Origin of the sequence: Mycobacterium sp. 852014-52450_SCH5900713, assembly GCF_001667075.1 — a bacterium.
Classification (GTDB): Bacteria; Actinomycetota; Actinomycetes; order Mycobacteriales; family Mycobacteriaceae; genus Mycobacterium.
On the sequence record NZ_LZIL01000005.1, the window covers coordinates 57,016 to 112,823 of the forward strand.

At 65.9% G+C, this 55,808-nt stretch carries 57 protein-coding genes, 1 tRNA gene and 2 pseudogenes (2 of these 60 only partly in view); 21 read left to right on the forward strand and 39 right to left on the reverse strand.

All coding sequences use genetic code 11. The annotated features are described in order from the left end of the window. A protein-coding gene (gene adhE, locus A5773_RS01120; protein ID WP_067788977.1) for a bifunctional acetaldehyde-CoA/alcohol dehydrogenase crosses the window boundary here: on the forward strand, positions 1-2,322 show its 3' portion. 312 nt of this gene lie to the left of the window's left edge; the window shows 2,322 of its 2,634 coding nt (coding positions 313-2,634); the start codon falls outside the window, past its left edge; the stop codon is at positions 2,320-2,322. Here the strand turns inward: adhE and A5773_RS01125 are convergent. Both A5773_RS01125 and A5773_RS01130 read right to left on the reverse strand, forming a co-directional pair. Continuing rightward, on the reverse strand, positions 2,307-3,263 hold the full coding sequence (locus A5773_RS01125; protein ID WP_067788980.1) for an LLM class F420-dependent oxidoreductase: 957 nt from the start codon (positions 3,261-3,263) through the stop codon (positions 2,307-2,309). The two genes, adhE and A5773_RS01125, sit on opposite strands and share 16 nt — an antisense overlap. Before the next feature lie 326 nt (positions 3,264-3,589). Next, the gene (locus A5773_RS01130; RefSeq protein WP_231989286.1) at positions 3,590-4,252 is read right to left on the reverse strand and encodes a sensor domain-containing protein; all 663 of its coding nucleotides are present in this window, start codon (positions 4,250-4,252) and stop codon (positions 3,590-3,592) included. A gap of 342 nt (positions 4,253-4,594) precedes the next feature. On the opposite strand from A5773_RS01130, the gene A5773_RS01135 reads away from it, so the two are divergent. Both A5773_RS01135 and A5773_RS01140 read left to right on the forward strand, forming a co-directional pair. After that, the gene (locus A5773_RS01135) at positions 4,595-5,377 is read left to right on the forward strand and encodes an enoyl-CoA hydratase/isomerase family protein (RefSeq protein WP_067788982.1); all 783 of its coding nucleotides are present in this window, start codon (positions 4,595-4,597) and stop codon (positions 5,375-5,377) included. A gap of 29 nt (positions 5,378-5,406) precedes the next feature. Then, positions 5,407-6,702 (forward strand): acyl-CoA dehydrogenase family protein, encoded by a 1,296-nt coding sequence (locus A5773_RS01140; RefSeq protein ID WP_067788984.1) that lies wholly within the window; start codon positions 5,407-5,409, stop codon positions 6,700-6,702. Here the strand turns inward: A5773_RS01140 and A5773_RS01145 are convergent. The 5 genes from A5773_RS01145 to A5773_RS01170 form a co-directional block, all read right to left on the reverse strand. Further along, positions 6,699-7,355: an MspA family porin gene (locus A5773_RS01145; RefSeq protein ID WP_067789110.1), complete on the reverse strand. Its 657-nt coding sequence runs from the start codon at positions 7,353-7,355 to the stop codon at positions 6,699-6,701. The genes A5773_RS01140 and A5773_RS01145 overlap by 4 nt on opposite strands. A gap of 484 nt (positions 7,356-7,839) precedes the next feature. Further along, entirely contained in the window at positions 7,840-8,799 is a 960-nt protein-coding gene (locus A5773_RS01155; protein ID WP_067788987.1) for a phosphotransferase family protein, read from the reverse strand. After that, the gene (locus A5773_RS01160; protein WP_067789113.1) at positions 8,800-9,600 is read right to left on the reverse strand and encodes an SDR family NAD(P)-dependent oxidoreductase; all 801 of its coding nucleotides are present in this window, start codon (positions 9,598-9,600) and stop codon (positions 8,800-8,802) included. 48 nt (positions 9,601-9,648) lie between these two features. Then, on the reverse strand, positions 9,649-10,086 hold the full coding sequence (locus A5773_RS01165; RefSeq protein ID WP_066952278.1) for a DoxX family protein: 438 nt from the start codon (positions 10,084-10,086) through the stop codon (positions 9,649-9,651). Next, on the reverse strand, positions 10,083-11,006 hold the full coding sequence (locus A5773_RS01170; protein WP_067788990.1) for an alpha/beta hydrolase: 924 nt from the start codon (positions 11,004-11,006) through the stop codon (positions 10,083-10,085). Before A5773_RS01170 ends, A5773_RS01165 begins: the two co-directional genes overlap by 4 nt. A 334-nt stretch (positions 11,007-11,340) precedes the next feature. Here A5773_RS01170 and A5773_RS01175 point away from each other — a divergent pair, with 334 nt between their 5' ends. Further along, positions 11,341-11,664: a multidrug efflux SMR transporter gene (locus A5773_RS01175; RefSeq protein ID WP_066952274.1), complete on the forward strand. Its 324-nt coding sequence runs from the start codon at positions 11,341-11,343 to the stop codon at positions 11,662-11,664. Between the two features lie 2 nt (positions 11,665-11,666). On the opposite strand, the gene A5773_RS01180 is transcribed toward A5773_RS01175, so the two are convergent. Beyond that, a complete protein-coding gene (locus tag A5773_RS01180; RefSeq protein WP_232001782.1) occupies positions 11,667-12,551 on the reverse strand; it encodes an alpha/beta fold hydrolase in 885 nt (294 codons plus the stop codon). 277 nt (positions 12,552-12,828) lie between these two features. Between A5773_RS01180 and A5773_RS01185 the strand changes: the two are divergent. The 7 genes and pseudogenes from A5773_RS01185 (at position 12,829) to A5773_RS01210 (ending at position 21,654) form a co-directional block, all read left to right on the forward strand. Next, positions 12,829-15,264 (forward strand): annotated as a pseudogene (locus tag A5773_RS01185) (glycogen/starch/alpha-glucan phosphorylase). Between the two features lie 43 nt (positions 15,265-15,307). Then, a complete protein-coding gene (locus A5773_RS01190) occupies positions 15,308-15,925 on the forward strand; it encodes a hypothetical protein (RefSeq protein ID WP_066952271.1) in 618 nt (205 codons plus the stop codon). A 173-nt stretch (positions 15,926-16,098) separates the two neighbouring features. After that, on the forward strand, positions 16,099-17,556 hold the full coding sequence (locus A5773_RS01195; RefSeq protein WP_066952269.1) for a hypothetical protein: 1,458 nt from the start codon (positions 16,099-16,101) through the stop codon (positions 17,554-17,556). A 25-nt stretch (positions 17,557-17,581) separates the two neighbouring features. Continuing rightward, positions 17,582-17,758: a hypothetical protein gene (locus A5773_RS26215; protein ID WP_197505506.1), complete on the forward strand. Its 177-nt coding sequence runs from the start codon at positions 17,582-17,584 to the stop codon at positions 17,756-17,758. A gap of 15 nt (positions 17,759-17,773) precedes the next feature. Beyond that, positions 17,774-18,211 (forward strand): hypothetical protein, encoded by a 438-nt coding sequence (locus A5773_RS01200; protein ID WP_369817297.1) that lies wholly within the window; start codon positions 17,774-17,776, stop codon positions 18,209-18,211. 219 nt (positions 18,212-18,430) lie between these two features. Continuing rightward, entirely contained in the window at positions 18,431-18,829 is a 399-nt protein-coding gene (locus A5773_RS01205; protein ID WP_066952267.1) for an MmpS family transport accessory protein, read from the forward strand. Beyond that, entirely contained in the window at positions 18,826-21,654 is a 2,829-nt protein-coding gene (locus tag A5773_RS01210) for an RND family transporter (RefSeq protein WP_067788996.1), read from the forward strand. Before A5773_RS01205 ends, A5773_RS01210 begins: the two co-directional genes overlap by 4 nt. 53 nt (positions 21,655-21,707) lie before the next feature. Here A5773_RS01210 and A5773_RS01215 read toward each other — a convergent pair whose 3' ends face one another. From A5773_RS01215 to A5773_RS01225, 3 genes are all read right to left on the reverse strand, one after another. Further along, positions 21,708-22,997, reverse strand: coding sequence for a sensor histidine kinase (locus A5773_RS01215; protein ID WP_067788999.1), 1,290 nt, complete (start codon positions 22,995-22,997; stop codon positions 21,708-21,710). 9 nt (positions 22,998-23,006) lie between these two features. Next, positions 23,007-23,381: a response regulator transcription factor gene (locus A5773_RS01220; RefSeq protein WP_232001783.1), complete on the reverse strand. Its 375-nt coding sequence runs from the start codon at positions 23,379-23,381 to the stop codon at positions 23,007-23,009. 70 nt (positions 23,382-23,451) lie between these two features. Beyond that, positions 23,452-24,135, reverse strand: coding sequence for a response regulator transcription factor (locus A5773_RS01225; RefSeq protein WP_067789005.1), 684 nt, complete (start codon positions 24,133-24,135; stop codon positions 23,452-23,454). A gap of 271 nt (positions 24,136-24,406) precedes the next feature. Between A5773_RS01225 and A5773_RS01230 the strand changes: the two genes are divergently transcribed. Together A5773_RS01230 and A5773_RS25300 are read left to right on the forward strand one after the other, a co-directional pair. Continuing rightward, positions 24,407-24,769, forward strand: a complete 363-nt coding sequence (locus tag A5773_RS01230) for a DUF732 domain-containing protein (protein WP_067789008.1) — start codon at positions 24,407-24,409, stop codon at positions 24,767-24,769. Positions 24,770-24,960: 191 nt separating this feature from the next. Then, positions 24,961-25,314 carry a DUF3761 domain-containing protein gene (locus A5773_RS25300; protein ID WP_232001785.1) on the forward strand — a complete coding sequence of 118 codons (354 nt, stop codon included), beginning with the start codon at positions 24,961-24,963 and terminating at the stop codon, positions 25,312-25,314. Positions 25,315-25,348: 34 nt separating this feature from the next. Here the strand turns inward: A5773_RS25300 and A5773_RS01235 are convergent, their stop codons facing one another. From A5773_RS01235 to A5773_RS01245, 3 genes are all read right to left on the reverse strand, one after another. After that, complete coding sequence (locus A5773_RS01235; protein ID WP_067789011.1) at positions 25,349-26,089, reverse strand: SDR family NAD(P)-dependent oxidoreductase; 741 nt, start codon at positions 26,087-26,089, stop codon at positions 25,349-25,351. A gap of 344 nt (positions 26,090-26,433) precedes the next feature. Further along, positions 26,434-26,628: a long chain fatty acid-CoA synthetase Faa4p gene (locus tag A5773_RS01240; RefSeq protein ID WP_066952261.1), complete on the reverse strand. Its 195-nt coding sequence runs from the start codon at positions 26,626-26,628 to the stop codon at positions 26,434-26,436. A 558-nt stretch (positions 26,629-27,186) separates the two neighbouring features. Next, entirely contained in the window at positions 27,187-27,672 is a 486-nt protein-coding gene (locus A5773_RS01245) for a MarR family winged helix-turn-helix transcriptional regulator (RefSeq protein WP_066952257.1), read from the reverse strand. A 135-nt stretch (positions 27,673-27,807) separates the two neighbouring features. On the opposite strand from A5773_RS01245, the gene A5773_RS01250 reads away from it, so the two are divergent. Continuing rightward, positions 27,808-28,749: an NADP-dependent oxidoreductase gene (locus A5773_RS01250; protein ID WP_067789119.1), complete on the forward strand. Its 942-nt coding sequence runs from the start codon at positions 27,808-27,810 to the stop codon at positions 28,747-28,749. A 40-nt stretch (positions 28,750-28,789) separates the two neighbouring features. Here the strand turns inward: A5773_RS01250 and A5773_RS01255 are convergent, their stop codons facing one another. Genes A5773_RS01255 through A5773_RS01265 form a run of 3 tightly spaced genes read right to left on the reverse strand, consistent with a single transcriptional unit; the run spans position 28,790 to position 31,158 of the window. Continuing rightward, entirely contained in the window at positions 28,790-30,004 is a 1,215-nt protein-coding gene (locus A5773_RS01255) for an NAD(P)/FAD-dependent oxidoreductase (RefSeq protein WP_067789014.1), read from the reverse strand. Between the two features lie 3 nt (positions 30,005-30,007). Then, the gene (locus tag A5773_RS01260; protein ID WP_066952253.1) at positions 30,008-30,196 is read right to left on the reverse strand and encodes a ferredoxin; all 189 of its coding nucleotides are present in this window, start codon (positions 30,194-30,196) and stop codon (positions 30,008-30,010) included. Further along, positions 30,193-31,158, reverse strand: coding sequence for a metal-dependent hydrolase (locus tag A5773_RS01265; RefSeq protein WP_067789017.1), 966 nt, complete (start codon positions 31,156-31,158; stop codon positions 30,193-30,195). The genes A5773_RS01260 and A5773_RS01265 overlap by 4 nt, the downstream gene beginning before the upstream one ends. 252 nt (positions 31,159-31,410) lie before the next feature. Here A5773_RS01265 and A5773_RS01270 point away from each other — a divergent pair. Both A5773_RS01270 and A5773_RS01275 read left to right on the forward strand, forming a co-directional pair. Beyond that, positions 31,411-32,214 (forward strand): annotated as a pseudogene (locus tag A5773_RS01270) (DUF1906 domain-containing protein). Between the two features lie 346 nt (positions 32,215-32,560). Beyond that, a complete protein-coding gene (locus tag A5773_RS01275; protein ID WP_156744681.1) occupies positions 32,561-33,700 on the forward strand; it encodes a hypothetical protein in 1,140 nt (379 codons plus the stop codon). A gap of 58 nt (positions 33,701-33,758) precedes the next feature. On the opposite strand, the gene A5773_RS01280 is transcribed toward A5773_RS01275, so the two are convergent. From A5773_RS01280 to A5773_RS01350, 15 genes are all read right to left on the reverse strand, one after another. After that, complete coding sequence (locus A5773_RS01280; protein ID WP_156744683.1) at positions 33,759-34,427, reverse strand: hypothetical protein; 669 nt, start codon at positions 34,425-34,427, stop codon at positions 33,759-33,761. 65 nt (positions 34,428-34,492) lie between these two features. Further along, positions 34,493-35,947, reverse strand: a complete 1,455-nt coding sequence (locus A5773_RS01285; RefSeq protein ID WP_082948040.1) for a terminase large subunit domain-containing protein — start codon at positions 35,945-35,947, stop codon at positions 34,493-34,495. Between the two features lie 143 nt (positions 35,948-36,090). After that, on the reverse strand, positions 36,091-36,420 hold the full coding sequence (locus tag A5773_RS01290) for a hypothetical protein (protein WP_067789020.1): 330 nt from the start codon (positions 36,418-36,420) through the stop codon (positions 36,091-36,093). A gap of 73 nt (positions 36,421-36,493) precedes the next feature. Further along, positions 36,494-37,063, reverse strand: a complete 570-nt coding sequence (locus tag A5773_RS01295; RefSeq protein WP_067789023.1) for a hypothetical protein — start codon at positions 37,061-37,063, stop codon at positions 36,494-36,496. 191 nt (positions 37,064-37,254) lie between these two features. After that, positions 37,255-38,340 carry a hypothetical protein gene (locus A5773_RS01300; RefSeq protein WP_156744685.1) on the reverse strand — a complete coding sequence of 362 codons (1,086 nt, stop codon included), beginning with the start codon at positions 38,338-38,340 and terminating at the stop codon, positions 37,255-37,257. Beyond that, positions 38,337-38,996 carry a hypothetical protein gene (locus A5773_RS01305; RefSeq protein ID WP_067789029.1) on the reverse strand — a complete coding sequence of 220 codons (660 nt, stop codon included), beginning with the start codon at positions 38,994-38,996 and terminating at the stop codon, positions 38,337-38,339. Before A5773_RS01305 ends, A5773_RS01300 begins: the two co-directional genes overlap by 4 nt. A 393-nt stretch (positions 38,997-39,389) precedes the next feature. After that, positions 39,390-39,632: a hypothetical protein gene (locus A5773_RS01310; RefSeq protein ID WP_067789031.1), complete on the reverse strand. Its 243-nt coding sequence runs from the start codon at positions 39,630-39,632 to the stop codon at positions 39,390-39,392. Positions 39,633-39,772: 140 nt separating this feature from the next. Beyond that, the gene (locus A5773_RS01315; protein WP_067789034.1) at positions 39,773-40,153 is read right to left on the reverse strand and encodes a hypothetical protein; all 381 of its coding nucleotides are present in this window, start codon (positions 40,151-40,153) and stop codon (positions 39,773-39,775) included. A 36-nt stretch (positions 40,154-40,189) separates the two neighbouring features. After that, positions 40,190-40,777, reverse strand: coding sequence for a recombinase family protein (locus A5773_RS01320; RefSeq protein WP_197507836.1), 588 nt, complete (start codon positions 40,775-40,777; stop codon positions 40,190-40,192). A 410-nt stretch (positions 40,778-41,187) separates the two neighbouring features. After that, the gene (locus tag A5773_RS01325; protein ID WP_067789041.1) at positions 41,188-41,733 is read right to left on the reverse strand and encodes a hypothetical protein; all 546 of its coding nucleotides are present in this window, start codon (positions 41,731-41,733) and stop codon (positions 41,188-41,190) included. Then, on the reverse strand, positions 41,730-42,188 hold the full coding sequence (locus A5773_RS01330) for a hypothetical protein (protein WP_067789044.1): 459 nt from the start codon (positions 42,186-42,188) through the stop codon (positions 41,730-41,732). Before A5773_RS01330 ends, A5773_RS01325 begins: the two co-directional genes overlap by 4 nt. Positions 42,189-42,811: 623 nt before the next feature. Beyond that, complete coding sequence (locus A5773_RS01335; RefSeq protein ID WP_067789045.1) at positions 42,812-44,812, reverse strand: AAA family ATPase; 2,001 nt, start codon at positions 44,810-44,812, stop codon at positions 42,812-42,814. A 79-nt stretch (positions 44,813-44,891) separates the two neighbouring features. Beyond that, positions 44,892-45,116 (reverse strand): AlpA family transcriptional regulator, encoded by a 225-nt coding sequence (locus A5773_RS01340; protein WP_067789048.1) that lies wholly within the window; start codon positions 45,114-45,116, stop codon positions 44,892-44,894. A gap of 121 nt (positions 45,117-45,237) precedes the next feature. Then, positions 45,238-45,525, reverse strand: a complete 288-nt coding sequence (locus A5773_RS01345) for a hypothetical protein (RefSeq protein ID WP_067789051.1) — start codon at positions 45,523-45,525, stop codon at positions 45,238-45,240. Between the two features lie 4 nt (positions 45,526-45,529). Continuing rightward, positions 45,530-45,751, reverse strand: coding sequence for an AlpA family transcriptional regulator (locus tag A5773_RS01350; protein WP_067789054.1), 222 nt, complete (start codon positions 45,749-45,751; stop codon positions 45,530-45,532). Between the two features lie 53 nt (positions 45,752-45,804). Between A5773_RS01350 and A5773_RS01355 the strand changes: the two genes are divergently transcribed. Both A5773_RS01355 and A5773_RS01360 read left to right on the forward strand, forming a co-directional pair. Then, complete coding sequence (locus tag A5773_RS01355) at positions 45,805-46,413, forward strand: hypothetical protein (protein ID WP_067789057.1); 609 nt, start codon at positions 45,805-45,807, stop codon at positions 46,411-46,413. Beyond that, positions 46,410-47,591, forward strand: a complete 1,182-nt coding sequence (locus tag A5773_RS01360) for a tyrosine-type recombinase/integrase (RefSeq protein ID WP_067789060.1) — start codon at positions 46,410-46,412, stop codon at positions 47,589-47,591. The genes A5773_RS01355 and A5773_RS01360 overlap by 4 nt, the downstream gene beginning before the upstream one ends. A gap of 96 nt (positions 47,592-47,687) precedes the next feature. On the opposite strand, the gene A5773_RS01365 is transcribed toward A5773_RS01360, so the two are convergent. The 4 genes from A5773_RS01365 to pgm all read right to left on the reverse strand — a co-directional run bounded on the left by A5773_RS01365 (position 47,688) and on the right by pgm (position 51,982). Next, the gene (locus tag A5773_RS01365; RefSeq protein ID WP_067789063.1) at positions 47,688-48,626 is read right to left on the reverse strand and encodes a hypothetical protein; all 939 of its coding nucleotides are present in this window, start codon (positions 48,624-48,626) and stop codon (positions 47,688-47,690) included. A gap of 339 nt (positions 48,627-48,965) precedes the next feature. Continuing rightward, a tRNA-Ala gene (locus A5773_RS01370) sits at positions 48,966-49,038 on the reverse strand. Positions 49,039-49,091: 53 nt separating this feature from the next. Further along, positions 49,092-50,261, reverse strand: coding sequence for an MFS transporter (locus A5773_RS01375; protein ID WP_067789066.1), 1,170 nt, complete (start codon positions 50,259-50,261; stop codon positions 49,092-49,094). A 92-nt stretch (positions 50,262-50,353) separates the two neighbouring features. Beyond that, positions 50,354-51,982: a phosphoglucomutase (alpha-D-glucose-1,6-bisphosphate-dependent) gene (pgm, locus tag A5773_RS01380; protein ID WP_067265813.1), complete on the reverse strand. Its 1,629-nt coding sequence runs from the start codon at positions 51,980-51,982 to the stop codon at positions 50,354-50,356. A gap of 104 nt (positions 51,983-52,086) precedes the next feature. Here pgm and crcB (A5773_RS01385) point away from each other — a divergent pair, with 104 nt between their 5' ends. Both crcB (A5773_RS01385) and crcB (A5773_RS01390) read left to right on the forward strand, forming a co-directional pair. Continuing rightward, on the forward strand, positions 52,087-52,482 hold the full coding sequence (crcB, locus tag A5773_RS01385; protein ID WP_066952241.1) for a fluoride efflux transporter CrcB: 396 nt from the start codon (positions 52,087-52,089) through the stop codon (positions 52,480-52,482). Then, the gene (gene crcB / locus A5773_RS01390) at positions 52,479-52,862 is read left to right on the forward strand and encodes a fluoride efflux transporter CrcB (RefSeq protein ID WP_067265811.1); all 384 of its coding nucleotides are present in this window, start codon (positions 52,479-52,481) and stop codon (positions 52,860-52,862) included. Before crcB (A5773_RS01385) ends, crcB (A5773_RS01390) begins: the two co-directional genes overlap by 4 nt. 1 nt (position 52,863) lies before the next feature. On the opposite strand, the gene A5773_RS01395 is transcribed toward crcB (A5773_RS01390), so the two are convergent. From A5773_RS01395 to A5773_RS01405, 3 genes are read right to left on the reverse strand one after another with little or no spacing between them, the layout of a single operon-like run. Beyond that, the gene (locus tag A5773_RS01395; protein ID WP_066952647.1) at positions 52,864-53,481 is read right to left on the reverse strand and encodes a GNAT family N-acetyltransferase; all 618 of its coding nucleotides are present in this window, start codon (positions 53,479-53,481) and stop codon (positions 52,864-52,866) included. After that, complete coding sequence (locus tag A5773_RS01400; RefSeq protein WP_066952237.1) at positions 53,478-54,353, reverse strand: LLM class F420-dependent oxidoreductase; 876 nt, start codon at positions 54,351-54,353, stop codon at positions 53,478-53,480. The genes A5773_RS01395 and A5773_RS01400 overlap by 4 nt, the downstream gene beginning before the upstream one ends. A gap of 20 nt (positions 54,354-54,373) precedes the next feature. Next, entirely contained in the window at positions 54,374-54,730 is a 357-nt protein-coding gene (locus tag A5773_RS01405; protein ID WP_066952235.1) for a DUF488 domain-containing protein, read from the reverse strand. 55 nt (positions 54,731-54,785) lie between these two features. Between A5773_RS01405 and A5773_RS01410 the strand changes: the two genes are divergently transcribed. Beyond that, on the forward strand, positions 54,786-55,808 hold the 5' portion of the coding sequence (locus A5773_RS01410) for an HNH endonuclease signature motif containing protein (protein ID WP_067789068.1). 252 nt of this gene lie beyond the right edge of the window; only the first 1,023 of its 1,275 coding nucleotides appear in the window; its start codon is at positions 54,786-54,788; the stop codon falls past the right edge of the window.

A 55,808-nucleotide genomic window follows, 5' to 3' on the forward strand; every position in this document is an offset into this window, starting at 1 on the left:
GTCGAGGAGGACGTCGAGCACAACATTGCGTACGTGGCCGAGCCGATCGGGGTGGTGCTGGGCATCACCCCGGTGACCAACCCGACCTCGACGGTGCTGTTCAAGGCGATCGTCGCCGCCAAGACCCGCAACGCGATCCTCTTCCGGCCGTCACCGTATGCGGTGCGCTGCTGCGAACGCAGCCTCGAAATCCTCCGCACCGCGGCCGAAGCGGCCGGGATGCCGCCCGGGGCGCTGCAGGTCATTCCCGACGCCGCGCACGAGGTGACGCACTACCTGTTCATGCATCCCAAGGTCGATTTCATCTGGGTGACCGGCGGACCGAAGATCGTCGCGCTGGCGAATTCGGCCGGAAAGCCGGGGCTGTCGGTCGGTCCCGGCAACGCGCCCATCTACGTTCACAAGACGGCCGACCTGAAAGGCGCGGTCGTCGACATCTTGATCTCGAAAACCTTTGACTCCTCGGTCATTTGCCCGGCCGAGCAAACCTGCATCATCGACGACGAGGTATACGACGAGGTGATCGCCGAGTTCGAGCGGATGGGCGCCCGAGTGCTCACCCCCGGCGAGGCCACGGCGGTGGCGGAGTTCGCCTTTGGCTGCGGCGACAAGATCTCGCACGAGGCCGTTGGGCAGAAGGCGTCGGAGCTGGCCGCCCGAGCCGGCTTCAACGTGTCGCCGACCGTGAAGGTGCTGCTGGCACAGCTACCTGCCGACCTGGACGAGCTCGCTTCGCATCCCCTGTTGCAGGAGAAGCTGATGCCGGTGCTCGGCGTGGTGCGCGCACGCGGCGTACAGCACGCCATCGACGTGGCCGTCCTGGTCACCGAGCATGGGGGGCTGGGTCACACGTCGGCGGTGTACGCCAACGACGAGGACGTCATCGAGGCATACGGTCTGGCGGTTCGCACGGGCCGCATCCTGGTGAACGCGCCCACTGCGGTCGGAGCCCTCGGCGGGGTCTACAACAACCTGACACCGACGTTCTCGCTGGGTTGCGGCACCTGGGGCGGCTCCAGCACGACGGAGAACGTCAACTATCGGCAGCTGCTGAACATCAAGACCGTCTCGCGGCGCCGTACCCCGCCCCAGTGGTTCCGTGTCCCGTCCAATACCTACTTCAACGAAGGCGCACTGGACAACTTGCGCGAGCTCGAATGCGAAACCGTCGTGGTGATCACCGACGTCCAGACCGAAGAGCGCGGTGTGGTCGAGGCGCTGCGCGGCAAGTTGCGCGCCCCACACGTGCAGGTGTTCAACGAGGTGACACCGGAGCCCGACGAGAGGACCATCCGCCGTGGTGTCGCGATGCTGCAGCGGGTCCAACCCGATCTGCTGGTCGCCGTGGGCGGCGGCTCGGTGCTGGACGCCGGCAAGGCGATCCGCCTGTTCTACGAACACCCGGAGAAGAGTCTCGACGAGTTGACGATGCCGTTCCTCGACCCGCGCAAGCGCGTGGCCGACTATCCGGTCGACCGCCATCGCGTCCAATTGGTGGCTGTCCCAACCACATCGGGTACCGGATCGGAAGTCTCACCGGCCGCGGTGCTGACCGTGCGCGGAAAGAAGGAGACGCTCGTCGACTACAGCCTGGTGCCTGACCTCGCGGTCGTCGACCCGGTCCTCACCTCGTCGATGCCGCAGACACTGACCGCCGACACCGGCATCGACGCGCTGACCCATGCGCTGGAGGCGGCCGTCTCGATCTTCGCGTCGCCGTATACGGATGCGTTGTGCGCCCAGGCGGCGCGACTGATCTTCGATGCGTTGCCGAGGGCATACGACGACCCCGACGACCTATCGGCGCGCACTGACATGTCCAATGCGGCAACCCTTGCCGGGCTTGCCTTTTCGAATGCTTTTGTCGGGACGAATCATGCGCTCGCCCATGCGGTCGGGGCGAGATTCGAGATCCCGCATGGCCGGGCGAACGGTATTTTCCTGCCGCACGTGCTGCGCTACAACGCAAGTCTGCCCAGCAAGTTCATGCCCGCGCCGGGTTATTCCGCCTACGTGGCCCCGGACAAATACGCACAGCTCGGTCAGCTGATCTTCGGCGGCCATGAACCAGACGAATCCCGCGGCCGGTTGTTTCATGGGGTCGATGATCTGCTGAACCGACTGAACATGCCTCGATCGGTGCGCGAGTGCGGCGTCGACGAGAAGCAGTACCTGGAGGCGCTACCGGCATTGGCGATGACGGCTTTCGAGGACCTCAGCAACCGCACGAATCCTCGGATGCCCTTGGTCAGCGAGATCTCCACGCTGCTTCGGGTGGCCTTCTACGGCGATGCCGAAGCACAACCTCAGCCGCGCAGCTGAGGCAGCACGTCACGCTCGTACGCGGCGAAGAACCCGTCCATGTCCGGGCCGACCTGCTGGACATACACCTCGTCGATGTCGGCGTCGAGGTACTCCCGCACCTTCGCGACATGCGTGTCGGGGTCCGGCCCGCAGGTGACCGCTTCGGCAACCTGGTCCGGCGTGACGAGAGACATCAGGGCGGCGAAGTCCTTGGGGCGCGGCAGCGTCTGCGCCGATTGCCCGGGCAGCGCGTCGTTACCCCACAGCCGGTGCGCCGCCTTCAGCGCGGTGTCGGCGTCCTTGTCCCAGCTGACTTTGGCGCCGCCCTGCACGGGCTTGTCGCCGCCGCCGGACTCACGGAATGTCTTGACGAGGCCGGCATCCGGCATCACCAGAACGAAGCCGTCCCCGATGCGTCCGGCCAGCTCCGCGCCCTGCGGGCCGAAGCCGGAGACGTAGATCGGCACCGGCTGGTCGGGTCGCGTGTAGATGCGGGCCTCCTGCACCTCGTAGTGCTTGCCGTGGTGGCTCACCTCGTCGCCGCGGTGCAGCAGGCGGATCACGTCGACCGCCTCCTCCAGCATTTCCTGGCGCACGCCCACCGACGGCCACGGGTCGCCGAGGATGTGTTCGTTCAGCGCTTCGCCGCTGCCCACCCCGAGCACGAAGCGGCCGTCGAGTTGGACGGCGGCGGTGGCGGACGCCTGCGCGATGATCGCCGGGTGCGTCCGGATCGTCGGGCACGTGACGGCGGTGCTGACGGGCAGCGACGTCACCTCGGAGAGCGCCCCGATGACGCCCCACACGAAGGGGCTCTGGCCCTGCTCGTCGTTCCAAGGGTGAAAGTGGTCGGAGATCCACAGCGCGTCAAACCCGGCCGCCTCCGCACGCTTGGCCTGGTCCACGAGTTCCTTGGGGCTGTATTGCTCGCAGGACAGAAAGTATCCGATCTTCGTCATGCCGTGCGGGCTACCCCGCTGCGCGCCCGGTTATGCACCGTCTTCGCTGTTGATCCGCTGTACACCGCGGGGACCCGTCCGCTCGCGCGCCCGGCGCCGCAGCGCGACCACCCAGCCCAATGTCCCTGTCGGACTGGTTGTTTCGCAGAGCGCACAGCTACGCCCCGATTCGCGACCGAGGCGGCTTGGGGCCAACCGCATCCTCGCGCACCCAACCGCCGGGTCTCCCCAAAACCAATATGTTGCAAACGCTTTCGCCGCCGAGCCGGGACGGATTGGACGCACCGATGTGCTCGACGCCGGATTCCCCTCGGCAGGGCTCGCTTCTACGGGATCTTTTTTGCGATCCGTTTGGCGATCTGAGCACCCCGATCGCCGATGTGATCGGCGCAGGCGCTCACGTCGACGACAACGTTATTCGCGGTCGTCAACGCCCGCTGGCACGCCCAGCCCTCCCCACCCTCTTCTTGAACCCGAGTTATCGCCAAGACGCCGTCCTCGACGCTGGCCTTAGTCAGCGACCAGTAATGAGGGTTCGGGTCGCTCGGGTCATGCAGATCGACACGCCGGTTATCGCAGTTGGCCCAGCCGGTCACCTGGCTTGCATAGAAGTCATGGGCGGCCATAGCCCCAGGAAACGCCACCACCGCCTGGTAGGCGATGTGGTCCGCACGATCGCGGTGGTCCTTCAGCTCCTGAACGCGCACAGCTGTCCAGCCGCTGCCTTGGTAGGAGTAATCCTGTGCTTCGGCCCAAACCAAGCATCCATCCTCGAGGGGACGGTTGGTGTACATCGTGTCGGCGGAAGCCACGACTTCCATGTGAGCATCCATGATGGAGCCCACATCACCGGTATCGAGCAGCAATCCGGACAGCGCGCCGGTCGGCAGCGGTTGCGGGGCATGACCCAACGTCGGAGCCGCAACCACCCTCCCGTCGGTGGTCACGGTGCATCCCGCTGTCAGCGCGGACAGCACCAGGATCGACACCGCATGCCGCTTGCCCGCTAACCTCATCGGCCTATTTCACCCCACCCCTGCATGGTCACCAAGCCTATGCGGGGGCGCGGGAGAATCGCTTCGCCGGCTCGGAGAATAGAGTTCTCCAAGATCGAGAGACGGATTACTATGACCGTGTCCTGTCAGGTACCGCGCCCGAACGATGGGAGTCGTCATCGACGCCTCGATCCTCGATGCGCTACGCGCGCCGCGCGGCCGAGGCCGCCCCGACGGAGGGCCGCTCGCCTCACGTTGGCGGGCCGTGTCTGTCCGCCGCCTCACCGCGCCGGCCGAGCGGACGGGCTCCAGCACGGCGACCGTCATCGAGCCGGTGTGAGCGCGCCGGGCGCGCTGGAGCGCGATCGGCCGTGCGACGGTGTCGTCGTGCTGCGCCTGAACCGCCCGAAGCAGCTCAACGCCATCAACGAGGCGATGCAAACCGAATTGCGGGAGACGCTGGCCGATTTGGCCACCGACCGCTCAGTGCGTGCGGTGGTGCTGACCGGCGCGGGGCGAGGCTTTTGCGCCGGCATCGACGTGCGGGACTTCGGCCCATCGATGCTGGAGGCCACCGCACCCGCGCTGGAGCGGATGCGCTTCCAGGAGCGGATGGCGGGCCTGGTGGAAGCCGTCCGTGCGCTGCCGCAACCCGTGATCGCCGCGGTCAACGGACCCTGCGTGGGAGCCGGCCTCGCGCTATGCCTGGCGGCCGACATCCGAATCTGTTCGCAGAGCGCATCATTCGGCAACGCCGCCATCCTGCTCGGGCTCTCCGCGGCCGAGATGGGCATGAGCTACCACCTGCCGCGCATCGTCGGCACCAGCGTGGCCGCCGACTGGATGCTCACCGGCCGCACCGTGCCGGCCGCCGAAGCCGATCGGCGCGGCCTGGTCAGCGAGGTGCTCGAACCGAATCGGTTAGCGGAGCGGGCCGTCGAGTTGGCGTCGCTGATAGCCGGCCATGCCCCGCTGGGCGCGCAACTGACCAAGCGCGCCCTCCAGGTCAACACCGACGCCGCGAGTCTCTCCGCGGCGCTCGAGCTGGAGAACCGCAACCAGGTGATTTCGCACGCCACCGACGAGGCGGCCGAGCGCCGCAAGAAATGGACGTCGTGACGGAGTCAGCAACCTAGAAAGGACGCCGCATGGCGTGGGACTTCTCCACCGATCCCGAGTGGGCACAGCAACTCAAGTGGGTCGAGGACTTCGTGCGCGAGGAGTGCGAACCGATCGACCTGATCGTCAAGGAGTCGCACGACCTCAACGATCCGGTCCGCCAGGCCCTGATCCCGCCGCTGCAAGAGATCGTCAAGGACCGCGGCCTTTGGGCCACCCACCTCGGTCCGCATCTGGGCGGCCCGGGCTACGGCCAGGTGAAACTGGCGCTGCTCAACGAGATTCTGGGTCGGTCGGAATGCGCGCCGATCGTCTTCGGCTCCCAGGCTCCCGACTCGGGCAACAGCGAAATCCTGGCGCACTACGGCACCCCGGAACTCAAGGCCCGCTACCTCGAGCCACTGCTCGACAATCGGATCGTGTCCTGCTTTTCGATGACCGAGCCGCAGGGCGGTGCCGACCCTAAGGTCTTCCGCACCACCGCTGTACCCGACGGGAACCACTGGGTCATCAACGGCGAGAAGTGGTTTTCGTCATTCGCGTCGATGGCATCTTTCATCATCGTGATGGCCATGACCGATCCCGACGCGCCGCCGTATCAGCGTTATTCGATGTTCGTCGTTCCCGGCGATACCCCGGGCATCAACGTGCTGCGCGACGTCGGCCTGGGCTACCAGCCGGTCGGCGGCGGGCGCGAGGGCTATGTCCGCTACGAGAACGTGCGCGTGCCGGCCGATCACATGCTGGGTCCGCGGGGCGGGGCCTTCGTGGTCGCGCAAACCCGCTTGGGCGGCGGGCGGATTCACCACGCGATGCGCACCGTCGGGCTGGTCCGCCGGATCTTCGACATGCTCTGCGAGCGGGCGGTGTCGCGGTACACCCAGGGCGAGGTGCTGTCCAACAAGCAGCTCGTTCAGGAGATTATCGCCGACTCGTGGATGGAGATCGAGGCCTTCCGGCTGCTGACGCTGCAAACCGCTTGGAAAATCGACCAATTCAACGATTACAAGGCGGTGCGGGCGGACATCTCGGCGGTCAAGGCGATGATGCAGAAGGTGCTGCACGACGTGTCGTCGCGGGCGCTGCAACTGCACGGATCACTGGGCACCACGCACGAGATGCCGTTCGTGCAGTACTTGGTGGAGTCGTTCGTGCTGGGGCTTGCCGACGGACCGACCGAGGTGCACAAGGTGACGCTGGCCCGCTTGCTGTTGAAGGACCGCGAGCCGGCACCCGACCTGTTTCCGTCCGAGCACCTACTGCGGTTGCGCGCGGCCGCGGAGGCGAAGTTCGCCGACAGGCTGGCCGGCATCCCCCGCGGTTAAACCGATTTGGTGACGCCGACGTACGACAGCACCACGTCGGACAGGTCGGTCATCCGGGTCAGCACCGCATAGGAGCGGATGAACGACTGGCCCACGCACCCGTCGATCTTGATGTGGAAGTTGCTGATCATGACCCAGGGATTGGCACCCTTGAATTGTTTCTTGATCACCGGCACCGTGAGGACGAGGCCGGGTTTCATTCCGATGCTCATCACGCCGTTCATCGGAGTCGAAACGAACGGCAGCAGGGGCGGCAATGTACCGGTGGTGTCGAAGGTGGGGCTGACGCCGGGGATGATGCCGACACCGCCCTCCATGATCACGCCGTTGGAGGTGCTCATGTCGATCCCGCAGCCGATCTGATAGCCCACTTCCAGGACGCCGTGGGGCTCTTCGGATCCTCTCAGCGAGCCGACGAAGATGCCGCTGGCCATGTATTCGCGCGACGCGACGGACGTGGTCAGCGGTGCCACCGGAACCTGCGACTCGTCCTTCGCGCCCAGCCCCAGGGTCCAGCCGTCCGGGGTGTTGAGGATGACGGGGGGATTCGAGGGCACCGCCCCCTCGGCCGGTGCCGAAACTGCAGCGGCAGGCTCGACCTCGGGACCGCCCTCAGGATCAGCGGCCGCCGCCGGCGCCGTGACCACAGACATGACGAGGCAAACGGCCACCACCAGCGCGCGACGAACGACCACGGCAACCGGCCTCACGCACGCCAACGTACGCACGTGCCGTTTCGAGTCGCGAAATTTGCCGGGCGGCCGATCAGAGTTGTTGTGTCTTTGTGACTCTTATGCGATATGGGCGCCGAAGGTAGGATTGAGCCTGTTAGCCGGCGGTTCAGGCAGACGACGGAAGGCCGCGACGATGAAACCTAGATTTGCTGCTCTACTCGTCGTGGGTTTGACGGCCCTTGCAGCTTTGACGGGCGGCACCGGAATGGCGGTGGGAATAGCGCTCGCGTCTCCGGACCCGGGCCAGGTGGACGACATCCCGACGATCGACGAATGGCAGATCCAGTACCCGACCACAATGACGAACCCATACGAAGATTCAGTCGGCTCGTCGGGTGACTGGGGTGGCGTCGGAATGTGGTGCCAAAATCTCCACGCCAACTGCAGCTGATCGGGTGACCCGTTAATCCAGCAGTGACCGCGCCCGATCCAGCAGCCTCGGGAGTGTTGCCGCCATGTCTTCCAATTCCTTTCGTGGTGTGCGCCTCCGCCGATTGTGCTTGACGATCAGCGACCACGTCGCCGCCGACTTGAAGCACGCCAGCGCGCTGAACCAGGCCAAGTCGGTGACCTCGCGGCCCAGCTCTTCCTGGTAGATCTCGGCGAGCTCACCGACGGGCGGCACTATCCCCGCTGAGCCGGTAACGCGCCGGTACGTGTCCGGGTCGCAATTGATGAGAAACCAGCCGGCGTCGATACGGGGATCGCCCACCGACCAGATTTCCCAATCGATTACCGCGTTGATGCGGGAGCCGGCGGCCATCAGGTTGCCCAGCCGGAAATCGCCATGTACCACGCTCGGTCTGATAGCCGTTGGCGCGCAACCCAACAGCGCGTCGCGCACCCCCGGCCAATCGGGCACCAGCGCCGCGTCGACGGTCCCCAGCGTTTCGGACCACCGCCGGACCTCGGCGACCGCGTCGACAATCGATTCACCGCCCAGGCCAAGCTCGCCCAGCGACAGACCGTGCAGCGCGGCCATGACGCGGCCCGCATTGCGGTACCGATCGGGAAGATCGGGAGATCCGGGACCGCCGTCGAAAAGCGGTTCGACGCAGTCGCCCTCGCGGCGTGACATCACGAACAAGGGCGGCGTGTGCGGCGGTTCTCCCCGGTCCTCCCAGAGCACTTCGGGCACCGGAACCCGTGTTCCGGCAAGGGCTTTGATGATGCGTGCCTGCCGGAGCACGTCGCGATGCGCGACGGGCTCGACACCGGGCGGAGCAACCTTGATCACCACCGGCCGGTCATCCATGGCGCCCCCGAACGTGAGACTGGAGGCCCCCCCGGACAGCGGCGCGACTCCGGTCACGCCGGCGCCGTCCAGTCGTCGCCGCAACTGGTCCGGCTCGAGCTCGGCCATTCAGCCGGCGGGCTTGGTCCAGCCGACCTCGGCGAGGAAGGGCTGGGTGTGCGCGATGCGCCCGGTCAGGGTCTTCGGGTCACCGGTACACAGCCGATAGGCCGTCTCGGTGATCAGTTCGATGTCCTCGGTGTCGGTCTTGGCCAGGTCGAGGGTGCCGGCCCCGGGCGTGGCCACGGGATTGCTGGGAGCGGCGGCGTTGACGGCGATGCCGTCGTCGTACAGCTCGGCCGCAAGGCTTTTCGTCAGCCGGTTGAGCGCGGCCTTGACCGTCCCGTAGATCCCGAAGCCCGCGGTGCGGTCGAATTCCGAGAACGGCGGTCCCGGCGGCAGATCGCCGCCCACCGAGGTCACGTTCAGGATCCAGCCCCGCCCGCGTTCGCGCATCGCCGGGATCGCCAGTTGGCTCAACTGCAGTGGGCCCAGAACATGCATCTCCATCATCAGGCGGGCCCGCCGTTCGGGAAACGCGTCCAGGGGCCGCAGGAAGGTCACCGCCGCATTGTTGACCAGGATGTCCGGGGGGCCGACGGCGCCGACCACCTCCGCGAAAAGCCGTTCGCGTTCCGCGGACTGGGACAGATCGGCTTGGACCGCGACGGCCTTCCCGTCGGCGGCCACAACCTCGTCCAGGGTTTGACTCAGCGACCCTTGGTATTTGGGGTCGGGGTCCATCGTGCGGGCGGTCAGCGCGACCGTGGCACCTCGCGAGGCGAGCCGTGCGGCGATCGCCTTGCCCAGCCCCCGGCTGCTGCCGGTGACGAGGGCCACCATCCCTTCGCACCGTCGGTCAGCGCTCATCATCGGCCTCCTACGGAAATGGCTTCTCCGTATCAGAGAATGCCATTATCATCCGCCGAGGGGAAGTGCCGTCCTGCGCAAGGCATCGATCGAGTAGTTCCCGCCGCCCGTGAACACCAGCAGCAGGAACGCGAAGCAGAAGAGGATCGCCAGCCCGCCGCCGTTGCCCGCCGGCGGATCGGCGACGGGCCAGAGCGCTTGCGGCTGATGGATCCAGAAATAGGCGACCGCCATCTCCCCCGAGGCCACGAACGCGACGGCCCGGGTGAACAGGCCGGTCGCGATCAGCAGACCCGCGACGACTTCGATCAACCCGGCGTACCAGCCGGGCCAGGAACCGAACTCGACGCGAACGGGCGAAGGGACGGGCCAGTCAAAGAGGCTCCTCGAGCCGTAGGCCGCGAACAGCAATCCGTATACGGCCCGAAACACACTCAGCACCGCCGGCGTGTGGCGACCGAGCCGCCGTTCGAAATCCTTTGTCACGATCGAAAGGTTACGGTCGCAGCCCAGTCGAGCAGACGCCGCCAAAGGCGATGCCGGCCCGCCGCCATGTTGTGGCAGTGCGCGCTGTCGCCCAGCACCAGGGTGGTGATGTCCGGGCAGCTGCGATAGACACCGGCCTCGGCGCGTGGGTCCGGTGAGACGTCGACGACGCCGTACCCGATCAACACCGGGACATCGATCAGCGCGGCGTGTTCAGCGACGACCCCGGGGATCATGGCGGTGCCGAACACGCGCGGCACCATTGATTTTGCGACGACGCAGTCCGCGGCCACGACGTCGGCGGGAACATCGGCAAGGTGGAACCAACTCTGCAAGTGCTCGCGCGGACCCTCGAAATAGGGCTGCGGCAGAGCGGACAGTATCTCCCGGGCGAGCTCGGCGCGTCCCTGCGCGGTTGCCGACCGGGCGATGAATTCCGGATCGAGGTTCAGCGGCGCCACGTGTTGATTGGTGCACCCGAGCAAGGCCAGTGCGGCGAAGCTGGAGAACAGTGCTTGTTGCGTGATCGCGAGGTAGCCGCCGAGGGAATGGGCCATTGCCACGGGGGGTGCTTGGATTCCCGTTACGTCAGGCAACGCGGAGACCGCATGAGCGAGCGCGGCGGCGATGTCGGTGAAGCCGAAATCACGTGCGGGTTGGGAGCTTTCGCCGGTGCCCAGGGGGTCGATGGTGACGACGGCGTAGCCGTTCCCGGTGGCGAAGTCGGCGAAGCTGTACCCGTGTTGACCGGGGATGCGCAGGTCCCAGTAGTCGCGGCTGTAGGTACCTCCAGGCAGACAGACCAATAGTGCCGGCGTCTGCGCACCGGTGCGCGCGGGATAGTACGTCGCGGCCAGCGACGCTTCCTCACCGATCACATCGCCGACATCAAACTTCAACGGCCGCGCGGAAGGGTTCATCGGACGCCCATGTCGTTATCCTCCTCTGGGTGGCAGAGCCGAACGGGCCACCACGCAGTGTCTTCGCGGTGGCGCCATTTGTACCGGCCTAGCGTCATAATCGCTTATATCGGGCGGTTAAGACGTTGGCTCGTGGAATGGATTGGTGATGGCCGAACTTTCCCCGTGGGCAATCGAATCCTTCGGGACGAGCCGCGCAGGTCAAGCAGCGGGTGAAGGAACTCAGCCACCGAAGGGCCGAGTTGCAGACGAAGCTAAGGCCCACAACCCCAATGAATCGTCATCGGGTTAGCTTCCATCTGCCGTCCGCCCGTCGCCCGCCCAAGGAGATTTCGTGACATACGTTTTACTTCTCTGCGCCATTCTTGCGGAAGTAGCCGCGACCAGCCTGCTCAAGAGCACGGAAGGCTTCACCCGATTGTGGCCGACGGTCGTCTGCCTAACGGGTTACGCGATCTCATTTGCGCTCCTGGCGCTGTCGATCTCGCGCGGCATGCAAACGGACGTCGCCTACGCGCTGTGGTCGGCAATCGGTACGGCCCTGATCGTGCTGATCGCCGTGCTGTTTCTCGGCTCGACGATCTCGGTCGCCAAGATCGTCGGGGTCGGGCTGATCATCGCTGGCGTGCTGACGCTGAACCTGTCCGGCGCACACTGACGCTAGGTGTGGGCCGTCAACGGTGCACCCAGCAGACTGACCAGCGCGCTGGTCACCTCGTCGGGGCGTTCCTCCATGACGTAGTGGTCGGCGCCGCGCAGCCGAACCAGCGTGGCGTGCGGAATGGACTCGGCCAATTCGCGCGCGGCGCTGAACGGGATATAGGGATCGCGGTCACCCCAGATTACGGCGACCGGGCACCGTATCGTCCCGAGTCGCTCCGCGAGCCACGGGACGATGGGCACCGGATAGTGCGCGAAGAAGTTCCAGAACGTGCGCTTTCCCTCCGGCGAATTCATCCAGCCCAGGTACTCGGCTTCCAGCACGGTGTCGAAACAGCCGAGCCTTCGGTAGCGGGCCAGCGCTAAATGGTGCAGCGTGGCCAGCGGAAGATGTTGTGCGGCACGAGACGCTGGCGGGTGGGTAGCGATCCAGTGTTGGCCTCGCGAGAAGCGGTAGAACCACGGGCGAAAGATGCCATGTGCGCGGGTGTTCAACAGAGCGAGTCGCAGCACCCGCTCGGGATGGCGGATGGCATAGCCGAGTCCGATGAAGCCACCGTAATCGTGGGCGCACAGGTTGAACCGTTGCCATCCCAACTCCGCCACGAATCGTTCGATCCGCTCTACCTCTTCGTCGTAGGTGGGTGCGGTCGCCGGTGGAGCGGACCGGCCGAAGCCGGGCCAGTCCGGCGCCACGACATGATGGCTGTCGGCCAGCGCCTTGATCTGGTGGCGCCAGCAGGACGCGCTCTGGGGATAGCCGTGCAGCAGCAGGACCGGCTCGCCGGTGCCGGCAGCCTCGCCGAACACGTTGCATCCGTCGACGTTCCACATGGTCGAAACATATTCGGATTCGTGGTCGCGCTGCCCCTCGCTTTGAGACACACGGCGCTCCATTCCCGCCACCGCTATGCTCTTCTGACCTCAACGCCATACCGTCGCCGGCCCGTGAGCTGGTGTTTACGTAACAGCCTTCAACTGCGCGCCTGGTGTGCAAACATCGCTGCCAGACTGACGGTCTGCCGCCCCGGGGCGGACAGGTTGATTGCGGCAACCTCGAGGGATAGGACCCACCATGACCGATGTCGAGCAGACACCTTCCGATGGGCTCTCCCCCACCAGCCCCGCCCGGGCGGATCTGATTGAGCACTCCCGCACCGGGATGAGCGCGGCCGCGCTGCAGCGCGCCATCAACGACCACCTGCGCTACTCGATCGGCCGCCCGGCCGCGGCCCGGCGGCCCGAGCATTACTACCGGGCGCTCGCTCTGGCCGTGCGCGACCGGATGCAGGACCGACGCGTGGTCTCGACGCAGACCTCACTCGATCTCGGCCGGAAGGTGACCTGCTACCTGTCGGCGGAATTCCTGATGGGCCCGCAGCTGGGCAACAACCTGCTGAATCTGGGCATGGAGCGGGCCGCCCGTGACGCACTGTCGGCGATGGGCCAGAACCTGGACACGGTCCTGGCCTGCGAAGAGGAGCCGGGCTTGGGCAACGGCGGCCTCGGCCGGCTCGCCGCGTGCTACCTGGACTCGCTGGCCACCCTGGAGCGGCCGGCGATCGGCTACGGAATCCGTTACGAGTTCGGCATTTTCGATTAGGAGATCCACGACGGCTGGCAGGTTGAGCAGACCGACAACTGGCTGGACCACGGAAACCCTTGGGAGATAGCGAAACCCGACGTGAACTACGTGGTCAAGTGGGGCGGCTACGCCGCTCACGACACGGATGACGCCGGCCACGACCGCGTCCAATGGGTGCCGGGGCGGGTGCTGAAAGGGGTGGCCTATGACACGCCCATCCAGGGTTACGGCGTCAACACGTGCAACGTGCTGACGTTGTGGAGCGCGCGGGCCGTCAAGTCGTTCGCTTTGGAGGCCTTCAACACCGGCGATTACTACGGGGCGGTCGAGGACGAGGTCATGTCGGAGACCGTTACCAAGGTGCTCTACCCGAACGACGAGCCGGAGGCGGGTAAACAGCTGCGCCTGTTGCAGCAGTACTTCTTCGTGTCCTGCTCGCTGCAGCATGTGCTGCACATCATGGACGATCTCGCCGACGTTTCCGTCAAGGAGCTCCCCCAGCGGTTTGCCTTGCAGCTCAACGACACCCATCCATCGATCGGCGTGGCCGAGCTCATGCGGTTGCTGGTCGACGAACGCCAGCTGGACTGGGATGAGGCGTGGGAAATCACGGTGGCGACGTTCGGTTACACCAACCACACCCTGCTGCCCGAGGCATTGGAGACCTGGCCGCTGGATTTGTTCGCCGAGTCGCTGCCGCGCCACCTCGAGATCATCTACGAGATCAACCGCCGATTCCTCGACGAGGTGCGTGCGCGCTTCCCGGGCGACGAGGCGCGGGTCAGCCGGATGTCGCTCATCGGCGAGAACGGCGGCAAGAACGTCCGGATGGCGCACCTGGCCACCGTCGGCAGCCACGCCATCAACGGTGTCGCCGCGTTGCACTCCGAGTTGCTCAAAAGCAGTGTGCTCAAAGACTTCTACGAGCTGTGGCCGGAGCGGTTCAGCAACAAGACCAACGGCGTGACGCCGCGCCGCTTCCTGGCGCTGGCCAATCCCGGGCTCCGCGAACTGCTGGACCGCACCGTCGGGGACGGCTGGCTGACCGATCTCGGGCGCCTGCGCGGTCTCGAGCCATTCGTCGACGACGCCGCTTTCCGTCGCGAATGGCGCGACATCAAACGCAACAACAAAGCGCGCCTCGCCAAATACATCCGCTCGGTGGCCGGCGTCGAGCTCAATCCCGACTGGATGTTCGACGTCCAGGTCAAGCGCATCCACGAGTACAAGCGTCAGCATCTCAACGTGCTGCACGTCGTGGCGCTGTATCACCGGCTCAAGCAGGACCCGGGGCTGTCGATTCCGCAGCGGGCCTTCATCTTCGGCGGCAAGGCCGCGCCCGGATACTTCATGGCCAAGCGGATCATCAAGTTGATCAACGCCGTTGGGGAAACCGTCAACGCCGACCCGGACGTCAACCGGTTCCTGAAGGTGGCGTTCGTGCCGAACTTCAACGTGCAGAACGCCCACATGATTTACCCGGCCGCCGACCTGTCCGAGCAGATCTCCACGGCGGGCAAGGAAGCGTCCGGCACCGGGAACATGAAGTTCATGATCAACGGCGCCCTTACCGTCGGCACGCTCGACGGCGCGAACGTGGAGATGCGCGACGAGGTGGGCCCGGAGAATTTCTTCCTGTTCGGGCTCACCGAGCAGGAGGTCGAGTCGGTTAAGGCGGGCGGATACCGCCCTGGCGACTACATAGAGGGCAATGACGAGCTGCGTGCGGTGCTCGACCTGATTGCCGGCGGCACGTTCTCGCGCGGCGACACCGAGGTGTTCCGGCCCCTGGTGGACAACCTGCGCCATGACGACCCCTTCCTGGTGTGCGCCGACTATGCGGCCTACGTGAACTGCCAGGAACAGGTGAGCGCCGCGTGGCAGGACAGGGAGTCGTGGACAAAGATGTCCATCCTGAATACCGCCCGTAGCGGCAAGTTCTCATCCGACCGCGCGATCACCGAGTACTGCGACGACATCTGGAACGTGTGGCCGCTCACCGTCAAGATGTGAGAAAGCGGCTGATAATCGCCGCGCCCGGGCCTACGATCTCGCCATGCCGATTCTGGGCGATGCAACGGTGGTCCTCGCGCGGCTGACGAGGTCGACATCTAACGCGTTGCGCGTCGAGCTCGCGACCCCCGATGGCACCGAACTGGCGCGCGCCCAGCAAAAGGGCGGTGCCGCAGTGCTCTTCGGTTTTAAGAACGGGGGCAAGGGCGAGTACACACTGTCCGCTGCCAGCGGTGATGAACTCAGAATCGCGGTGGCCGGAACGACCACCATCACCAACCGCGGCACCCCGGTGGGAAAAATCGTCCCCGCCGACGGCGCGGCACGACTGGAAGATGGTGGCGGCACCGTGCTGGCGGAGGTGCGGCCGCACACCGGGCACAAGGCCGACGGCGCCTGGCATCATCGCTTATTGTCGCCGTCCGGCGAGGCGCTCGGCGTCCTCACCCTGATGACCGTTCACACCGGTTGGAGCGACATCGAATCCGAAGCCATCCAGTTGCTGTTCAACCGCAACGTGGCGACCCTGAAGGCACCATCGGCGGGTGCGATGCTCACCCTCGCCGCGCCGGCCGGTCCACACCTGGGCGACGTCCTGGCAGCGGCGTGCGTTGACTTCTCGGTGCTCCCCCGCGGGTACATCGACCAAAGCCAGACCTAGTCACAGCTGGGAAGATCCGGCACTCCGCTGGCCGTCAACCGTCCGCGCCGTCGACAACCAACCGGTGGCGCCACCGGCAGCGAATCGGCCCGAAACGGGTGCACCGGGGTCGACAGTGGACGTTTTCAAGGTCCACCGCAAGGATCGACACCGTGACCCCTGGCAGGAGGAAAGTGACCCGACGATTCCGTGGGCTTTTACTGGCCCCACTGACCGCGATGCTGGCGGTGCTGCTCGCGCCGTCCGCCTCGGCGGACACCTACACAGATCAGCTGGTGGGCAAGTTCAACGCCCAGACCCACGTGGTGGCCGACCCGGGGGCGAATCCGCCGTTGCGGGACCCGGACAGGCTGAACGACCAGATCCTCACCAGCCGCTGGACGTGGAGCTCCACGCCACCGATCTGGGTGGCGGCCGTCGCGCCCAGTCAGACCGGGGTGACCACCCCGGACGCCATCCACAACGTCATCCTGGGACGCAATCCGGCATTCAGCGGGATCATTCTCGTCATCGACTCCAAGGGCTACCACGTGCGGGCCTACAACGTGCCCAAGGCGATCGCAGACAGCGTCGACCCGTTCATGAGCCAGTCAGCCAGGGGCCACCGCAACGACCCGCAGGGCGCGACGAGTGAATTCGTCAGCAAATTGACCAGGCTGGACGTGTCCTCCGGAGGACCGGCGGCCACCACCTCCCCCGTCGTGCACAAGAACCCCGACCGCTGGGCGTGGTTGTGGACCATGCTTGTCTTCATTGCCGTCGCGTTGAGCGTGGTCGCCTTGGTCTCGTTCGCTGTCAGCCGAAATCGCAAGCGCCGCAAGGATGCAGACGAGCGCGAGCAGATCAAACAGGAATTGATCACCGCCGAATCCGGTGTCGCCGACATCGACAACGCGGTGCTCACCAACAGCGAAACGGACGTCAGCGCAGAGTCGACGAAGGCCAACGCCAGCCTCTACGACGCCCGAAAGGCCTACGAGACAGGCGACTACGGCGCGGCGAGGGCGCACCTGCGAGTAGTGGAGTCCACGGTGGCCAGGGCATACCAGAAGCTCGGACGCCCCGCGCCCAATGTTGGCGCTGTCGACTCGGTGCCCGGGGACGAGCGCAAGCAGGCCTCGGTACGGGCGAAGAATCCCGACACCGGCGAGTACGTGACGATCAACAACAACAACTACAGCACCACCCCGCAGCCCGGCTATCCGCACTACTACGGGGGTGGCTACTACAACGGAATGTTCTTCTACCCCGGCTATTACCCGTACGCATTCTGGGGCGCGGGTTGGGGTTGGGCGCTCACCGACGTCCTGCTGATGGATGCGCTGCTGGACGACCATTGGGGCGGCAGCTACGACCGCGGCTTCGAGGCCGGCCGCGACTCGGCGTATGCGGACGCCAACTACGACGGCGGCCAAAGCACCGGCTACGACAGTCAGCAAGGCGACGTCGGGTTCGGTGGGGGCTATGATTCCGGCGGCGACACCAGCTTCGCGGGCAACGACGGCTCGTACTCCGGCGGTGGCGACGTGGACTTCGGCGGCGGCTGGGACTCCGGCGGCGGATCCGACTTCGGCGGCTCCGATTTCGGCGGCGGCGGTTCGGACTCCAGCGGCGGCGACTTCGGGTTCTGATGCCCCAGAAGTAAGGTTTTCACCGATGAGTACCGACAAGATCAACCGCGGCATCCTGCTCGTCATGGCGGCGATCGGGGCAATCGCTTACGCGTTGCTCTACTCGCACGCCTCAATCGTCTTCAAGGTTCTGGTGCCGCTCGGTCTGGCCGTCCTGTTGGGCCTGATCGTCCGCGACGTCGTCAACACCCGGAAGCGGTGACACAGAAGGAGTTCGATGGTGACTGAGGGCTTGTTCGGTCTGCTGACCGTCGTCGCTTTAGGGCTGGCGTTGACGCTGGCCGCCATCGCCACCGTGTTCGTCCGGCGGATTGAGAGGCGACCAACCACCCCGATAAGCGAGGAAATCGGGAGCGCCAAAGAGGTCGTGCGCAAACTGCGCAAAGGCGAACCGATGTCGGCGGAAGAATTGGATTACGCGAAGCAAATCGTCGCCGATCGCAGTTCCTTCATGGCGCTCTGCATCCCCGGCGCGTTGTTCATGCTTGGTTGCTTTTACGTATTCGGCAGCCTTTACCACCTACACGGAGCGACGCCGTCCGAGCGGACATTTCTCGGGGTGATCCCCATGTTGACCTCCACGAACCTGGCCCTTCGCCTGCTCGGTAGCGCACGGTTGAAGAGGCGCCTGCGCAGCGCGCCCACCGCGTCGTAAGGGCCCCGCATGACGAGGTCCGGCACACCGAGATCGCGCCCGCGGTCCGCTTGCAGTAGTCTCTTTACCGTGGCATATCAACCAGATTGATATATCACCTGGTCTTGCCGCATGCGCACGGCGGTCGGGGACGGAACGAACACAAGGTCAGGAGGGGTTCGGGGAGATGAACGAGTGAGTCCTCGTTCAGTCAGCAGGACTGTCTTGCAGCGAGCCTGGATGCCGTTGGTCACCGTGGTCGCGGTCGGTGTCGGTCTGCTCTGCATGCACAAGGTGCACCAGTTCTCGGAACCCGAACCGGTCATCACGGTCAATGGCCCGCAGGCTCCCGAGCAGTTCAACCTCAAACGGATCACCTATGAGGTGTTCGGCTCCGCCGCGCAGGGCGGGAAACTCGTCTACATCGACATCGACGGCCATCCGCATCAGGTTGAAATCACAACTCTGCCGTGGTCCCACACGGAGACGACCACGCTCTCGGTAGCGTCCGGCAGCATCTCGGTGCATGTCCGCGGCGGTCAGGTGGGTTGCCGAATGCTCGTGGACGGCGTGGTCCGTGATGAACAGACGGACGACCATCAGGACGCCGACGTTGAGTGCAGGGTCAAGTCGGCATGAGCGAGCACCGTTTCGACGAGCCCCGGGTCAAGCGCCCGTTCATCCCCAGGATGGTCCGGGCTTTCGCGATACCGATCATCTTGTTTTGGGGCCTGCTCGCGGTCAGCACGAACACCTTTATGCCCCAAGTGGAACGGGTCGCTGAAGAACTCGCCGGACCGATGGTCCCGCATTACGCGCCCTCACAACGGGCGCTGCTGCACATCGGCGAAAAATTTCACGAATCCAACTCGACCAACTTGACCATGGTGGTGTTCGAGGCGAACCGACAGCTGGGAGACGCCGACCACCGGTACTACGACGATCTGATGCGCCGCCTCCAGCACGACACCCGGCACGTGCAATACGTGATGGACCTGTGGGGCAAGCCGTTCACCGCTGCCGGAGCACAGAGCGTCGACGGCAAGTGCACTTACGTGCTGTTGCGTCTCGCAGGCGACATCGGCCAGATTCAAGCCAACCAATCCGTGGACGCCGTCCGCGACATCATCAAGAATGACCCGCCGCCGCCCGGCCTCAAGGTCTACGTCAGCGGCGCGGCTCCGCTGGCCTCGGACACGCTGGCCATCGCAAATGCCAGCCTCAACAACGTCACGATCGTGACGATCTGCCTCATCGTGGTGATGCTGCTGCTGGTGTATCGCGCTCCTTCAACCCTGTTGGTGCCGCTGCTCGGGGTGCTCATCGAAATGCTCGTCGCGAAGGGCATCGTGTCCACGCTCGGTCACCTCGGGTACATCGAACTCTCGTCGTTCGCGGTGAACATCGTCATCGCGCTAACTCTGGGAGCGGGAACCGATTACGGCATCTTCTTGATGGGCCGGTATCACGAAGCGCGACAGGCGGGCGAAAGCCGGGAGGACAGTTTCTACATCGCGTACAAGGGTGTCGCGCCCATCATCATCGGCTCCGGCCTGACGATCGCGGGCGCATGTTATTGCTTGACGTTCGCGCGCCTTAACTACTTCCACACCATGGGGCCGGCCGTCGCGATCACCATGCTGTTCACCATCGCGGCGGCGATGACGCTGGGCCCGGCGGCGCTGACCGTCGGCAGCCTGTTCGGGATGTTCGACCCGAGGACCAACGCCAAGGGATATCTGTATAGGCGGATCGGGGCGAGCGTGGTGCGGTGGCCGGTGCCGATCCTGGTGGCCAGTTCCGCGGTCGTCATGCTCGGGGCGATCTTCGTGCCGACGTACCGGCAGAACTACGACGATCGGCAATACCAGCCGGCCAGTGCACCCGCCAATCTCGGCTTCCAAGCGGCGGATCGGCACTTCCCCAAAAGCAAGCTGTTCTCCGAGATGCTGATGGTCGAAACCGATCACGACATGCGCAACTCGGCCGACTTCATCTCGCTGGACCGCGTCGCGCGGGCCCTGATTCGCCTGCACGGTGTGGCGATGGTGCAAGGCATGACGCGGCCCTTGGGCCGAGCGCTCGAGCACGCCAGCATTCCGTACCTATTCACCACGCAGGGCAGCGGCAACGGCCAACAACTCCCGTTCAACAGGGAGCAAAACGCCAACACCGACGCGCAAGCCGAGATTCAGGCGCACTCCGTCGCGGTCTTACGCAAAGAGGTCGGCTTCTTCCAAAAGGTGTCCGACGAACTGCACCAGACGGTACTCACCGTCGAAGACCTCCAAAGGGTCAGCGACGACATCAGGGACGAAGTCTCGAACGTCGACGATTTCTTCCGGCCGATCAAGAGCTACTTCTATTGGGAGAGACACTGTTTCGACATCCCCATCTGCTGGACGTTCCGCTCCCTGTTCGAGACCATCGATCAAATCGACAAGTTGGCCGACGACATCGCGGACGCGAAAGTGTCTCTGCAGGAGGTGGACAAGACTTTCCCGCAGATCATCGCCCAACTGAAAGCCACCGCGGACGATACCGAGGCACTGCAGTCGAAGTTGGTCAACAGTTACGGATCCGCCGATCTGCAGACCACCCAGACCGAGCAGACATTCGATGATCTGATCAACGTCGGCAACGACTTCGACAAGTCCCGCAGCGACGACTTCTTCTACATCCCGCATGAGGGCTTCGACAACGACGATGTCAAGACGGGGATGAAGTTGATGATGTCGCCGGATGGCAAGGCGGCCCGGTTCATCGTCACCCACGAGGGCGACGCCATGGGCCCGGAAGGCGTGGAGCACGTCGAACAGTTCCCCGACGCGATAAAGACGATCCTCAAAGAGACCTCGTTGGCCGGCGCGCGGATCTACATCGGCGGTTCGGGGGCCAACGACAAGGACATCAAGGAATACGCGATGTCCGACCTGATGATCGCGGCGATCGCCGCCTTCGTGCTGATCTTCTTGATCATGATGTTCATCACGCGAAGTCTGGTGGCGGCCTTGGTGATTCCGGGCACCGTGGCCTTCTCCTACGCCGGCGCGTTCGGCCTGTCCATACTTGTCTGGCAGCACCTGATCGGCCTGCACCTGCACTGGCTCGTCCTACCGCTGACGTTCATCATCCTGGTGGCAGTCGGGTCGGACTACAACCTGCTGCTGATCAACAGGGTCAAAGAGGAGCTGCACGGCGGAATCCACACCGGTCTGATCCGCGCGCTCGGCAGCACGGGCGGGGTGGTGACATCCGCGGGTCTGGTCTTCGCCTTCACCATGCTGGCGATGCTCACCAGCGACCTCAGGACGATCGGCCAGGTGGGTTCGACCGTGTGCATCGGCCTGCTGCTCGACACGCTGATTGTGCGTTCGTTCGTCGTGCCGTGCATTCTGCGGATCCTTGGGCCGTGGTTCTGGTGGCCAACCCTGGTCCGCAGCCGTCCGCTGCGGCAGGCGTAAGGCTCTTCATGCGTCCAAAGCCCGGATTCGTCGAGGCAATATCGACCGCTACTTCATGTTGATGACGATTGCTGCCCGGTCGGCTGCGGCGTCGCGGCGCCAGTCGACAGCGGCGTAGCAGCCACGGTGGCGGTGATTCGTGTGCCACGGCCAGGTGCGGTATCGATCTCTAGGTCACCTCCGATAGCGGCCAGCCGGTCAGTCATGTTAGTGAGCCCGGTCCCGGTAGTCGCCGGGTCGAATCCAAACCCAGTGTCACTGATCGTCAGGGTTAGCGTCCGGTCGCCAGCGTTGGCGGCGATGGTGGCCTTGGTGTCGGGGCCGCCATGTTTGGCAGAATTCTGCAGCGCTTCGGTGGTGCAGTAATAGAGCGCACCCTCGATTGACGTCGAGTAACGGCCTAGGCCCTGCAGGTAAACATCCACGGGTATCGGAGCGTGGGCGGCCGCGGCGGGCAGGGCTTGCGCCAGCCCACCGCTGACCAACAGTGGGGGGTAGATACCGTGTGCGATCCTGCGGATCTCGGCGATCGCTGTTTGCAGCAGTTGGGATGCCTCTACCAGCAGGGTTTCGCAGCGGTCCCTATCGGCGGTGCGGGCAAGCTGCAATAGCACTGCCAGCGCCACCAAGTCCTGTTGGGCGCCGTCATGCAAGTCGCGTTCGAGGCGGCGCCGCTCGCTGTCGGCCGCGGCGATCAGCCGGGCGCGTGATGCCGCGAGCTCGGTTGCATGCTCGGCCAGCAACTTTTCGGATGTGTGCAACGCAGCCGCGTTGCGGTTGGCGACCTTCGCTGTATTCCGCAGAGTGGCGGCGTTGCCGGAGACGACCAACAACGTGCCGATTACCATTACAGGCAGCGCAACAGCGAGGACAGCGTTGCCAACGGACCTTGACCTCTCGTCGGAGAGTCCCGCATTTTCATGCAAGCCCGCCAGCCCTCCTAAGACCATCAAGCAGGCGGCGGTGATCAAGTTGAATGCCAGCAACTGCTTTCCGCGAACGCATCTCTCGGCGAAGATAACGGGCAGCAGCGCGGCGAGCGCGACCCACGGCATCAGGATCGGCGCAACGAAGGTGACCAGCAGGGCGCTGCCCCAACTGGCGACACATATCAGCGTCACCGACTGCACGTGACTGCGTTGTCGCGCCAGGCGTAGTGCGGCCAGCAGTACGACGTCTTGTCCGAGACAAATGAGGGCAAGGACCAGCATCCAATGGGATGGCAAGAGCGAGAAATACAGCGCGAGCGCGAGGAACGCGCTTCCGCTGAAAACCATCAGTTCGAGCGCTATAAAGAACAGCAATGTCTCGGTGAGACCCCAGCTGAGAATGCGACGCCACATATCCTTTGCCTACTCGACCGCCCGCCAAAAGCGGTTCAGGATATCTGGGCTCAACTCTTCCTTGCGGAAGTAGGCCGACGCACCACAATTCGCGGCCTCCGCAGGAAGGTCGCGGACGTCATAAGTAGACATCAACAGGACGGTTAGGTGGGGATTCGCCTCGTGGATTCGCCGGGCGGCCTCGATTCCTCCCATTCCGGGCATGTGAATGTCCATCAGCACAATGCCGTGGCATTCACCGCGCAGGACCTCGATCGCAGACTCACCAGTCTCATAATCGCCGGCTAGCACGAATCCGTCTGTCGCTGAGAGCATTTCCGTAGCAGCGCGCCGGAAGCTGGCCTGATCGTCGACAACCCAAACCGGGACCTGCTCAGCGGTCATGCTCGACATTGTGGAATGCATTGTCCGCCTGTCACCAGGGTGTACACACCACTTTTGTCCACAACCTGCCCTAAGCGGACGCGGCGTCACCGGCGTCCCCAAGAAACAAAAGCACCGCCTTCACGCGCCGATCCACCGTGTCGTCTCCGGTCAAGCCGAGCTTGGCAAAAATCGCGTTGATGTGCTTTTCCACCGCGCGCTGAGACAACACGAGCCGTTCTGCCACCGCACGGTTGCTGCTGCCACTAGCGAGTTCGGCAAGAACCTGGCGTTCCCGAGGCGTCAACCGGTTGACCACTGAAGCTGAGCTTGGCTTTGCCAACAACGCCTCGACCACAATCGGATCCAGGACCGTCCCGCCTGATGCGACCTCACGGACGGCATCGCTTAGCTGATCGAAGTTTGCGATGCGTTCCTTCAGGAGGTATCCGCGGGCGCCAGTGCCCCCCTCCAGTAATCCGGCCGCGTACTCGGGTTGGGCGTATTGCGACAACACGATCACCCCTGTGTCCGGGTGTGCGGTCCGCAACCAGTGGGCGAGGCGAATTCCCTCATCAGTCGACGTGGGCGGCATGCGCACGTCGGTCACCAACAATGCCGGCTGGTGTCGATTGAGGAGTTCGATCGCGGAGTCGTAATCCACGCCCTCACCGACCACGACCACGTCGGGATTCGTTGACAGGGCTCGGCAGACACTGTCTCGGATCAGCAAAGAGTCTTCAGCGACCACTATCGAAATCTTTGCGTCTGCCATGACTACCACCGCATCTCGGTCTCACAGTGACATGTTTATTGGCTCGTATGACTGTAAACGCCGTCCCAGCCGCGTGGGGCCGCTTTTGGCAGGTCGAGCTGACCACCGCACCGGCCTCACCTCTGAACTGGTGTACACACCACCTCCAGCTGTGGTGTCTGCTCCCTGGCCGGTTCTTGCTGCGCCTGATGACATTTCAGTGAGGCACTCGCAAGCGGCATAGAAGACCGCAACCCCCCAGCCGGGGCCTCAAGCCGGAAAGGAAACCACAATGAAGAAGAAGTTTCTCGGCAGCCTCGCCGCATTCTCCGCAGCACTCGGCGTCGCGGCCGTAACCCCGGCGCAAGGACACGCCGACAGCGGCGGTATGTGGACAACCGATCAGGACATCACCTTCATAAGGTTGTGCGACAACGACGGCATCTACAGCACTGGTGGCCCTGTCGCCGAGGCGACCGCCGGCCGGGCTATTGCACAAGACCTGATTAGCGGCGTCTCCCCGCAGGCGGAGAGCGATTACCTATACGCCCACACCGGCATCACCGTCACTCGAAAAGACGCCTTCATCTTGGTTGCCGCGGCAGAGGCCGCCTACCTCGGGGGCGCCCCATCGACCGGCGTCCAAAACGCCTGAGGGCCTGGCCCCGGCTGATGGGGGTTCTGCCGGGGCCACCCAATCCAGGGCGAAAGCATGAGCATTCGCTCGAATCCGCTTCGCCAACATCGCACGACCGTTACCAACGGCGACACAAGCAAGGACGAGTCATGAACAGTAGCATCCCGGCCATTGCCGCCCGCTCAACGCATGAGAACCGGCCCAAAAGCATGTTCGGAAGATCAATAGCAGCAAAGCATTTGCTGAGATTTGCCACCGGTGCATTGCTAGTTATATCGGCCACCGGCACAGCGGTACCCGTATACGCAGATACGCTGCTTCGGGAAGAGGCAAATACAGTGGGGCGGCCACTGTCGCCCAACCTCCCCTTGCCGCAATGCCCCCCAGAGACATACGAGAACTCCAGCGGGATCTGCGTGCCACGCCCGGTGCAACCGGACCCATCGCAGCCGCAGACACCTCCGGGCAACGCGACGGCAAAGTGTCGCGATGGTTCTTGGTCATTTAGTCAGCACCGGACGGGAACATGTTCAGGGCATGGGGGCGTCGCTCAATGGCTTTGACGCAGTGCGCGTAGTAACTCTTGGCAGAGAGCATTTAGCCGGCGCCCTTGCCGTTGTCGACCCGATAGACGGCGCCGTGCACGGCGGCGGCGGCATCGCTGGCCAGGAAGGCGATCACGTTCGCGACATCGAGGGGCTGCATCATGCCGCGTGGCGAGGCGGTGCGCATGATCAGGTCGTAGTTGGGATTGTCCGGCGCACTGAAATGTTCGATCTGCGGTGTGAGCATCCCACCCGGACATATTGCGTTGACGCGTAAGCGATCCGCGGTGTACTCCACCGCCAGGGCGCGGGTAAGTCCGATCAGGCCGTGCTTGGCCGCGCAGTAGCCCGCCGAGTACGCCTGGCCCTCGACACCGGCGATGGAGCCGACGTTGACGATGTTGCCGCCCCGCTCCAGCAGGTGCGGCAGCGCGGCCCGGCACAGGTAGAACGGCCCGTTCAGATTCACCGCAAGATCGTGCGCCCAGTCCTCATCGGCCATTGACTCCGTCCGACGCATCTGGTGGTGGCCGGCGACGTTGACCAGGACGTCGAGTCCGCCCAACTCGCGCACGCACTGCTCGACCGCATCGCGGCAGGCCTGCGCAGAGGAAACGTCGACTGACGCGTAGGAACCATCTTGGCCGTCGGCGAATACCTCGGCCAAACGTGCGGTATCGCGGCCAATACCGAAAACCGTTGCGCCCTCGCGGGAGAACAGCCGAGCCGTCTCGGCGCCGAGGCCCGACGACGCTCCGGTCACCAGGGCGACCTTGCCCTCCAGCGTTGACATATCAGTCCGTCTCGCTCAATACCGCATCCGAGCAACGCCACCCCGCAGCAGCCCGAGGGGAGCAACAAATCTTGGCCCCCACAAGGTCATTGCCCGGCGCGCGGTTAACAACACGAGCAGACTGATCGCGAGCCGCCCCAGGGCCACCCTGCTCGTTCGCCTTCTCCAGCTTGGCGGCCTCGCCCCCGCGCGTCGGCCGAAGTAATAGCCGACACACATCGCCACCGTCAACGCGGCGACTGCCGCGAGCACCGTCATGATGATGAGCGTTGTGCGTCACCGTCGCGGCGCGATCACGCGCGGGATACACCTTGGCCAAGATGAGGCCAGGGCCGGGTCCGCCGCTATTCGGTCTCGCTGATGACATGAACGGCGACATAGCCGATGGGGATGCCGGTCCAGGTCGCAATGCATTCGCGCGCCGCCAGTTCCACCGCACCCCGGCGGCCGGTCCGCGTGATCCTGCTGATCTCGGGAATCCGGATAATCCACCCGTCAGCGTCACGCGTGATTTCGATATCGAAGCACTGGCCGACCATGGGGCACTTCACACGGGGAGCGGCCCGATGTGCACGGGCGCTGCGCAGTGACTGTCGGCGCAGCAGGGTGGGCTGAATGGGCATGGCTGCTTTCGGAGAGTCGCAATCAGAACCGCGGGCAAGAGTAATGCGCATTCAGACGAAAACCTAATCGGCCAGTCAGACTGGCACGCAACCGATGCGCACTCTCCACCAAGCCGTCGCCGGCACTTAATGTTTGTGCTTATGCGACTGGTCCAGGCGCCTGAACTCGCGGCGAGTGCCGTGTCCGCGTTGATAATCGGCAGTCTTGCCGCCCCGTCGGCGCATGCGGACGGCGGCTATGGGCCCGGCTCCTACGCGGTACCCGCCCAACTCCCCTATGGCACCTACGTCGCCCACGCCGAACCCGGCGACTACCGAGCGGCCTGTGTCTTCACCACGTGGACCAGCGATGGAAGACTGATCAACTCCGACAGCGGGATCCAAACTACCCCGGTCACAGCGGACCTCTCGGCACCCCGCGGTGGCGAAGTTCATTACCCACGGCTGCACACCGTGGACGAAGGTCGGATGAGATCAGCGCCGGCGTTTGCGCGAGGCGGCCGAGCGCGCGGGTCGAGCACGCATGTGATCCCGGGCGCGACCCATGATGTCGCCGAGCGCGCGCACGTCCTCGCCGGAAAGCGCATCGAATAGCAGGTCGCGAACAACGTCGATATGGCCCGGTAGGACTTTGGCGAGCCGCGCGTGGCCGGCCTCCGTGATGCGGACGACCGTGGCGCGCTGGTCAGCGTCGCTGGCTCCGCGATCGATGAGGCCCGCATCCTCCAACAGACCCGCCTGATGGGTCAGACCGCTGCGGCTGTAGACCACGCCGTCGGCCAGCTCGGTCATGGTCAACCGGCGCTGGGCATCGGCGAGTTTCGCCAAGATCTCGAACTGCACATAGCTGAGATCGCCCTCGGCCCGTAACTGTCGTTGCACGGCGTATTGCAGCAGGCTGACTCCCTCCATAAGGGCGAAGTACGTGCGCATCTGCTGGGGCTTGAGCGACTCCGTCATGCCGCGATCATAATGCTTCGACTTTGAAGCAATGTGGCCGTTGTCACTCCTCCGTCCGGAATCGCTTTGACTTCGAAACAAGTTATGCCGACTGCAACTGCTTCGATCTCGAAGCACCTACGAATGGAGGAGATCATGAAGGCTGTGCAGTATCACCGTTACGGCGGAAGCGACGTTCTGCGGTATGAGGAGGTTCAGCGGCCGGTGCCCGGCCCGGGCCAGGTCCTGGTGCAGGTGGCCGCCACCTCGTTCAACCCCGTCGATGCCGGCATCCGCGGCGGCTACCTGTCCGAGGTGTACGCCATCTCCTTCCCGCACACCCCGGGCGTCGACGTTGCCGGCACCATCGCCGGGCTCGGCGAGGGGGTGACCGGCTGGAAGGTTGGCGACGCCGTCGTCGGGATGCTTCCGCTGGATGCCCCCGGCGCTGCCGCCGAGTACGCGCTCGCACCGGCCGAGGTGCTGACCGCCGCGCCGAAGTCGGTGCCGCTGGCCGATGCCTCCGCGCTGCCGACCGTCGGCTTGACCGCGTGGCAGGCGTTGCTCGAAATCGCCGAACTCCGGGCGGGCCAGTCGGTGCTGGTCAACGGGGCGGGTGGAGCGGTCGGCGGCTACGCGGTTCAACTGGCCAAGCAGGCCGGAGCCGTCGTCACCGCGACCGCCTCGGCCCGCAGCGAGAACCGCCTGCGGCGCCACGGGGCCGACCAAATCATCGACTACATCGACTACGCGGCCACCCCGCTCGCCGTCGCCGGGCAGCCCTTCGACGTGGTGCTGAATCTGGTCAGTACCGCACCGGAGCAGACCGCGGCCCTCGTCGGTCTGGTCGCCGACGGTGGGTTTTATCTCGGCACCATGACGTCGGGAGAGGAGGACCCGGCGCGGCGGGTGCGGGCGCAGCGCGTTTTCGTCCGCAGCGACGCCGCGCAGCAGGGAGAACTCGTCAGCCGGGTCGATGCCGGACAACTGGTGATCGACGTCGCCGACCGCCGCTCGCTGACCGACGCGGCAGCCGTGCACGATGACTCCGACGCCAATCGCCTGCCGGGAAAGACGATCCTGGTTCCTGGGCTGTGAGGTTCGGCCGATCGGGCGCGATAGCGAATGTCCGCCCTCGCTATCCCGCTCGGCTCGGCGGAAACTCGGCTCGCTTCTCGATGGCATCGCGGTAGGCATAAACCCGGCCGGCGACGGTCCCGAGCACCGCGATGGTGTGACCGCCGCGCCCGTACGCGGCGACGAACTCCCACGAGCGGGGATCGCCTTCGATGATTTCGACGGAGTCGTAATCGGTTGGCACGCCCAGCATCTGCAGCTTGACATCATATTGATCGGACCAGAAGTACGGCGCCTCGTCATTGGGTTCAGCGTCCTGCGGCCCGGCCAGCAGGGTCCGGGCGGCGGCCGCACCCTGGCGGCCGGCGTCCTCCCAGTGCTCGGTACGCAGGTGCCGCTCGTACAGCGGGTGCCACCAGCGCGCGACGTCACCGGCCGCAACAACCGGGACGTCCGCAGTGCTGCCGTCGGCGACACCGCAGGCGTCACAGATCACCCCGTCGTCGACGCGCAATCCGGAGCCGTCCAGCCAGTCGGTGGCCGGGGTGACGCCGAGTCCGACGATGACGAGGTCGGCCGCAACCTGCGAGCCGTCGGTGAGCCGAACACCCTCCACCCGACCGTCGCCCACGAATCCGTCGACGCCCACGCCCACCCGCAGGTCCACGCCGCGTTGCCGGTGCAGGTCGGCCCAGCGCGACGCCAGCTCCTCACCCAGCGCGGAAACCATTGGGCTGCTAGCCTTTTCGATCAGCACCACGTCCAAATCCATTGACCGGCAACTCGCGGCGACCTCGGCACCGATGAACCCGCCGCCGACGACCACCACCCGCGGCCGCGAACCCAGCCGGTCCCGGATTGCCAGGCAGTCCTCCACCGTGCGCAGCAGCAGCACCCCGTCGGGAACCGAACCGCCCGGCCATTCGCGTGGCACCGCACCGCTGGCGATCACCAGCCCATCGAACGGCAAGGCAAGTTCTTCGCCGTCGTCGCGCACGTGAATGGTGCGCGAGGACATGTCCAACTTAAGGGCCGATGCGCCACGCAAGACCCGCGCTTCCATGTCGAATTGCGGCGCCAGATCGACGCCGGCCCGGTGCACCTTGCCGGTCAACAACTTCTTCGACAACGGCGGGCGATGGTAGGGGGCGTGCCGCTCAGCACCAACGATCGTCAGGGCACCGTCATAGCCTTCCTGCCGCAGCGTCTCGGCCGCACTCGTGCCCGCGACGCCGGCACCGACAACGACAACTTCTTTCAGCTGGCGACTCGGCATTGCTCAGCCCTTCACCGTGATCGCCTGCGTCGGACAAGACACCTCGGCGCCGATCAACTGCTGGCGCAGCTCCTCCGGCGGCTCGTCCTGCAGCACGTGCAGACCGTCCTCGCGCACGTCGAACACCTCGTGGCAGATGCTCATGCACACGCCGTTGCCATCGCAGGTGTCGAGATCCACCGAAACCTTCATCGCACCTTCGCCTTTCGCGCTCCGTTGCCGGACGTCTCGATCCCGTCAGTTTGATCCGGCGACTTTCCTTGGGATCGCGCCCGCTCCCGGGCGGCCTTGGCCACCGGCGAATACGCCAGGTAGTCGATCGCCATCTGCGTGGACGCCTCGTCGTTCGGATGATGGCTGGGCCGCATGTACCTCATGGGCGTCGTCACCATCAGCTTCCAGGGGCCAGGCAACCGGTACTCGCGAGCGGCCCAGAGCCAGTCCCGCAAGCGCCACTTGCGGTCGATGGTGGGGTCTTGGGCCATCAGGTAACGAGCCCCCGCGACCCACCAGCCGATGAACAGCGGCGAGACGAACAACATCGAGAACGCCCTGATCAAGTAGCTCCCGGAGACGTGCTGGTAGACGTCGAAGACCAGCGAGCGGTGCTCGACCTCCTCGGCGCCATGCCAACGCAGCAGGTCAAGCATCATCGGGTCGGCCTTCGCGTAGTCCAGACCCCGGTTCGACAGCACCCACTGGCCCAACATCGCGGTGTAATGTTCCAGCGCGGCCACGTCGGCCAGCCGCCGATACAGCCACCACCGCTTCATCGCCGGCGGAAACCACTTCGGCGGGTCGCCCAGCGTCATCGACAACACCCTCCCGAGCCGATCGGTGTACGGCTTGGTGTCGATGCCCTGCTCGGCGAGGTGGTCGAGCACCACCTGGTGCGCCCACGCATGCCAGGACTCCTGCTGGATGAACGGCTTGATCGCCGCCTCCAACTCCGGGTCATCGACCAGCGACGACGCCTCGAGGACGGCCTTGATGAAGTGGCGCTCGCCCTCGGGCAGCAGCAGGTGCAGGACGTTGATCATGTGCGTCGAGAACGGATCGTCGGGCACCCAGTGCAGCGGCGTCTCCGACCAATCGAACCGGACCATCCGGCGATACATGGGGTGTCCCTCGTGGTGAAGTTGGACCTCGGGCATTCAGAAGCTCCCTCCCGCCTACAGGCCATGCGGGCGTCGATTCTCTGCGAACAACCGTTCACTCGGCCGCGTACCCACGCGCGCGGCGGGTTATGCGTACCGGCGGTACGAGGTTTCTGAGAGTTCGCTGCCGAGCCGGATGTCGGCTTGCCCGGGCGCCATTGACTCGACACGGTGGACCGTAGAAACCGATTCGGATCGACTGCGAAGCGCCACTTATGGTGACAAAAGTCACAAATTTAACATCACGCGATGCAGGACTTGTCGGCGAGTGCGCAGCGGTCACGCCCTCTCCCCCGGCGCGACGTGTTGCTCTACGCCATCACGATGGCGGCACTGCCAGGGTTGTACGCGGCGTCGACCAGTGTCGCCGTCCCTGCGCGGGCTGCCGCCCCCCTCCGGCTGATCGACTTCGCCACGCGCCAGATTCCAGCCGACCACATCCGGGCTGCGGGGTACTCCGGGGTGATCAACTACGTCTCGCTATCGCGTCCCGGCTCGTCCATGGGCGCCAAGCCGATCACGCGGTCTTACGCCGAGCAGCTGACCGCTGCCGGGCTGATGATCGTCAGCAATTACCAATACGGCAAGCCGGGCGGGACGGCACCATCGGACTTCAGGCGCGGGTTCGAGGGCGGCGTGGCCGACGCGCGCACCGCCTGGGATCTGCACACCGCCGCGGGTGGCGGTCAGAGCGCCCCGATCTTCTTCAGCGTTGACGAAGACATCAGCCACGACACCTGGAACAACCTGGCGCTCAAGTGGTTTCGCGGCATCAATTCGGTGCTGGGCGTGCAGCGCACCGGCGTCTAGGGCGGTCTCGATGTGTGCCAGTGGGCCGCCGCCGACGGCGTCATTGGCAATTCGCGAACGCCCGGACATCGGTGGGCCTGGCAGACGAAGGCCTGGTCCCACGGGCAGGTCGACCCTGCCGCGGTTCTCTACCAACGCGTGGTGAGTACGGCGTCGAATCCGGGCCCAGTAGTCGGGGGACTAGAAGTCGACGTCAATGACGTCCTTGCCGGCGATTTCGGCCAGTGGAACCTACATCGCTGAGTCCGAATATCTGTGGAGCTAAGGGGACTCGAACCCCTGACCCCCACACTGCCAGTGTGAAACCGGGTGTGCTGGCCCGTATCCGAGCGTCTACGGCGTGCCGATTCGTCCAGGTCGGAGCGGCTGGTCTGTATTGATGTGTCCAGCATGTATTTGCCCGTGATCGAGAGTCTTAGGACACGGCTAGGACACACCGAACGGGTGTTCGGTGTGCCGCCCGGCTCAATGAAGGTCGGTGCGGTCGGGAGCGCATCGAACAGGCCACCGTGGACATCTACGGAAGCGGCAGCTCGTGTGCCCACTGCCCTCGACGTATGTGTCGGAGGTTTGGAGTACTTTTCGGCCTGTGGGAAACAGGGGCGACAAGAAGCGCGCCAAACAACGGGACAAGCGGCTCGCCGAGTCGCAGCGCCGCCGTCCAACGGACCGTCCAGCCGAGAGGGTGCCCAAGCCGAGGCCAGAACCTGCGGCCAAGCGTCAAAGCGGCACCGCCTCGGGCGCGCGGCCCAAATGGATGGGTCCGCCGGAACCGCCCGACCCAGAAGGCCCCGACGGCCCGCTGACGGCGCGCAAGGTGTCGGAAGGCCAGTACATATCTATGGAGTGGCCGCCAGAACCGGACGCACCCGCCGGTGCCCCGTCGATCCAGTTCCTGTTCAAGATCACCAAACGCACGGTCAATATCAGCAATGACACGCTGACGTTCGACATGAAGCCGGTATACGACACGATTCACCCGCGCCCATTGAGCTTCGATCCACCGCTACAGCAGTACGGAAAGGACGGAGCCAAGGGGTTCCGCCACTATTGGGAGAAGCTGGACTACGTTTTTGAGCTCCCCGACCCCTACGCCTTACCGCAAATCAACATTCAAGCCGGTGACCGTGACAGCGTGCTGCGATTTATAGAGATGTGCCGACGCCTAGCCAGGTTCAGCATCATCAACGACGACACCAAGCTGTCGGCTCACATGGACAAGGAGACCACCGACGGCGAGTGGCATCTCCGGGTGTCGGACTACCCGAACGACGAGAGCTTCCTGGGCGCGTCCGCCGCATTCCGGCAGCTACACAATGATGGTGAGCCTGCGTGTTTCACGAACGCCTACAACGCGTTGTTCAAGGCAATGAAAACCTTGCCCGACGACCAGCAGGCAGCAATCAAAGACACGGTGCTCCAATGGCGGGCCGCACGCGGCAAGCTGATGAACCACACGCTGCAAACCCTGACGGGAGTCAAAGCGGCCAACGCCACTCTTGACGACCCGGTGAGCTACGGGAATGTCAACCCAGACAACCTCATTCGGACGTTCAACTACGGCGACTCGTTACACTTCGGCGACGCTAGGGAACAGCTCGATGATCTGCTCGCTGATCCCTTCCACGAGGCCTATTACAAGTACGCCGCGCTCTTGTCGATTGTGGGGCTGAGCCATCTGTACTTCGGTTTCGCCGCCCTGTTGGAGAGGACACTCGGAGGGGTGTGATTTGCCCGCCGCCGATGCGGCGGGTCATCCACGCGGTTGGCGTGGTCCGGCGAGTCCCTTAGTCAGCCGCGCGACCCTCATTAAAGAGGTCGGCTTCTGCTGCGGCGGGATCGGTGGGGTTTTGCTCGTGGCAATAGGTGAGGTACCGCCGGTAAAGGTCGCTGGGCCAGTCGGCATTGCCCGCGCGAGGACCGAACACCCCACGTTCCCGTAGCGCGGTGGCTACGCGCTTGTCGAGGATCAACGGACGCAGGTCGGCGGTGGTGTCGGGGTAGCCGGTGAAAAACAGGAACTTGGTGAAGTACGCCGGACCCATGTATTTCGTCTGCGCGGATCCGCCCGCCAGCATCGACTCATACGCCGCGACCGGGCCGTCTTTCGCAAGGATCGCGGCGGCTTGCCGAAGGTTGGCCTCTACGGTGTCGGCATTAGTCGTGAAAGCGCGGACCAGTCGGCCAATGGACATGCGCGAGTTGAAGCCAACACCCCACACGTAGGCGGCAACGGCGGTATGCAACTCGCGGTGTTCGGACTCGGTACCCGCGAGGTCAAACACACCACTGCGCGAAATCCAGCGATAGCCGCCCGCGTCCACTTCGGATTGATCAAGCTGAGACGGCCAGAAGTGGGCCAGCTCGCCGGTGAAGTAGCGCGTCCACCACTGCGAGCGGTACTTCGCCCAATTGTCGTAGGGTCGTTCTTCTTCCGTCTCTGTCACGATCGTCACGGACCGGAGTATGCAGTAAGACACCGACACCGCGCGGCCTTTCAGCCCAGGTCGCCAACGATCGGCTACCCGCTGATTCGCCGGCGCAGATAACCGCCGATCGGCGTGATGGCCGGGCGATCGGTGACTCGCCGCGCCAGGCCCGACGCCGCCGCCTGCCGGCGATCGGCAAGGCGGCGCTCAGTCTCCAACGGCGACGCGAACGACCATTGCCGGCCAGCAGCGTGCACCAGCACGTCGTGGGCCACGACCAGCGCCGCCAGCCCGTCAGGCTGGTGCTGCCCGGCCTGCCAGGTCACCGCGGCCTCTTCAAAGGCCGGGAAGTGGCCGGCCAGCCGACAAGTGCCGACTTCTAGCCCTTGCAGCAGCGCCGCCGACCGGGCCAGCGCATCACCGCCGCCACGACCGGACCCCTTCGGCGGCCAGCTCGTCACCTTCACCGGCCGCTCGATCCGGTACCGCTTCAAGGCGTCGTTGACCACGCGCGTGTAGGTCTCGCGGGCTGCGAAGCCCTCGACGGCGATCTCAGATGCGCCGACGCCGGCGGCCAGCTCGACCGCAGCGCGCGCCCACTGATCAGACGTCATCGGTGCCGATTGGTCAGCGATCACGGCGATGACGCCCTCGGCCGTCATCGACGCGGCCACCAAACCACAGCTATCACCGGAGCCGCTATCGCTGGGGTCGACGCCGACCACGGTCAGCAGCGGGCGCTGTGGGGCGGCCGGCAACCGCCAATCGTCCAACCACTGCCGCTTGATCAAGCCACCTTCGGGTGCGGCTGGCACGCCCTCATAGAGGCTGTACCAGGTTCGTTGTCCCACACCGCGCCGCAGATCATCGAACTGCTCGGCCGTGCGGCCGAGCGCCGAGGTCATCGCCACGCCAGGCGTTCGGCCGAGCGCGTCGGGAATGCCGGCCTCGGCGATCGCGGGAATGTTGATGTGCCGCCACCGATCCGGTTCTTCGGCCAACAGCACGCCGGCCAGATCCTCGGGATGCCAGCGGGTCATGATCAGCACGACGCTGGCGTTGGGGTGTAGTCGGGTGAGCAGCGTCGAGCGAAATTCATGGATCACGCGGCGGCGGTAGGCGGGTGAGTCGGCCTCCTGCGCGTTCTTCACCGGATCGTCCACGATCAACAGGTCGGCACCGAAGCCCGTGATACCGGACAGGATTCCGGCCGCGAGCAGACCGCCATCGTGTCCGTCGACTTTCCAACGGCCCACAGCCTGCTTGTCGGCGCGCAGCTGATAGCCCAACAGGTCGGCATGCTCGGTGATGCGGGCGCGGGCTTCACCGGAGTGTTCCTGCGCCAGTGCGTCGGCGTACGAGACCAGCACAACTTGATTGTTGGGGTCGGTCATCAGCGCGTAAGGCGGCCCGACCTGGCTGACCAGCGTCGACTTGCCTTCGCGGGGAGGGACGCTCACGATGAGCCGCCGCCCTGGCTCGCCGACCGCTTCGGCCAGCGCGTCGGAAATCAGCGCAATGGTCGGAGTGATCCGGTAGCCCGGCATGATCCGCGCCGCCAGTTCGGCCGGGGTCGCTGGTCGCCGACGCGCACGCACAGCCTGCCCGGCCCTGGCAGCGACCAGCGCGGCGACCCGATCAGCGTCGGCCGCCGGCGGTGTGGCCTTGGTCGTCTTGATCGCCTTCGCGGTCACGGCACGACCGGCATCACGCGAGCGGTGCGCCCGCGCTTGGCCGCGATCATCGCGTCGATCGGGCTGCTGAGTTCAAGCAACAGATGCCGGCCAACTTTCACCGCATAGATGCGCTCGGCGTTCCACAGCCGCACCAGTGCGCACTCTTGCTGCCACACGGTGCCCGGTATCCGCCGCTCGATCGTCGTCCAGCGCACCGACCGCTGCGCCCCGCCGGCATCGGCGAGCGCGGCCAGTATCGCGGTGTCAATCTCGTCGGCGGTGACCTTGGCGGTAGTGCTGGCGGCCGGTCTGGTGGCAATGGTCGCGGTGGTCGCGGCAGTCATGTTGGGCCTCTCTCGATCATTCGGGGTGATGGGTCATGAGGCCGTCGTGGTTGTCGTAGTGGGGCTGGCCGGGTCAGCCGGTCGATGCGGTCGCAGCCGTCGAGCGCGTGACTTTCAGGTTTCCCGGCGCGGTGCCGCTGCGGATCAGCGACAAATGAAATCCGTTGTCCCGCTCGGGAATCTGCAGCGCCGCGCAGACGTCGCCGTGCCGCACGTCGCTGTTGCTCCACAGTTGAGCGGCGAGTTTGGCCACCGACGGCCAGCAGCGTTCCAGCAGCGGCACGACGCCGGCCCCGGTCACCGATCCGCCGGCGCGCGACAGCTCGCGATCGTCACAGCCGTTGTGCTCCAGCGCGGTGAAAAGTTCACGTTGGGTCGGTCGTCGCCCGGCGCGAAAGCGGGCCTCGGCCCACGGGCCGGCGTAGAGGATGGACGGCCAGCCGCCGCCGGGAACCTGGTCGTGGACGGCCTTGCCGAGCATGCCGAAGGCGCGGCCCTCGGAGATCACCGCCGCCCGAATACGGCCACCGAGCAGCGTCGCCGCGATCGCATGGCCGGCCTCGTGGAACGCCAGCGCCGCGCGCTCACGCTCGGCGGCGGTGAGATCGGCCAGCGTGAGCCGGCGTTTCTTGGCCTTGGTCATGGTGTCGATGTCCCTTCACGTCGGCGAAATCGTGCTAGTCGGAGCCTCATGCCGTCACGATCGGCGTCCGAAGCTCACTGCGGCACATAGCGCAGGCCAGCGGCTTCGACGCCGATCTTGGCGTCCTCGTCAAGGCGGTCGTGCCGTCGTCATCGCTGCTGCTCATCCGTTCTGATCAGGGGGCCGGGCGGTCAGGGGGCCGTGGTCACGGTCACCGCGCCGATGACCTCTTCGTAGGCCAGCGCCACGCTGCGCTCGGCAATCGCGATGAACTCATTCGTCTGGTAGTGCGCGGTGGTGCGCAGCGCCGGCTCATCACGCCAGCCGTAGACCGGCGCGCTGGTCGCGACCAGCGTGGTTCCCAGCCCGTCGACATACCCGCCGCCGAATGCCAGGCTGTGCCCGAGCTGCGTTTTGATCGCCGAACCGCTGCGCTGCCACAGCCCACCCGGCCCGCCTTGCGCGACACCGATTGAGGCCCATTGCGCGCCGGCGTGGATGATGCCCAGCGTGTTGGTCTCGGCCAGCAGACCCTCTAGGTAGCTGATCGCCGAGGGCAACGTGGTGCGCTCGACGGTGACGCCGGCGCTGTCGGCGAGCAGCCGAATCGACAGATCACGCTCGACGGCGACCTGTTCGAGTAGCCGGAGATTCTGCTGCGCCCGCGTAATCGCCTCGGACTGGCCGTATTCGGTCATGTCACAGGTGCCCGACGCCCACACGGTGACCGGCGGGAACGGATCGGTGTCGGGTGGGCGATCGCCCTCTTTGCGCACCGGCTGCGTCTTCGCGCCGGCGGCCGGCCCGGTCAGCGCCGAGCCATCGACCGAGGACCGCTGCCGGCTGGTGTGGCTGACCAGGTAGACACCGGGGCTCGGCGAGCTGACGTGCGCGCCGCCCGGCTCGACGTTGGGAAGGCCGTCGATCGCTGCCTGTAGGTCGGCCACGGGCACGTTGAACGCCAGCCCGGTCGCGGTCTGGCCGCCCCAGGTGTAATCCCAGGTGCCGCCGGTACCGCTGACGGTGATCCGTTCGACTTCACCGCACCACGGGGCATCCCAGACACCAAAAGCGCCGGCACCGCCGTAGTTGTAATGGCGCACCCAGACGCCTTCGCCGAGAAACCGCGAGGGCTGATCAATCGGGACGTCGGTCCAATCGACCAGCGGGTACAGCCCGATCGAGGCCGGGTTGACCAGCGGAGCCATGAACGGAATCGCGGGCAGCACTCCCGGCGGCGCGGCCTCGCGCGTGGTCGGCATAGTCGGCGCGGTCATAGTTCAACTCCCATCGCGGCCAGCTCGGCGCGGGCCTGTTCGGTGCGGGCGGTCTCGGTCAGCCGGGCTGGTGCCGGCGGGGCCGACTCGACCCAATCGAGGCGGCGTTCCAGTGCTAGGGCGGCCCGGTCAATCGTGTTGCGCAGCAGCTCGTTTAACCGCTCTGAGCGTGAGGGCAGGCCGCGCAGCGCCTCATGGTCCGGCGGCCATGCCCGGCTCAGCAGCTCGGCCAGCGGCTCAGTAGAGGGGGCGGCCATCGACACCAGCGCCGCCGCCCACGTGCCCGAAGTCAGCGCGTCGTCGGTGATCTCCGGCAGCGCCGGCCGCTGAGCCAGGTCGCACAGCGTCCGCACCGCTTTGCGTCGGCTGCTGGGCTCGCCGGCCAGGTGCTTCGTCTTCGCGAGGGCGTCGGTCTCGGCCAACCAGCCGACCACGGCCGACACCAGCTCATGCACCGCGTCGGCCAGCTCGATCACAGGAGGCCGGAAAGCAAGGGGCTGCGCGGCGTCGGCGACGCGGGCGGCCAACGGATCCGCGATCGCGGCGACCTCGGCGGCCAGGTCGAAATCGCCGTCATAAGCCAGGGGCATGCTCGCGCGCCGGCGGCGACGCTGTTCGATCTGGTCGACCGGGCGGGAATGCTTGTGGTCACGCATCGGGTGCCGTCCTTTCATCCGCGCTTGGAGGGTTTGGGAGGGGCCAGCTTCGCCGGCCGCTTGATCGGCTGCGGTGTCGCCGGCACACCGCCCTTTTGCGGCCGAACCGGCTGCCGCCGAGGGGTTGCGCCGCAGCGGCGACCGAGGGAGGGGCCGCGATCGCCCAAGCGCCGCCGCCGGCCACCGCGCCCACCAAAAGCGGGGCCATGTAAGCCGTTTGCAGAACGGGGATCATCACGTCACGCCTCCTGGCCGAGGGGTTGCGCCGCAGCGGCGGCCGAGGGAGGGCCGGCGAGCGAGGGGCTGCCCCGCTACGCCGCTGGCGCAGGGGTTTAAGCGCAGGGGACAGCCTCATACGGTCCCCTGCGCGGTCTGTGGCTTGCTGCGCGACGATCACGACGCCGCCTCCCGGTCGGCCAGCATCTGATCAACCACGGCATCGACGTGCTCGACCGTCATGCCGAACTCACGAACCAGGAACATGCGCAACCGCCAAAAGCTCAGTGCGGCGTTGCATTCCTCGACACGCGGCCCGTCGGTCTCGCCACGGCTGGCCAGCACGCCCTTGCGGGCACGCCACGATTCCATCGGTCGGCTGCGCGGGTCAACGGTCAGTGAAGCGATTGAGCTAGTCACGCCTTGAGCATGCACCAACGGCGTGCACTCGCTCGGTACGTGAGCGCGGCCGGTGAGTCGACAATGCCTAGCGGGGTCGGTGGTTTAACTAGTTACTTGCCAACGCTTTTCGGCCAGGTCAGCTGCGCCCGTACGCCGTGCTAAATCAATTCCAGGACCCCGCCGGAAACGAGGTGTTCGTAGAGACCGAACCAGCCAGACTGGCCGTTATCAAACTCCACTTTCGCATCGGTGTCGGTGACTTCTGAAACGACGCCTTCCCAGCCCGACCGATTACGCACACGGTCGCCAACCTTGAGCCCCATGTCGAAGCCTTCCATCGTGATCTCGAAACCTTCTGCCCTGCCGTTCTCCACCCGCTGCTGCCAGGCAGTCCGTCGGCCGGAGGGAGCACTCGGATCATGAATCGAGATGAAGTAGACGCCGATTGACAGGAGGTGGAGCTGCGGGTCGCCCGTGAACGTCTGGACCATCCCGCCCGACTTGACGGTGATCGACTTCCGCTCAACAGGTTTAACCATGCAGTCAAAGCTACGCCGATCTTGCGTCGGGCTCAGTCAGCTCGCCAGCGCGCGGTACAGCGTTGCGCGGCTGACGCCCAACGTCTCGGCGATCACCGGCACCGGCTCACCGCTGGCACGCAGCGCCTCGGCCTGTCTGATCTGAGCGGCAGTGAGCTTCGACGGCCGGCCGATGGGCATGTCGCGGGCCTTGCGCGCGGCGCGCGACGCTGCCCGGCGCTCACGTCCCAGCTCAAGCTCAAGCTCAGCCAGAGACGCGAGCACGCCGGCGACCATGCGGCCGGTCGCGTTTGACGTGTCGATGCCCTCGCGCAGTGACCGGAGGATGATCTGGCGCTCGCCAAGCTCGCGGATCGTGGTCATGACCTCGGCGGCGTTGCGGCCGAGCCGGTCGATACCGACGACCACGATGGTGTCGCCTGGCCGCGCGTAGTCGAGCACCGCAGCCAGACCGGGCCGCTGCTCGCGGGTCGACGTGCCGGTCAGCTTGTCGGAATAAATGCGTTGGGGGTCGACCTCGGCGGCGGTGAGCGCGTCGGCCTGCGCGTCGAGCGATTGGTGGCCGGTGCTGACACGGGCGTAGCCGAGCAGTGCGCCGGTCGGCGCGGGAGTGGATGCGGTGATGGCGGCGGCGGTCATGCCGCAAGCCTATCTCAAAAGTCTGTATGCCGCTATTTCGATACGCGACAACTTTTGAGATTCACGACCTCGGTATTGCTGTGCTGTCGGGTACGTCGCTCACTCCGTCTTAAAACTAAAGATTTGAGACGAGTAGCAATGGTAAACCGCTTACAACTTTCTGCGTAGCTGCGATGATTGCCTGCATCGGCTCTTCAGGAGGGGAAAGTCATGGGATCCAGGCAACTAACTTGCACCAGGTGCGGCGCACACCACACAGGTACGTGGAGCGCGACGCTTTGTCCCGACTGCGCGAAGAAATCAGGACAGTCCAAACCCGACAACTAAGCACGACCTGGGACGCCTTCGACGAGTCGCTGTATGACCGCCGACGCCAAGACGACACGGCAATGCCTTCAGCATTCGCGCAGGCCGTTGTCGGTCGGCAGCTCACGGCCGCGCGCGATGATGTGCCGGCGGGGGATGCGGCGGCCATCAGGCAGCTCGACCATTGGCGATGCGTTGGTGTCGGCGGCCGGCGGATCGGCTACCGGGCCGGTCTCCGCGCCAGGTGGCGTCACGACACCGACGACAGCGGTGCTGAGATCGCTTTCCGCTAGGTCGATTTCGGGGCTGCGCGGCCTACTCGCGGCCGAAGTGCCGGCCGGCGGGTCAATGGGTGGCTGCGGGCTGCTGATCGGCTCTTCGGCCCGTGAACTTGCAACGGCCAACCACTCGCTCAGCTCATCGGCCGACAGGCCACCGACGGCGAGCACCTGGCGTGCGACGTCGATGTGCAACGGCCACAGCGGATCATCGTCGCCGACAACAGTGCCGAACAGTGCCTTGCACTCGTCGGCAACGGCCTGGTTTAACTGCGTTGGGTCAAGCCGACTTTCGGCCACGTCCTCGGCCACTGACATCGCGGCGTCGATGACATCGCGTTTGGTTAGTGCGCTCACTGCTCGATCTCTTTCGTCGTAGGCATCTCGACCACTTCGGCGTCGACCACCGCCCGCAACCGTTCGCGGGTGTCAGCGATGATCGCGGCCGGCGTCTGAGTCACGTTGACGTTGACGGTCTCCGGTTCGTACAGCCCGTCAAGCTTGGCTAGCTCGGCCTCGTTGCGGATGATCTCGCGGTTGAGGGTCACCAGCGTGTCGTCGTCGCCAGCCCGGTACGCCGCCGTGAACCGCTGGGTCAGCGCGCGGGTGCGCGTCTGGATGGCGAACTTGTGAGCCTCGAATGAGGTAATCGCCGGTTCGCGCCGCAGCCGCTCGACGTGACGGTTGACGGCGGTCTGCGCTGCGCCGATAGAGCGGTAGCCGAGACGGTCGCAGACCTCGCGCCAGGAGTGCCGGCTGGCGCGGAGCTGGAATGCCTCTGCGGCGCGTTCGCGGCTCGCGTACCTCGACATTGTTGGTGCCATACCGCATTCGTACCGCATTAGGGTGCAACGGTTTCGGAGCCGCGTCGGGTGGCGGGCGGGCGCGGGGTTGGTCGGGTGTCGACAGGTCACAACACCGACACAGGTCGGCAATGTGCTTGCACCGGAGGCGGTTTGGGCTCGGCAGGCGTATCCACAGCCCTCTATCCGATCGGGTGTCCGCTGATGGTCGGCGGGTGGGCTGTGCGTCGGGCGACGCGGCCCGCAGACACCGCCCTACCAATCCGCCGGCGGAGGCGGGCGGTCAATTTCGTTGGGTCGGTTCCCTACCCCCGTTCCCCCTATAAATAGGGGGGAGAACAACGTGGGTATGGGTGGGCGTGAAGTGGGTCGCCCCTTGGGTACGGGTGGGTATTCGCAGGTCAGGCCGGGTGGGTACGCGGTTGGGTATGGGTGGGTACTCCCCTGCCCGATGGGTACCCGTACCCACCGCGTACCCACCCTGACCCGCTCGACTGAAAAACTCCTTGACCTGCGCGTTCGCGCCGGAAGGGTCGGGGCGTACCCAACTTGGACGCCCGTCAGGGTGGGTATGCCTTGGGTACGGATGGGTATTCGCAGCTCAGAGCATGTTTCCGGCCCGTGTCGTTGGGTCACGGGGCCGGCGAGGAGGTGCCGCCGTCGCCTTCGGTCAGCGCGTTCATGGCGGTGGGGTCCGGCGCTGGATAGGCGTCCGGTTCGTGGTAGGTGTGCCCGAGCGGATCACGCCGCGCAACGATCAGCTTGCCGTGGTCGCATAGCAGCTTGATCGCGGCCTCGGCGGTGTTGAAGCTGCATACCCGTCGCACCTTGCGGGGCTTGCCGCTGGCGGTGGGCTCCTCGCGGATGACCTCGGCGGCGGCCTTGGCCAGCCGCGTCTGGGTCAGTCCCTCGCCCGGGATGCAATGCTCCTGGGCCAGTTCGTATATCGCCTTGACGTGCGCCGCCCCCTTGCCGGTCCACTTCTCCATCGGCAGGTCGGGGTCGAACTCGCCGGCGTGCGGATCAGCGCCAGGCGCGAGCACCAGGGACTCACCGCCGGCGGGCAGCGTGACCTTGACCGCGCTCAGCGGGTAAGGCCCTTCGACCGCTTCGTCTTTCATCTTGCCGACCTCGATCGTCACGGCCATCGCGGTCGGATCATCACGTAGCGCGATCAGTTGAACGTCAACCGCGTTCAGCCACGCCACCGAGCCGCGCGCGTTGCGCGGATCGGCCTTGGTGGTGTGGTGCAGCACCAGCACCGCCGCGCCCGTGCGGCGCATAAGTGCGTCGATCCGCGCGACGGCCCGCCCCTGGTCGGTGGCCGAGTTCTCTTCCAGTCCAACGGTGCAGCGCGCCTGGGTATCGAACACCACCAGCGCCGCGCCGGTCTCCATCACCTTCGCGGTCACGTCATCCATGTCGCGCTGCGAGCCGAGCTGCGCCGCGCCTTCCAACACGGTCAGGTTGGCGAGCGCGCGCCGGCGGTCGATGCCGCGCTGCTGGCACCAGGCCCGCACCCGCTTGGATACCCCGCGAACACCCTCGCCGACGACGTAGATCACCGGCACCGGCGCGCTGACGCCGAAGCGGGCCGATCCGACGAACGGAGTGCCGGTCGCCAGCGACAGCGCCATGTCCAGAGCGACAAAGCTCTTGAGCGACTGAGACATACCGATCAAATGCGCCAGCGACGCGGCGGGCAACAGCTTGCCCACCAGCCACTCGGTGCCAGGCAGGTTGTCCAGCTCATCGAGGGTGCGCCACCGCTTGCCCACTGGCTCGCGGGCGGTGGCACCGCCGGCCTTGTGCAGTGCCCGCGCGTCGGCCAGCTCCGCCCACGCCGCGCTGTGGTCCTCGGCGCTCGCCGCCGTCAGCGCCTTGATTGTCTCGACCGGCATGCCCGGCGCTAGCTTGACCAGCTCGCCGGCGGTCACCAGGTAGTTGTGCTCCTCGCGGCGCAGCTTGCGGGCGGCGTTGCCCATGTTCCAGGTGTCGCGGTTGTGCCGCTCGATCATCTGCCGGGCGGCATCGGCGAACTCTGGTCCGCAGCCGCGTTCGACCTCGGCCAGGCTGTAAGCGGTGTGCGCCGCGACGCTGACCTTTTTGAGCCGCTGCTGCTCCTGGCCGCGCTCGCGCCGGCGGGCGTCGGCCTGTTCGGTCAGCGCCGCCAGCGCGGCCTCGGGGTCGGCGATGTCATACAACACCGACTCGCCGACGAACTCGGCGACTTCGACGCGAGTGACGCCTTCCAGCTCGGGGCAGATCGCCACCGCGAGGCCCGGCGGGATCGCGTCCAGCTCCTCAAAGCGAGTGCCTTCGCGTTCGGTGATTGCGCTGGGGGCGACGATGGCGACGCCATAGCGGCGTCCGAACCGCCGCAAGGCCTCCCACTGCGTCGGAGACAGGTACGGGGCGATCTCATCGCCAGGCTCCGCGCCCAGCCGGTCGGCGACCATGAGAACCGGGATCGCCGGCGCGGGGTCACTCCTGCCCGACTCGTCAGTCAGGATCTCGCGCACGGTGCTGGTGTCGTCCAATCCGTCGCTAAACGGGTCGCGCCCGTTGCGGCCGTTGACGCTCAGTGATCCGGCGCGGTTGCCGACCTTAGAGGTATTCTGCCTGTGGGTCACTGCTTTTCCTGTCGGGTGAGTAGGTGGTTCGGGGAGATGCCGCTCGGTCGAGGCCAAGTACCGGGCGGCGTCGCCGCCTCTAGGGTCTGTCAAGCTGTGCGGCAACGGATTCCGGCGTGACGCGGATCAGCAGCGCATCGACGTCGCTGGCCTTCACCCGTAGCTCCGAGGTCGGACTGGTCCGGTATCCCGGCAGCAGGCCCGCGACGATTCGTTGGCGAATTGTCCAACGGCTCACGCCGATCCGCTTGCCGGCCTCGGACAGGCCGATCAGCCGGTCGCCCTCGGTGGTCGTGGCGGTCATGGTGTACCTCCTCTCAGGGGTGTCGTGGTGGTCGGTGCGGCTGGGGTGATCGGATCACATGGGGGTGCACGCGCCGGCTGACCCGACTCGACAACGCCGACCTTGGTAGGCGTTGTCGCCGTTAGTGATTCGCGGCCGGCAGGCTTCGCGGCAAGCCGAGCACTGCCGGGTGGTGCGGCGGTGGATCGCGGTCGACCACGGTGTGCACTCCGCCGCAGCGCGGCCCGCATGGAGCCAGCTCAGCCTCGGCCTGGCGCGCCTCTTCGCGGCTATCCCAGTACGTCGCGGCGCCTCGGCCCTCGGGGTCATGGCAGATCAGCGCGTACCTGCCAAGGGACCGACCGCCGGCAGCCCGCAGATGATCGGCTTCGTGGTGTCGCGGGCCGCCGGCGGTCTCGGTGGTGGTCATCGGCTCACTCGGAGCCGCCAAGCATCTTGAGCAGCGCCAGCGCGGGCACCCGTACCCGGCGGGAGCCGAGCTGAATCGTGGGCAGCCGGCCCTCGCGGGCCATCGAATAGCCGTATGCGCAACTGACGCCGAGGTAGCGCGCGGCCTGCTCGATGCTGATAGTCGGTGGCCCGCTGCGCAATTCATCCAGCGTGGGCACGGTCTTGGTGGTAGCGGTTGACTCCATTCCCCCAGAGTCGGTGTTTGTGCGGTGAATGTCCAGACTGTAGAGTCACCAACATGGTCAAACGAAGTGGTGACTCACCGCCAGACCCGCAGCGCGGCGACGTCGAGCGGGTCGACTACGCCGACCCCGACCCGCTTGCGGGCAAACGCTCCGGCCCGTTTCAACGGGTGCCGGAGCCTGACGAGCGCGTGGCAATTCGCCTGGTAGGACACCCGTTTACCTACGCCGTGCGGATCTCGACCAGCCGGTCAGGCCCGCGCCTCACTGAGCTGACGATCACCGCCGATGACGGCGCGACGGTCGACTATGCGGTGGTGCGCGCAGTGCCGACGCGAAGATTGGCCTACAGCGCCGCGCAATGGATCGACCGCGCCGGCGGTCTGTTCGGATTCGTTGACGACATCGCCGAAACGCACAGCCAGCCAGACAACCCCGCCCCCAAGGTGTACGAAGCGGCCCAGATCGCCAATAACGCCATCGCGCTCGGCCTGCCGGTGCGCCCGACCGTGGCCGAAAAGCTCAACATCAGCAAGACGACAGTTGACCGGCTACTCAAGAGAGCCCGCGCCGAGGGCTGGTTTAACGACGAGCCACTACCGAAACGACCACAACCACAGCAGCGCGACACCACCGCCACCACCGACCAGGAGACCGACCGATGACCACCGACAACACACAGCCCAAGCAGCGCGGCGACCGCACCGACAGCTCGATCAAGCGCCTATCGAACGGCAAGGGATGGCGGGCGCGGCCGACGCTAGGCACCGATCCGGTGACCGGCAAGCAGGTCCGGCCTACCAAGGTGTTTCGCACCAAGGGCGAGGCTCAGCAGTGGGTGACCGAGCAGCGCCAGCAGTGGGCGTCGGCGACGTGGGCACCGAAGTCGGTCCAGACGTTCGATGAGGTCGCCGACCACTGGCTCAAGCTGCGCGCGGCTGACCCGTCGATCGGGCCGAACACCGTTCGCGCAGATCGCGAGTCGCTGGCCTACGCGCGCCGGGCGTTCGGTGCGGTGCCGGTCCAGAAGCTCACGCCGGCCGCGCTGGCGGATTGGTCGGCCGCGCTGACCGGTAGGGGTGGCAAGGCGCTAGCACCGGCCACCAAGCGCCGCGCGATCGTCCGGCTCAAATCGGTGATGGCACACGCGAAACGGATGCGCTGGTTGACCTATGATCCCTCGGCGGATCTCGACTCGCCCGAGCAGAAGTCGGTCACCGCCACCGCCGCCGAAGACATCTGGACGCCGGCGCAGATGGGCAAGTTTCTCGATCACGTCGCGCCCCACCGCCTCGCCGGGTGCTTCGCGCTCACGCTGCTCGGGCTGCGGCGCGAAGAGGTCGGCGGGCTGCGGTGGTCGGACCTCGACCTCGATGCCGGCGCGCTGCGCATCCGACAGGCTCGGGTCGACGTCAACGGGCGCGACACGATCGTGCCGACCAAGACCGACCGCAGTGCCCGTGATCTGCCGCTGCCGCCGCGCGAGCTGGCAATGCTCAAGGCCATGCGCACGGCCCACCTGCGCGAGCGCCTAGCCGTGGGCGCGCCGCTCGCTGACGGCGACCTGTTACTGTCGCGAGCCGACGGCACACCGTTGCCGGTGCGCGACTACAGCCGCGAGTTCACCGCTCAGCGCAAAGCTGCGGGGCTCAAGGCGATCCCACTCGGAAAGCTGCGGCACTCCAACATCTCTCGGATGCGCGCGGCGGGCATCGCCGCCGATGTGGTCGCCGCCTGGCACGGCCACACCGAGCGCATGACGCAGGCCGTCTACGGGCGCGTAACCGACGACCGGCTCACCGCCGCGTCGGCGGTGCTCTCGACAGCGATAGGACAGAGTTAGGGGAAACAGCCCGACCCAGGGGCTTGCTGACGACTTTTCACCACCTGATGACCCAAACAAAACACACCACAAGCGCGCCACAACGGCTCTGAAAAGCTATTGGGGTTCTTGCCGCTCCTCGCTGCCGCCGTCATCCGCGTCGCTCTCCTCTTCCTCGTCGGATACAGGCCGCGGCCCTATGAGCGTTGCTTCCTCCCAAAGCCGCTCGTAGGTATCCCGCAGAGTTTCGCGCGCAGGCGACGGAATCGGCACTAGGACCGTAGTCGTCTTCCCAACACCGTTCAGGGAAGTACCAAGCATGAACGCACTCTTGTCTTCTGCGAACACATACCGGTCATGCAGGCCGCCGGACTCTCTCAGCTCCACCCGGCGCGCCAGACTCGGGCTGTCGAGATAAGTCCGCATCGCCGGAAGTACGCCCTTACCAGTTTTCGGCGACACGAGCACCCGCGTTAGGTGCGTGTTCATCACGACCATGTGCAGAACGTCTAGTTTCAAATACGGGTCGACCAGATACCCGGCTCCTGCGTTGGCGAGTTGCCCCACCATCAGCGGGTAAGCCAGGGGATCGCCGTTGCCCAAAACCACAACACTCACATCGTCTTCGGTCGCGGCTTCTCTCTCACGATCCCGTAGCAGCGCGTTTCCAATGTCGGTAAGCCGCAACCGAGAATCCTCGCCCGAATCAGTCACTTTCTCGAGCCATCCCAGATACACCAGGTGGTCGATGACAGACTCGGCAGCCTTAATCAGTTCCCGTGACGTGCCCTCGTCGTAGAACACGCCCGCCAGCTTTGCGAACGACCTGACGTACTGAGAATAGGTCGTGTCGATCATCCGGGTAAGGGCACTCACCTGTCCCAGTGCCCCCAACGAGCTGATGGGGCCACGCTGGAAGGTGCGGTACTCAGCCGGGGCAGGGATAGGCCGCTTCCGCCACAACGTCACCTCTGCGGCCTTCGGGCTGTACCCGCTGCGGTTACATGCCGCGATGAAGCCCAGCACCGCGTATTGCTCTTCCGAGAGGATATCCACGTTCCGGATACTACGGTTCCGCCGAGCGTCCAACCTGGCCTTCGCCAATGGGTCGGGATCAACCCGAACCAAGGCGCGGCATCCCCACCTCCCCAATCGGGTTCAACAGGTTGCGGGCCAACGCCAGGATCTCGGACCACTTCGTTGGCAACCTCTATGTGCCACTCGGAAGCTAGATCCAGCATCGGACCGTACTTCGCGCCAACTCCCCGCTGTTCGCCGCGTCGGCGGTGCTCTCGAAAGCGATAGGACAGAGTTAGGACATTCGGCGACAAACCGAGACCGACCGCAAAATGACCGAACGGCCCTGATCAGAGGTCAGAGCCGTTCTATGTCAAGTGGAGCTAAGGGGACTCGAACCCCTGACCCCCACACTGCCAGTGTGGTGCGCTACCAGCTGCGCCATAGCCCCAAGTCGTGCCAATCGAAGCTACACCAACCGCCACCCTGGTTCAAAGTTGCTGTTCAGGCCGCCTCGCCGTCCGCTTGGGGCTCCGCCAAGCCGTGCTCCGGATGGATCAGCGTCCGCGTCTCCGGCGCCAGAATCCAACCGGCTGCGGCGATCACCAGGACAATCCCGCTGATGCCGAAGCCCCAACCGAAGCTCAATTCCTCGGCGGCCCAACCGACCGTCACGGAGCCGACGATGGCACCCAGATCGGACAGCATCTGCACCGCCGCCACCGGCATTCCAGCGCGCGCCTCGCTGCCGAGAATGTCCGCCACCGCGGCCTGCATCGGCGACATGAAAACGCCTGTGGTCGCACCGGATACCGCCGCGGCGACCATGAACGCCGGCAACGACGACACGACTCCCAGTGCGGCGGTCGCCACGCCGGACGTCGCCAGGCCGATGATCAACAACGTGCGCCGTCCCATTCGGTCGGACAGGTAGCCGCTGGGAACGACGGCCACGGCGTTGCCGGCCGCGAAGGCCGCCAGTGCCACCCCGATCATTCCGACGCTTTCGCCCATGACGTCGGAGAGAAACAGCGGCACCAGCGCGACGCGCAGCCCAAACGCCGCCCAGCCGGTCGCGAAATTGGCCAACAGCGCTGCCCAATAGGCGCGGAATCGCAGCGCCTGGCGCATCGTCACCGTGGACCGTGTCGGCGGACGGGGCGCGGCGAGCTCCGAATGCCGCAGGCCATAAAACAACACCGCCGCAACCCCCAGCATCGCGATGCCGTACACGATGAATGGCGCGGTCAACCCCCACCCCGCGGTCAGGCCGCCGACGGCCGGGCCGCCGACCGCGCCCACCATGAACGACGTGGTGAACAACCCGGCGATCCGTCCGCGCGCATCGGGCGGGCTGATGTGGATCATCAGCCCCAACGCCGAGACGTAAAACATCGTCGAGCCGATGCCGCTGATGGCCCGGAAAGCCAGTAGTTGCCAATAGGCCTGCGAATACGCGCACGCGATGGTGGACAACGCCACGATCAGCAAACCACCGATGTAAATCCGGCGCTCGCCCAACCGCTGCACCAGCACCCCGCTCACCGGGGCAAAACACAACCGGCTCAACGAAAAGACGGTGACCAAGAAAGTCACCGCCTTGATGCTGACCCCGAAGGTATGGGCGAAAGCGGGCATCGCCGGCGAGATGACGCCATAGCCCAGCGCGACCATGACATTCGCCCAGCTCAGGATCCAGACTTCGCGCGGCAGCCGCGGAGAACGGGAACCACATTCTCGCGAACGGGTAAGCCTGGGGGAAAGAGTCACCCAATGACTTTATTAACCACCTCGCGCGCGGCTTCCTGCACCTCCGCCAAATGCTCGGGGCCATTGAAGGATTCCGCGTAGATTTTGTACACGTCCTCGGTGCCGGACGGCCGCGCGGCAAACCATGCGTTGGCGGTCGTCACCTTCAATCCGCCCAGCGCCGCGCCGTTGCCGGGCGCGGCGGTGAGTTTCGCGGTGATCGGCTCGCCGGCCACCTCGGTCGCGGTCACCTGCTCGGGCGAGAGCTTGGCCAGCCGGGCTTTTTGGTCGCGGTCTGCGGGTGCGTCGACCCGCGCGTAGAAGGGTGTGCCGTATTCGGCGGTCAGCTGCTGGTACCGCTGCGACGGCGTGGACCCGGTGACGGCCAGGATCTCGGAGGCCAGCAGCGCGAGGATGATGCCGTCCTTGTCGGTGGTCCACACCGAGCCGTCGCGCCGCAGGAACGACGCGCCCGCGGATTCCTCGCCGCCGAACCCGATGGTGCCGCCGATCAGGCCGTCGACAAACCACTTGAACCCGACGGGCACCTCGACGAGCTTGCGGCCGATGCCGGCGACCACCCGGTCGATGATCGACGAACTGACCGCCGTCTTGCCGACGGCGATGCCCTCCGGCCACGACGGCCGGTGCGTGTACAGATAGTCGATGGCCACCGCCAGGTAGTGGTTCGGGTTCATCAGGCCGGCGTCCGGGGTGACGATGCCGTGCCGGTCGGAGTCCGCGTCGTTGCCGGTGGCGATCTGGTAGCGGTCGCGGTTGGCGATGAGCCCGGCCATCGCGTCGGGCGAACTGCAGTCCATCCGGATCTTGCCGTCGTGATCGAGCGTCATGAACCGCCACGTCGCGTCGACCAGCGGGTTGACCACGGTCAGGTCCAGACGGTGCCGCTGCGCGATCTCACCCCAGTAGTCGACGCTCGCCCCGCCGAGCGGATCCGCCCCGATCCGCACGCCGGCCGCGCGGATCGCATCGATGTCGACCACGTTGGGCAGGTCGTCGACGTAGTTGCCCAGGTAGTCGTGCCGCTGGACGGACTGCAGCGCTCGCGCGAATGGCACCCGCCTCACCCCGGAGCCGTCACGGAGAATTTCGTTGGCGCGCTTGGCAATTGCGTTCGTCGCGTCGGTATCCGCGGGGCCGCCGTTGGGCGGGTTGTACTTGAAGCCGCCGTCCGACGGCGGGTTGTGCGACGGCGTCACGACGATCCCGTCGGCCAGCGCTTCGCTGCGGCCACGGTTGTAGGTGAGGATCGCGTGGCTGATCGCCGGTGTCGGGGTGTAGCGATCGCGGGAGTCGATGACGGCCGCTACATCATTGGCCGCGAGGACCTCCAGCGCCGACACCCAGGCCGGCTCGGAAAGGCCATGCGTGTCACGGCCGATGAACAACGGTCCGGTGGTGCCGTGGGCGGTGCGGTATTCGACGATGGCTTGGGTAATGGCGAGGATGTGGGCCTCGTTGAACGCCCCGTTGAGCGCGGACCCGCGGTGGCCTGACGTGCCGAACACCACCTGCTGTGCGACGTCGTCGGCATCGGGCTGGATCGAGTAGTAGGCCGTCACCAGGTGAGGCAAATCGACAAGGTCTTCGGGCTGGGCCGGCTGACCGGCGCGGGGGTGGGCCATGGTTCTCAATTCTGCCCGTGGCGCACCTCGCTGACTTGTCAGGTACTTTTCTGACGTCCCGGATTCACTTACCGGTAAGTCCTGGCAAGGGGAAGGGATCGCGCGTGGCACACGACTATCGCGAGTTGGCCGCGGTTTTCGCCGGCGGGGCGCTGGGTTCCCTCGCCCGGGCCGGCCTGGGCACGCTCGCCGCGGGTGATCCAGCGAAATGGCCGTGGCCGACGTTCACGGTGAACATCGTTGGCGCCTTCCTGCTGGGGTACTTCACCACCCGACTGCTCGAGCGATTGCCGCTGTCGAGTTACCGGCGCCCCCTGCTGGGCACCGGATTGTGCGGCGGGCTCACCACGTTCTCCACGATGCAGGTCGAGACGCTGAGGATGATCGAGCACGGCCATTGGACGCTGGCCGCGGGCTACACCCTCACCAGCATCACCTTGGGCTTGCTGGCGGTGCACTTGGCCACCAAATTGGTGCGCCGGGTACGGATCCGCGGATGACGGCGGGCGCGGTCACGACGGCTGCGGTATGGGCTGGGGTCGCGCTGATCGGCGGCGTCGGGTCGGTGCTGCGCTTTGTGGTCGACCGCGCGGTGGCCCGCCGGGTCGCCCAATCCTTTCCGTTCGGCACGCTGGTCGTGAACATCAGCGGCGCCGCGCTGCTCGGATTTCTCGGCGGCCTGGTGCTGAGCAAGGAGGCGGCCCTGTTGGCCGGCACCGCCTTCGTCGGCGCCTACACCACGTTTTCCACCTGGATGCTGGAAACTCAGCGGCTCGGCGAGGAGCGACAGGTGCGCGCGGCGTTCGCCAACATCGTCGTCAGCGTCGTGCTCGGTGAGGCGGCGGCGCTCCTCGCGCAGTCGATTGCCGAGCGGCTTTGAGTCACCCCTGGGGAACGTCGTCGGGCGTCCGGGGCAGCACATAGAGCGCCATCCGCCGGTTCGACATGTCGTGCTCGCCGAGGAATGCGCAGCCGCCCCGCTCGCAGAATTTGCGCGCCAAGACATTGCGGTGGTCGGGATCGAACATGATGCGCCGACATCGCGGATCAAGGCCCAAGATGCTGCCCACCAAATGCGGCAGCAGGTAACTGACGTGTCCCCGCTTGATGTAATCCAAATCGGCCACCGCGACATGCAGACCCAGATCGTGCGCATCGTAATCGTACCGAGTGGCGATGGAATCCTTTGCCGCTCGGTACAATTCGATGTAAGCGCGGTCCGTTCCATCGAGCGTCGCGATGAGTGGGCGGGAGAAGCCGCCTCGGAGCTGCGCCCGCAGATAATTACGCCAGCGCGTCATCGGCCACGCGGACTCCCACGCTTCCACCAGGTGCGGCCGGTTCATCCACTCGGCGATCATCTCGGCGTCGGCGTCCGGGTCGACGAGACGCAAACCGTACGGCTCGGGCAATGTGGGTATCGGCGGCGGCGGGACGGCGCGCACCTCGTCGGGGATGTCGGTCAATTCCCGCGGCAGTAGGGGATCCGCCTCGCTCATGCCGGTGCCGCCATCGTCCACTGCTCTGCCAGCTCCGAGACCCATTCGGCAGCCGCATCGGGCCGGTCCGGCGGCGCTGCGACGAGAACCAATTCGTCAACGCCCAACTCGGCGAGGGCGCCGATATCAGCAACGCCCGGATCGCGCAGCGCCACCGCCAGCCGCAGCTGCCCATGATCCCGCCCCGCCTCGGCACACAGCTGCTCCAGTTTGGCGATGCGGTCCCGGACGGCCCCGACGCCGTCGATGTTGAACCCGTACCAGCCGTCTCCCCACGTCGCCACCCGGCGCAGCGCCGAATCGCTATTGCCCCCAACCACGATCGGGATCCGACGATCGTGCACCGGCTTGGGGTTGACACGAATGGCATCGAAGCAGACGAAATCACCGTCGAACGAAGCGACGTCGTCACGCCATAACGCGCGCATCGCCGCAACGTATTCGGCGGTCCGCGCTCCGCGATGGGCGAAAGGCACTGAAAGCGCGGCGAATTCCTCCTTCGACCACCCGACACCGATGCCCAATGCCAACCGTCCGCCGCTGAGCCGATCCAGGCTGGCGGCCTGCTTGGCCACCACCACCGGATTGTGTTCGGGCAGCAGGAGCACGCCCGTCGCCAGTCCGATCCGAGACGAGGCGGCGGCGGCGAAGCTCAGCGCGATCATCGGATCAAGCCAGTCCGCTTGTGCGGGAACAGCGATGACGCCGTCATCCGAATAGGGATAGCGAGAGGCGGGCCGGTCGACCATGACGACGTGTTCGCCGACCCACAGCGTGGCGAAGCCGCAGTCGTCCGCCGCTGACGCGACGGCATCGATCACCGCGCGGTCGGCGCCGGCACCGATTCCCAGGGCGTGCAATCCCAGCCGCATCGCCCGATCGTCTCACGCGTTCAGCGGCTTTTCAGCAGCTCCGCGAGAACGGCCGCCTGGCTGATGTCCGTATCGCGGGTCGCGGTCACCAGGGTGAGAACACCGCGCCCGGTAAGCCTCCGCAGCTCCTCCAGCGCCGCGTTACCCCGCAGTTCCGCCCTGTACCGCGAGGCGAATTCGTCGAATCGTTCGGGCCGGTGCTGATACCACTCGCGCAGGTCCTTCGAAGGTGCGACCTCCTTGCACCAGATACCCACCCGCGGGTCCTCCTTGCGCACTCCGCGCGGCCAGACTCTGTCGACCAGCACGCGCTGACCCTCGTCTGGGGTGACGTCTTCGTAGACTCGCGCCACCCGGATCCGACTCTTGGCGCTCATACTCGCCAGCGTAGCCACGCACGCGTTGTCAGTGACCCCATTTATTATCGAACTTATGTTCGAAGAATTGGCGGAAGGTGACCCGCCGGCCGACGAATCGGCGCTGATAGAGCGCATCGCGGAGCTGGAGACGGTCAAATGCGCGGCCGCCGCGGAACAGGCCCGAGCGGCTGCCGCCCTGGACGCGGCCCGTCGTGCCTCCGAAGCGGCGGCAGGGGTGCCCGCCGCGCGGCGAGGACGCGGCGTGGCCGGTGAGGTCGCACTGGCGCGGCGCGATTCCCCCGCGCGGGGCGGCCGGCATCTCGGCTTCGCCAAGGCCCTCGTCTACGAGATGCCGCACACCCTGGCGGCGCTGGAATGCGGGGCGCTGTCGGAGTGGCGCGCGACGCTGATCGTGCGAGAGAGCGCCTGCCTGGACGTCGACGACCGCCGCGCATTGGACGCGGAGTTGTGCGCCGACCCGGCGAGCCTGGCCGGCATGGGCGACGCGCGAGTGGCCGCGGCCGCGAAAGCAATCGCCTACCGGCTGGATCCCCACGCCGTCGTCGAGCGGGCGGCCAAGGCCGAGCAGGAACGCACGGTCATCATTCGGCCGGCGCCCGACACGATGACGTACCTCACCGCGTTACTCCCTGTGGCCCAGGGCGTTTCGGTGTACGCCGCGCTGCGGCGCGAAGCGGATGCCCGCGGTGATGGGCGCTCACGCGGACAGGTGATGGCAGACACCTTGGTCGAAAGGGTCACCGGCCGCAGCGCCACGGTCCCGACTCCGATCGCGGTCAACTTGGTGCTATCGGACGAGACGCTGCTCGGCGGTGACGATGCGCCGGCCGACATCTCCGGCTACGGTCCCATCCCCGCGGCGGTCGCGCGCGCGATGGTCAGCAGCGCTGTCACCGACCGACGTTCGCGCGCGACGCTGCGCAGGCTTTATACGCACCCCCGGGCCGGAGCGCTGGTGGCGATGGAGTCGCGGGCACGCATCTTTCCCCGCGGGCTGGCCACTTTCATCGGGCTGCGCGATCAGCGTTGCCGCACACCGTACTGCGGCGCGCCGATCAGGCACCGCGACCACGCA

Excerpts from the sequence above, each read along its gene's own strand:
- A5773_RS01125 (WP_067788980.1), bottom strand. The coding sequence starts at position 3,263 with ATGACGAAGATCGGATACTTTCTGTCCTGCGAGCAATACAGCCCCAAG.
- A5773_RS01140 (WP_067788984.1), top strand. The coding sequence starts at position 5,407 with ATGGCGTGGGACTTCTCCACCGATCCCGAGTGGGCACAGCAACTCAAG.
- A5773_RS01145 (WP_067789110.1), bottom strand. The coding sequence starts at position 7,355 with ATGTCTGTGGTCACGGCGCCGGCGGCGGCCGCTGATCCTGAGGGCGGT.
- A5773_RS01155 (WP_067788987.1), bottom strand. The coding sequence starts at position 8,799 with ATGGCCGAGCTCGAGCCGGACCAGTTGCGGCGACGACTGGACGGCGCC.
- A5773_RS01160 (WP_067789113.1), bottom strand. The coding sequence starts at position 9,600 with ATGAGCGCTGACCGACGGTGCGAAGGGATGGTGGCCCTCGTCACCGGC.
- A5773_RS01170 (WP_067788990.1), bottom strand. The coding sequence starts at position 11,006 with ATGAACCCTTCCGCGCGGCCGTTGAAGTTTGATGTCGGCGATGTGATC.
- A5773_RS01190 (WP_066952271.1), top strand. The coding sequence starts at position 15,308 with ATGCCGATTCTGGGCGATGCAACGGTGGTCCTCGCGCGGCTGACGAGG.
- A5773_RS26215 (WP_197505506.1), top strand. The coding sequence starts at position 17,582 with ATGAGTACCGACAAGATCAACCGCGGCATCCTGCTCGTCATGGCGGCG.
- A5773_RS01200 (WP_369817297.1), top strand. The coding sequence starts at position 17,774 with ATGGTGACTGAGGGCTTGTTCGGTCTGCTGACCGTCGTCGCTTTAGGG.
- A5773_RS01205 (WP_066952267.1), top strand. The coding sequence starts at position 18,431 with ATGCCGTTGGTCACCGTGGTCGCGGTCGGTGTCGGTCTGCTCTGCATG.
- A5773_RS01210 (WP_067788996.1), top strand. The coding sequence starts at position 18,826 with ATGAGCGAGCACCGTTTCGACGAGCCCCGGGTCAAGCGCCCGTTCATC.
- A5773_RS01215 (WP_067788999.1), bottom strand. The coding sequence starts at position 22,997 with ATGTGGCGTCGCATTCTCAGCTGGGGTCTCACCGAGACATTGCTGTTC.
- A5773_RS01220 (WP_232001783.1), bottom strand. The coding sequence starts at position 23,381 with ATGACCGCTGAGCAGGTCCCGGTTTGGGTTGTCGACGATCAGGCCAGC.
- A5773_RS01225 (WP_067789005.1), bottom strand. The coding sequence starts at position 24,135 with ATGGCAGACGCAAAGATTTCGATAGTGGTCGCTGAAGACTCTTTGCTG.
- A5773_RS01230 (WP_067789008.1), top strand. The coding sequence starts at position 24,407 with ATGAAGAAGAAGTTTCTCGGCAGCCTCGCCGCATTCTCCGCAGCACTC.
- A5773_RS25300 (WP_232001785.1), top strand. The coding sequence starts at position 24,961 with ATGTTCGGAAGATCAATAGCAGCAAAGCATTTGCTGAGATTTGCCACC.
- A5773_RS01235 (WP_067789011.1), bottom strand. The coding sequence starts at position 26,089 with ATGTCAACGCTGGAGGGCAAGGTCGCCCTGGTGACCGGAGCGTCGTCG.
- A5773_RS01240 (WP_066952261.1), bottom strand. The coding sequence starts at position 26,628 with ATGGTCGGCCAGTGCTTCGATATCGAAATCACGCGTGACGCTGACGGG.
- A5773_RS01245 (WP_066952257.1), bottom strand. The coding sequence starts at position 27,672 with ATGACGGAGTCGCTCAAGCCCCAGCAGATGCGCACGTACTTCGCCCTT.
- A5773_RS01250 (WP_067789119.1), top strand. The coding sequence starts at position 27,808 with ATGAAGGCTGTGCAGTATCACCGTTACGGCGGAAGCGACGTTCTGCGG.
- A5773_RS01255 (WP_067789014.1), bottom strand. The coding sequence starts at position 30,004 with ATGCCGAGTCGCCAGCTGAAAGAAGTTGTCGTTGTCGGTGCCGGCGTC.
- A5773_RS01260 (WP_066952253.1), bottom strand. The coding sequence starts at position 30,196 with ATGAAGGTTTCGGTGGATCTCGACACCTGCGATGGCAACGGCGTGTGC.
- A5773_RS01265 (WP_067789017.1), bottom strand. The coding sequence starts at position 31,158 with ATGCCCGAGGTCCAACTTCACCACGAGGGACACCCCATGTATCGCCGG.
- A5773_RS01285 (WP_082948040.1), bottom strand. The coding sequence starts at position 35,947 with ATGCCGGGCTACCGGATCACTCCGACCATTGCGCTGATTTCCGACGCG.
- A5773_RS01290 (WP_067789020.1), bottom strand. The coding sequence starts at position 36,420 with ATGACTGCCGCGACCACCGCGACCATTGCCACCAGACCGGCCGCCAGC.
- A5773_RS01295 (WP_067789023.1), bottom strand. The coding sequence starts at position 37,063 with ATGACCAAGGCCAAGAAACGCCGGCTCACGCTGGCCGATCTCACCGCC.
- A5773_RS01300 (WP_156744685.1), bottom strand. The coding sequence starts at position 38,340 with ATGACCGCGCCGACTATGCCGACCACGCGCGAGGCCGCGCCGCCGGGA.
- A5773_RS01305 (WP_067789029.1), bottom strand. The coding sequence starts at position 38,996 with ATGCGTGACCACAAGCATTCCCGCCCGGTCGACCAGATCGAACAGCGT.
- A5773_RS01315 (WP_067789034.1), bottom strand. The coding sequence starts at position 40,153 with ATGGTTAAACCTGTTGAGCGGAAGTCGATCACCGTCAAGTCGGGCGGG.
- A5773_RS01330 (WP_067789044.1), bottom strand. The coding sequence starts at position 42,188 with ATGTCGAGGTACGCGAGCCGCGAACGCGCCGCAGAGGCATTCCAGCTC.
- A5773_RS01340 (WP_067789048.1), bottom strand. The coding sequence starts at position 45,116 with ATGACCGCCACGACCACCGAGGGCGACCGGCTGATCGGCCTGTCCGAG.
- A5773_RS01345 (WP_067789051.1), bottom strand. The coding sequence starts at position 45,525 with ATGACCACCACCGAGACCGCCGGCGGCCCGCGACACCACGAAGCCGAT.
- A5773_RS01350 (WP_067789054.1), bottom strand. The coding sequence starts at position 45,751 with ATGGAGTCAACCGCTACCACCAAGACCGTGCCCACGCTGGATGAATTG.
- A5773_RS01355 (WP_067789057.1), top strand. The coding sequence starts at position 45,805 with ATGGTCAAACGAAGTGGTGACTCACCGCCAGACCCGCAGCGCGGCGAC.
- A5773_RS01360 (WP_067789060.1), top strand. The coding sequence starts at position 46,410 with ATGACCACCGACAACACACAGCCCAAGCAGCGCGGCGACCGCACCGAC.
- A5773_RS01375 (WP_067789066.1), bottom strand. The coding sequence starts at position 50,261 with ATGGTCGCGCTGGGCTATGGCGTCATCTCGCCGGCGATGCCCGCTTTC.
- pgm (WP_067265813.1), bottom strand. The coding sequence starts at position 51,982 with ATGGCCCACCCCCGCGCCGGTCAGCCGGCCCAGCCCGAAGACCTTGTC.
- crcB (WP_067265811.1), top strand. The coding sequence starts at position 52,479 with ATGACGGCGGGCGCGGTCACGACGGCTGCGGTATGGGCTGGGGTCGCG.
- A5773_RS01395 (WP_066952647.1), bottom strand. The coding sequence starts at position 53,481 with ATGAGCGAGGCGGATCCCCTACTGCCGCGGGAATTGACCGACATCCCC.
- A5773_RS01400 (WP_066952237.1), bottom strand. The coding sequence starts at position 54,353 with ATGCGGCTGGGATTGCACGCCCTGGGAATCGGTGCCGGCGCCGACCGC.
- A5773_RS01405 (WP_066952235.1), bottom strand. The coding sequence starts at position 54,730 with ATGAGCGCCAAGAGTCGGATCCGGGTGGCGCGAGTCTACGAAGACGTC.